Source organism: Azoarcus olearius (assembly GCF_001682385.1).
Lineage (GTDB): Bacteria > Pseudomonadota > Gammaproteobacteria > Burkholderiales > Rhodocyclaceae > Azoarcus > Azoarcus olearius.
In genome coordinates this window covers 2,999,318-3,054,052 of sequence record NZ_CP016210.1, presented here as the reverse complement: position 1 = coordinate 3,054,052, position 54,735 = coordinate 2,999,318, and the positions used below count along the sequence as shown (strand labels likewise).

General features: G+C 68.3%; 56 protein-coding genes, 1 tRNA gene, 1 other RNA gene and 1 pseudogene (2 of these 59 only partly in view). 33 read left to right on the top strand and 26 right to left on the bottom strand.

Annotation, left to right across the window (positions count from 1 at the left end):
- The 6 genes from dqs_RS13935 to dqs_RS13910 all read right to left on the bottom strand — a co-directional run.
- On the bottom strand, window positions 1-671 hold the 5' portion of the coding sequence (locus dqs_RS13935; protein ID WP_157108194.1) for an ATP-grasp domain-containing protein. It extends 544 nt beyond the left edge of the window; the window shows 671 of its 1,215 coding nt (coding positions 1-671); it begins with the start codon at window positions 669-671; its stop codon lies off the left edge, out of view.
- Between the two features lie 56 nt (window positions 672-727).
- Window positions 728-1,849: a DegT/DnrJ/EryC1/StrS family aminotransferase gene (locus dqs_RS13930; protein WP_148268759.1), complete on the bottom strand. Its 1,122-nt coding sequence runs from the start codon at window positions 1,847-1,849 to the stop codon at window positions 728-730.
- A gap of 156 nt (window positions 1,850-2,005) precedes the next feature.
- The gene (locus dqs_RS13925) at window positions 2,006-3,487 is read right to left on the bottom strand and encodes a flagellin N-terminal helical domain-containing protein (RefSeq protein WP_011766419.1); all 1,482 of its coding nucleotides are present in this window, start codon (window positions 3,485-3,487) and stop codon (window positions 2,006-2,008) included.
- A gap of 228 nt (window positions 3,488-3,715) precedes the next feature.
- Entirely contained in the window at window positions 3,716-5,530 is a 1,815-nt protein-coding gene (locus dqs_RS13920; protein ID WP_065340875.1) for a GGDEF domain-containing protein, read from the bottom strand.
- Between the two features lie 25 nt (window positions 5,531-5,555).
- Window positions 5,556-7,388 (bottom strand): GGDEF domain-containing protein, encoded by a 1,833-nt coding sequence (locus dqs_RS13915; RefSeq protein WP_084018533.1) that lies wholly within the window; start codon window positions 7,386-7,388, stop codon window positions 5,556-5,558.
- A gap of 191 nt (window positions 7,389-7,579) precedes the next feature.
- Window positions 7,580-8,542, bottom strand: coding sequence for a YcjF family protein (locus tag dqs_RS13910; RefSeq protein WP_065340874.1), 963 nt, complete (start codon window positions 8,540-8,542; stop codon window positions 7,580-7,582).
- A gap of 142 nt (window positions 8,543-8,684) precedes the next feature.
- Between dqs_RS13910 and dqs_RS13905 the strand changes: the two genes are divergently transcribed.
- Both dqs_RS13905 and dqs_RS13900 read left to right on the top strand, forming a co-directional pair.
- On the top strand, window positions 8,685-9,098 hold the full coding sequence (locus tag dqs_RS13905) for a ProQ/FINO family protein (RefSeq protein ID WP_065340873.1): 414 nt from the start codon (window positions 8,685-8,687) through the stop codon (window positions 9,096-9,098).
- Window positions 9,095-9,574 (top strand): CreA family protein, encoded by a 480-nt coding sequence (locus dqs_RS13900; RefSeq protein ID WP_011766414.1) that lies wholly within the window; start codon window positions 9,095-9,097, stop codon window positions 9,572-9,574. Before dqs_RS13905 ends, dqs_RS13900 begins: the two co-directional genes overlap by 4 nt.
- A gap of 14 nt (window positions 9,575-9,588) precedes the next feature.
- Here the strand turns inward: dqs_RS13900 and dqs_RS20815 are convergent, their stop codons facing one another.
- Window positions 9,589-9,741 carry a hypothetical protein gene (locus dqs_RS20815; protein WP_011766413.1) on the bottom strand — a complete coding sequence of 51 codons (153 nt, stop codon included), beginning with the start codon at window positions 9,739-9,741 and terminating at the stop codon, window positions 9,589-9,591.
- A gap of 181 nt (window positions 9,742-9,922) precedes the next feature.
- Between dqs_RS20815 and dqs_RS13895 the strand changes: the two genes are divergently transcribed.
- A tRNA-Thr gene (locus tag dqs_RS13895) sits at window positions 9,923-9,998 on the top strand.
- Between the two features lie 195 nt (window positions 9,999-10,193).
- On the opposite strand, the gene dqs_RS13890 is transcribed toward dqs_RS13895, so the two are convergent.
- Window positions 10,194-12,269, bottom strand: coding sequence for a putative bifunctional diguanylate cyclase/phosphodiesterase (locus tag dqs_RS13890; protein ID WP_169823518.1), 2,076 nt, complete (start codon window positions 12,267-12,269; stop codon window positions 10,194-10,196).
- A 249-nt stretch (window positions 12,270-12,518) separates the two neighbouring features.
- Here dqs_RS13890 and ssrA point away from each other — a divergent pair.
- Window positions 12,519-12,896: a transfer-messenger RNA gene (gene ssrA / locus dqs_RS13885) on the top strand.
- A gap of 183 nt (window positions 12,897-13,079) precedes the next feature.
- On the opposite strand, the gene dqs_RS13880 is transcribed toward ssrA, so the two are convergent.
- Complete coding sequence (locus dqs_RS13880) at window positions 13,080-13,559, bottom strand: VOC family protein (protein WP_011766400.1); 480 nt, start codon at window positions 13,557-13,559, stop codon at window positions 13,080-13,082.
- Window positions 13,560-13,789: 230 nt separating this feature from the next.
- Here dqs_RS13880 and dqs_RS13875 point away from each other — a divergent pair, with 230 nt between their 5' ends.
- Both dqs_RS13875 and dqs_RS13870 read left to right on the top strand, forming a co-directional pair.
- On the top strand, window positions 13,790-15,595 hold the full coding sequence (locus tag dqs_RS13875) for a sensor histidine kinase (protein ID WP_179947991.1): 1,806 nt from the start codon (window positions 13,790-13,792) through the stop codon (window positions 15,593-15,595).
- Window positions 15,579-16,226 carry a response regulator transcription factor gene (locus tag dqs_RS13870; RefSeq protein ID WP_065340871.1) on the top strand — a complete coding sequence of 216 codons (648 nt, stop codon included), beginning with the start codon at window positions 15,579-15,581 and terminating at the stop codon, window positions 16,224-16,226. The genes dqs_RS13875 and dqs_RS13870 overlap by 17 nt, the downstream gene beginning before the upstream one ends.
- Before the next feature lie 15 nt (window positions 16,227-16,241).
- On the opposite strand, the gene dqs_RS13865 is transcribed toward dqs_RS13870, so the two are convergent.
- Window positions 16,242-16,616 carry a hypothetical protein gene (locus dqs_RS13865; RefSeq protein ID WP_065341738.1) on the bottom strand — a complete coding sequence of 125 codons (375 nt, stop codon included), beginning with the start codon at window positions 16,614-16,616 and terminating at the stop codon, window positions 16,242-16,244.
- 402 nt (window positions 16,617-17,018) lie between these two features.
- On the opposite strand from dqs_RS13865, the gene dqs_RS13860 reads away from it, so the two are divergent.
- Complete coding sequence (locus dqs_RS13860; RefSeq protein ID WP_065340870.1) at window positions 17,019-18,074, top strand: c-type cytochrome; 1,056 nt, start codon at window positions 17,019-17,021, stop codon at window positions 18,072-18,074.
- 90 nt (window positions 18,075-18,164) lie between these two features.
- On the opposite strand, the gene dqs_RS13855 is transcribed toward dqs_RS13860, so the two are convergent.
- Both dqs_RS13855 and dqs_RS13850 read right to left on the bottom strand, forming a co-directional pair.
- Window positions 18,165-19,277 carry an alkene reductase gene (locus dqs_RS13855; protein ID WP_065340869.1) on the bottom strand — a complete coding sequence of 371 codons (1,113 nt, stop codon included), beginning with the start codon at window positions 19,275-19,277 and terminating at the stop codon, window positions 18,165-18,167.
- 49 nt (window positions 19,278-19,326) lie between these two features.
- Window positions 19,327-19,620, bottom strand: coding sequence for an ArsR/SmtB family transcription factor (locus dqs_RS13850; RefSeq protein WP_011766394.1), 294 nt, complete (start codon window positions 19,618-19,620; stop codon window positions 19,327-19,329).
- 1,229 nt (window positions 19,621-20,849) lie between these two features.
- Between dqs_RS13850 and dqs_RS13845 the strand changes: the two genes are divergently transcribed.
- Complete coding sequence (locus tag dqs_RS13845) at window positions 20,850-21,572, top strand: YceI family protein (protein ID WP_157108193.1); 723 nt, start codon at window positions 20,850-20,852, stop codon at window positions 21,570-21,572.
- A gap of 9 nt (window positions 21,573-21,581) precedes the next feature.
- Here dqs_RS13845 and dqs_RS13840 read toward each other — a convergent pair whose 3' ends face one another.
- Window positions 21,582-21,842, bottom strand: a complete 261-nt coding sequence (locus dqs_RS13840) for a hypothetical protein (protein ID WP_041642644.1) — start codon at window positions 21,840-21,842, stop codon at window positions 21,582-21,584.
- 157 nt (window positions 21,843-21,999) lie between these two features.
- Here dqs_RS13840 and dqs_RS13835 point away from each other — a divergent pair, with 157 nt between their 5' ends.
- The gene (locus dqs_RS13835; RefSeq protein ID WP_065340867.1) at window positions 22,000-22,659 is read left to right on the top strand and encodes a peroxiredoxin; all 660 of its coding nucleotides are present in this window, start codon (window positions 22,000-22,002) and stop codon (window positions 22,657-22,659) included.
- Window positions 22,660-22,728: 69 nt separating this feature from the next.
- Here the strand turns inward: dqs_RS13835 and dqs_RS13830 are convergent, their stop codons facing one another.
- The 8 genes from dqs_RS13830 to dqs_RS13795 form a co-directional block, all read right to left on the bottom strand.
- Window positions 22,729-24,174: an NYN domain-containing protein gene (locus dqs_RS13830; RefSeq protein WP_065340866.1), complete on the bottom strand. Its 1,446-nt coding sequence runs from the start codon at window positions 24,172-24,174 to the stop codon at window positions 22,729-22,731.
- 255 nt (window positions 24,175-24,429) lie between these two features.
- Window positions 24,430-24,972, bottom strand: a complete 543-nt coding sequence (locus dqs_RS13825; protein ID WP_011766388.1) for a J domain-containing protein — start codon at window positions 24,970-24,972, stop codon at window positions 24,430-24,432.
- 184 nt (window positions 24,973-25,156) lie between these two features.
- A complete protein-coding gene (locus dqs_RS13820; RefSeq protein ID WP_065340865.1) occupies window positions 25,157-25,633 on the bottom strand; it encodes a YbhB/YbcL family Raf kinase inhibitor-like protein in 477 nt (158 codons plus the stop codon).
- Between the two features lie 13 nt (window positions 25,634-25,646).
- Entirely contained in the window at window positions 25,647-26,117 is a 471-nt protein-coding gene (locus dqs_RS13815; protein WP_011766386.1) for a DM13 domain-containing protein, read from the bottom strand.
- Window positions 26,118-26,245: 128 nt separating this feature from the next.
- Complete coding sequence (locus tag dqs_RS13810) at window positions 26,246-26,575, bottom strand: thioredoxin family protein (protein WP_065340864.1); 330 nt, start codon at window positions 26,573-26,575, stop codon at window positions 26,246-26,248.
- A gap of 98 nt (window positions 26,576-26,673) precedes the next feature.
- Complete coding sequence (locus dqs_RS13805) at window positions 26,674-27,450, bottom strand: ferredoxin--NADP reductase (protein ID WP_065340863.1); 777 nt, start codon at window positions 27,448-27,450, stop codon at window positions 26,674-26,676.
- Between the two features lie 109 nt (window positions 27,451-27,559).
- Window positions 27,560-27,892: a YnfA family protein gene (locus dqs_RS13800; protein WP_065340862.1), complete on the bottom strand. Its 333-nt coding sequence runs from the start codon at window positions 27,890-27,892 to the stop codon at window positions 27,560-27,562.
- Entirely contained in the window at window positions 27,889-29,262 is a 1,374-nt protein-coding gene (locus dqs_RS13795) for a fused MFS/spermidine synthase (protein ID WP_065340861.1), read from the bottom strand. The genes dqs_RS13800 and dqs_RS13795 overlap by 4 nt, the downstream gene beginning before the upstream one ends.
- A 151-nt stretch (window positions 29,263-29,413) precedes the next feature.
- On the opposite strand from dqs_RS13795, the gene dqs_RS13790 reads away from it, so the two are divergent.
- Entirely contained in the window at window positions 29,414-29,884 is a 471-nt protein-coding gene (locus tag dqs_RS13790) for a VOC family protein (protein WP_065340860.1), read from the top strand.
- Between the two features lie 33 nt (window positions 29,885-29,917).
- Here the strand turns inward: dqs_RS13790 and dqs_RS21285 are convergent, their stop codons facing one another.
- The 3 genes and pseudogenes from dqs_RS21285 to dqs_RS13780 form a co-directional block, all read right to left on the bottom strand.
- The gene (locus tag dqs_RS21285) at window positions 29,918-30,256 is read right to left on the bottom strand and encodes an inorganic phosphate transporter (RefSeq protein ID WP_236778764.1); all 339 of its coding nucleotides are present in this window, start codon (window positions 30,254-30,256) and stop codon (window positions 29,918-29,920) included.
- A gap of 472 nt (window positions 30,257-30,728) precedes the next feature.
- Window positions 30,729-31,250, bottom strand: a pseudogene (locus tag dqs_RS21280) (inorganic phosphate transporter); the annotation flags it as partial.
- Between the two features lie 280 nt (window positions 31,251-31,530).
- Window positions 31,531-32,229: a VIT1/CCC1 transporter family protein gene (locus dqs_RS13780; RefSeq protein WP_065340859.1), complete on the bottom strand. Its 699-nt coding sequence runs from the start codon at window positions 32,227-32,229 to the stop codon at window positions 31,531-31,533.
- A 172-nt stretch (window positions 32,230-32,401) separates the two neighbouring features.
- Between dqs_RS13780 and dqs_RS13775 the strand changes: the two genes are divergently transcribed.
- The 8 genes from dqs_RS13775 to dqs_RS13740 all read left to right on the top strand — a co-directional run bounded on the left by dqs_RS13775 (window position 32,402) and on the right by dqs_RS13740 (window position 39,170).
- Window positions 32,402-32,689, top strand: coding sequence for a type II toxin-antitoxin system HicA family toxin (locus dqs_RS13775; RefSeq protein ID WP_041642639.1), 288 nt, complete (start codon window positions 32,402-32,404; stop codon window positions 32,687-32,689).
- A gap of 78 nt (window positions 32,690-32,767) precedes the next feature.
- Window positions 32,768-33,025: a hypothetical protein gene (locus dqs_RS13770; protein WP_065340858.1), complete on the top strand. Its 258-nt coding sequence runs from the start codon at window positions 32,768-32,770 to the stop codon at window positions 33,023-33,025.
- A gap of 153 nt (window positions 33,026-33,178) precedes the next feature.
- A complete protein-coding gene (locus tag dqs_RS13765; RefSeq protein ID WP_065340857.1) occupies window positions 33,179-34,888 on the top strand; it encodes a sensor domain-containing diguanylate cyclase in 1,710 nt (569 codons plus the stop codon).
- Window positions 34,889-35,058: 170 nt separating this feature from the next.
- Window positions 35,059-36,366, top strand: coding sequence for an MFS transporter (locus dqs_RS13760; protein WP_065340856.1), 1,308 nt, complete (start codon window positions 35,059-35,061; stop codon window positions 36,364-36,366).
- On the top strand, window positions 36,363-37,181 hold the full coding sequence (locus dqs_RS13755) for a dienelactone hydrolase family protein (protein ID WP_065340855.1): 819 nt from the start codon (window positions 36,363-36,365) through the stop codon (window positions 37,179-37,181). Before dqs_RS13760 ends, dqs_RS13755 begins: the two co-directional genes overlap by 4 nt.
- A 69-nt stretch (window positions 37,182-37,250) precedes the next feature.
- Window positions 37,251-37,925, top strand: a complete 675-nt coding sequence (locus dqs_RS13750) for an HAD family hydrolase (protein WP_065340854.1) — start codon at window positions 37,251-37,253, stop codon at window positions 37,923-37,925.
- Window positions 37,926-38,076: 151 nt separating this feature from the next.
- Window positions 38,077-38,703 carry a hypothetical protein gene (locus dqs_RS13745; protein ID WP_065340853.1) on the top strand — a complete coding sequence of 209 codons (627 nt, stop codon included), beginning with the start codon at window positions 38,077-38,079 and terminating at the stop codon, window positions 38,701-38,703.
- 92 nt (window positions 38,704-38,795) lie between these two features.
- Window positions 38,796-39,170, top strand: a complete 375-nt coding sequence (locus tag dqs_RS13740) for a hypothetical protein (RefSeq protein ID WP_157108192.1) — start codon at window positions 38,796-38,798, stop codon at window positions 39,168-39,170.
- Window positions 39,171-39,200: 30 nt separating this feature from the next.
- On the opposite strand, the gene tam is transcribed toward dqs_RS13740, so the two are convergent.
- Window positions 39,201-39,962 (bottom strand): trans-aconitate 2-methyltransferase, encoded by a 762-nt coding sequence (gene tam / locus dqs_RS13735; RefSeq protein ID WP_065340851.1) that lies wholly within the window; start codon window positions 39,960-39,962, stop codon window positions 39,201-39,203.
- Between the two features lie 302 nt (window positions 39,963-40,264).
- On the opposite strand from tam, the gene dqs_RS13730 reads away from it, so the two are divergent.
- The 8 genes from dqs_RS13730 (at window position 40,265) to dqs_RS13705 (ending at window position 49,637) form a co-directional block, all read left to right on the top strand.
- Window positions 40,265-40,726 (top strand): hypothetical protein, encoded by a 462-nt coding sequence (locus dqs_RS13730; protein WP_065340850.1) that lies wholly within the window; start codon window positions 40,265-40,267, stop codon window positions 40,724-40,726.
- 10 nt (window positions 40,727-40,736) lie between these two features.
- A complete protein-coding gene (locus dqs_RS13725; protein ID WP_065340849.1) occupies window positions 40,737-41,093 on the top strand; it encodes a DUF2149 domain-containing protein in 357 nt (118 codons plus the stop codon).
- The gene (gene cobN / locus dqs_RS13720; protein ID WP_065340848.1) at window positions 41,090-45,109 is read left to right on the top strand and encodes a cobaltochelatase subunit CobN; all 4,020 of its coding nucleotides are present in this window, start codon (window positions 41,090-41,092) and stop codon (window positions 45,107-45,109) included. The genes dqs_RS13725 and cobN overlap by 4 nt, the downstream gene beginning before the upstream one ends.
- Before the next feature lie 469 nt (window positions 45,110-45,578).
- Window positions 45,579-46,292 (top strand): hypothetical protein, encoded by a 714-nt coding sequence (locus tag dqs_RS20810; RefSeq protein ID WP_157108191.1) that lies wholly within the window; start codon window positions 45,579-45,581, stop codon window positions 46,290-46,292.
- Between the two features lie 99 nt (window positions 46,293-46,391).
- Window positions 46,392-46,922, top strand: coding sequence for an SMI1/KNR4 family protein (locus dqs_RS20535; RefSeq protein WP_084018527.1), 531 nt, complete (start codon window positions 46,392-46,394; stop codon window positions 46,920-46,922).
- Window positions 46,923-47,323: 401 nt separating this feature from the next.
- On the top strand, window positions 47,324-48,472 hold the full coding sequence (locus dqs_RS13715; protein WP_065340847.1) for a GGDEF domain-containing protein: 1,149 nt from the start codon (window positions 47,324-47,326) through the stop codon (window positions 48,470-48,472).
- Window positions 48,473-48,540: 68 nt separating this feature from the next.
- Window positions 48,541-49,077 carry a DUF924 family protein gene (locus dqs_RS13710; RefSeq protein WP_065340846.1) on the top strand — a complete coding sequence of 179 codons (537 nt, stop codon included), beginning with the start codon at window positions 48,541-48,543 and terminating at the stop codon, window positions 49,075-49,077.
- Between the two features lie 191 nt (window positions 49,078-49,268).
- The gene (locus tag dqs_RS13705; RefSeq protein WP_198407891.1) at window positions 49,269-49,637 is read left to right on the top strand and encodes a hypothetical protein; all 369 of its coding nucleotides are present in this window, start codon (window positions 49,269-49,271) and stop codon (window positions 49,635-49,637) included.
- 9 nt (window positions 49,638-49,646) lie between these two features.
- Here the strand turns inward: dqs_RS13705 and dqs_RS13700 are convergent, their stop codons facing one another.
- Window positions 49,647-50,504, bottom strand: a complete 858-nt coding sequence (locus tag dqs_RS13700) for a class I SAM-dependent methyltransferase (protein ID WP_065340845.1) — start codon at window positions 50,502-50,504, stop codon at window positions 49,647-49,649.
- Window positions 50,505-50,575: 71 nt separating this feature from the next.
- On the opposite strand from dqs_RS13700, the gene dqs_RS13695 reads away from it, so the two are divergent.
- The 7 genes from dqs_RS13695 to dqs_RS13665 form a co-directional block, all read left to right on the top strand.
- Window positions 50,576-51,013 carry a helix-turn-helix domain-containing protein gene (locus tag dqs_RS13695; RefSeq protein WP_065340844.1) on the top strand — a complete coding sequence of 146 codons (438 nt, stop codon included), beginning with the start codon at window positions 50,576-50,578 and terminating at the stop codon, window positions 51,011-51,013.
- Window positions 51,010-51,633: an HAD hydrolase-like protein gene (locus dqs_RS13690; protein ID WP_011766344.1), complete on the top strand. Its 624-nt coding sequence runs from the start codon at window positions 51,010-51,012 to the stop codon at window positions 51,631-51,633. Before dqs_RS13695 ends, dqs_RS13690 begins: the two co-directional genes overlap by 4 nt.
- 14 nt (window positions 51,634-51,647) lie before the next feature.
- Window positions 51,648-52,073, top strand: coding sequence for a VOC family protein (locus tag dqs_RS13685; protein ID WP_011766343.1), 426 nt, complete (start codon window positions 51,648-51,650; stop codon window positions 52,071-52,073).
- Between the two features lie 131 nt (window positions 52,074-52,204).
- Entirely contained in the window at window positions 52,205-52,924 is a 720-nt protein-coding gene (locus tag dqs_RS13680) for a DUF4336 domain-containing protein (protein ID WP_169823517.1), read from the top strand.
- 67 nt (window positions 52,925-52,991) lie between these two features.
- Complete coding sequence (locus tag dqs_RS13675; RefSeq protein WP_011766341.1) at window positions 52,992-53,372, top strand: hypothetical protein; 381 nt, start codon at window positions 52,992-52,994, stop codon at window positions 53,370-53,372.
- Window positions 53,373-53,500: 128 nt separating this feature from the next.
- Window positions 53,501-53,902, top strand: coding sequence for a GFA family protein (locus tag dqs_RS13670; protein ID WP_011766340.1), 402 nt, complete (start codon window positions 53,501-53,503; stop codon window positions 53,900-53,902).
- A 43-nt stretch (window positions 53,903-53,945) separates the two neighbouring features.
- A protein-coding gene (locus tag dqs_RS13665) for a sensor domain-containing diguanylate cyclase (RefSeq protein ID WP_065340843.1) crosses the window boundary here: on the top strand, window positions 53,946-54,735 show its 5' portion. It continues 146 nt past the right edge of the window; only the first 790 of its 936 coding nucleotides appear in the window; its start codon is at window positions 53,946-53,948; its stop codon lies beyond the right edge, outside the window.

Here is a 54,735-nt window from a genome sequence, read left to right as displayed (position 1 = left end):
TGGAAGAACCAGGCGCCCCGCGGTTTCAGCGCCGCGTTGATGGTTTCGGCCCAACTCTGGAATTCGGCGGCGAACTGCGTGCTGGGTGAGGTATTGACGCTGATGCCGTTGCTGATCCGGCTGCGCTGGCGTACGCCGTGAAAGCGCAGCCGGCCGTGGCGGTCGGTGAAGCAATCGACCGTCCATTCCTTGCCCGGCAGGTATTCCAGCAACAGCATGGCGCCGGTGCGCTGGCCGGCGAGAAATGCCTCAGCAGCCTCGCGCGTGTTCGCCAGCAGGCAGTTGCGGGCGCCGTAGCCGCGATCCGGTTTGATGAAAACCGGATAGTCTCCGATTGATTCCAGCGACGGGTAACGCGCCGGCGTTGGAATGAGGCCGGCAAGAAGCGCATAGGTGGCCTGCTTCGAGGCGCATAGCGCGGTTGCGCGGGCATCGCTGCCGATGACCAGGATGCCGAGCCGGCCGGCCAGATCCTGCAAGGTCTCGGCAACCGCGTCCATGGTCGGGTAGATCGCGTCGATCCGGTGTTCCCGGACGATGCTTGCAATGCGGTCGGCGAAATCCGGGCCGTCGTGAAATGGGAGCCCGCCGAGGTATTCCTCATAAACGAAGCGCCCGTGATCATCCACGCTGGAGCCGCCGACCAGCGCGAAATGCGCCGAGTAAGACATGGCGCGGTGTATCTCCAGCCCGATTTCGGATCCGCAGGGAAATACGAAAATCCGCTTCATTGCGCCGTCTGCAACACGATGTCGATCAATCGTTCCTGGTCGTCCGTGCTCAGGGAAGGGTAGATCGGGAGGCAGATCACCTGCTCGGCAATCCGGGTTGCGTTCGGCAGCAGCCTGCTCGCGGCGCTTGGCAGGCCGCGGTACATCGGGAACGAACTGATGAGCGGGTAGAAATAGCGCCGCGCATGAATGTTGTGGGCCTTCAGCCGTTCGTAGAGTCCGTCGCGGCTCACCGGGTGGTCCGCCTGTACGAACAGCGGGCAATAGGCGTGATTCCAGTCCAGGTCCGCCGGGGCCTCCAGCACCCTCAGCGTTTCGCAGCCGCTGAAAGCCTGCTGGTAGCGCCTGTAGATGGCGGCGCGGTTGTCCAGCGCCTGGTCGATATGCTTGAGCTGCAGCAGCCCCATCGCCGCGCTGACCTCGTTCATCTTGCCGTTGATGCCGGGCGCGACCACGGTGACTTCGTCGGCGAAACCGAAATTCTTCAGATAGTCGATGCGTTGCTTGATCTTCGCGTCCGGGCAGACGATCGCGCCGCCTTCAAACGTGTTGAAGACCTTGGTGGCGTGAAAACTCAGGATTGCGAGGTCGCCGTGGCGCAGGATGCTCTGGCCGCCTTTCTTGACCCCGAAGGCATGCGCCGCGTCGTAGATCACCTTCAGGCCGTAGGTATCGGCGATCTGCTGGATTCGTTCGACGTCGCAGGGAATGCCGTAGCAGTGCACCGGCAGGATCGCCGTCGTCGCTGGCGTGATGGCTTCTTCTATCCGCTCGGGGTCGAGATTGCAGGTGTCCGGATCAATATCGACGAATACCGGCTTGATGTTGTTCCAGAGCAGCGAATGCGCCGTCGCTGCAAACGTGTACGGCGTGGTGATGACTTCGCCGCCGATGCGCAGGGCCTGAAGGGCGGTAACCAGTGCCAATGTTCCATTGGCAAACAGGCTCAGATGGTCGACGCCGAGATAGGCCGCGAGTTGGGCTTCCAGCTGGTGATGGAAGGGGCCGCTGTTGGTAATGCGCTTGCTGGCCCAGATCCGCTCCAGATACGGAAGGAATTCTTCCAGCGGCGGCAAATGCGGTTCGGTGACGAAAATCGGAGGCTGCGGCTGGGTCATGGTGGGCATGGGGAACAAAGGGGCGCGTGGCCGTGTGACTACTATAAACCAGGGTTCCGGACGACTAAGCCTATTCCGCCATCAGCCCTTTGGCCCGGCAGAAAAAAGAACGGCCGCGCGAAGCGGCCGTTGCAGCGTGGAATGGAATCGCCGCCTTTAGCCTTGCAGCAGCGACAGCACCTGCTGCGGCAGCGCATTGGCCTGGGCGAGCATCGCCGTGCCGGCCTGCTGCAGGATCTGCGAGCGGGTGAGGTTGGCGGTTTCCGCCGCAAAGTCGGTATCGCGGATGCGCGAGCGCGAGGCCGACAGGTTTTCGGACGAGATCTGCAGGTTCGAGATCGTCGTTTCGAAGCGCGACTGCAGGGCGCCGAACTTGGCGCGCTGGCCGTTGATCGCCGACAGCGCGGCATCGGCAATCGCCAGGGTGCGCTGCGCCGCGTCCACCGAGCTGACGTCGAGGTCCGCGACGCGCTGGAGCTGGGCGGAGGCCGACACGTTGTTGAAGAAGTCGGTCGCGTTGGGCGCGTCGATGCTGAAGGACTTGTCGGAGTCGAGCACCAGCTGGCCGGTACCGATCGCCGTGGCGCCGGCGGCGGTGGCGGTGCCACCGATGGTGGCGGCGCTGGAGCCCGAGGCCGCGTTGGTGAGCGAGATGTTCTCGCCAAACGCGTTGAGCAGCGTGATGCCGTCGCCGGCGTCGTTCACCCGTGCGGTCACCCCGGTCTTGGACGACACGTCGTTGAACGCATTGACCGCGGCCGCGAGCCCATCCACGTCTTCGGCGCCGATGGTGAAGGAGACCGTGATCGCGGTGCTGTTGTCCGAACTCAGGTCGAACTTGTAGCTGGTGTTGGGCGCGCTGAAGTCGATGTCGAACTCGGTCTTCGCGGTCGCGGTCACGCCGGTGGTGCCGCTTTCGGCATTGATCAGCGCCGCAGCCGCCTTGGCCGAAGCGCCGGCCGGAATCACCGCGGTGGAGGTGCCGCTGGCGCCGTTGATGGTGACGGTGCCGCCAACCACGCGGTTGGTCGCCGCCGCGCTGGAGCCGAGCGCGAAGGCGGTGCTGCCGGGGGTGAGGTCGCCCTTGTCGCCCGGCGTGGTCGCCGCCAGCGAGCCGATGCGGTAGCCGCCGTACTGGCTCGTGCTGAAGTTGGCGGTGGTGGCCTGGATGGTCTGGCCGGCGTTGGCGCCGACCTGGAAGGTGGCGGTCGTGAAGGAGCCGTCGAGCAGCTTGCGGCCGTTGAACTCGGTCGTCTTGGCGATGCGGTCGAGTTCGGCGGTGAGCTGGTTCACTTCGGCGTTGAGCGCCTGGCGGTCCGACGCGGAGTTGGTGGCGTTGGACGACTGCACCGCCAGTTCGCGGATGCGCTGCAGCACATCGCCCGCGGATTGCAGCGCGCCTTCGGCGGTCTGCGCGAGCGAGATGCCGTCGTTGGCATTGCGGCGGGCCTGGTCCTGGCCGCGGATCTGCGAGGTCATCCGTTCCGAAATCGCGAGGCCGGCCGCATCGTCCTTCGCGCTGTTGATGCGCAGCCCGGACGACAGGCGCTGCAGCGAAGTCGCCAGCGAACCCTGCGACGCATTGAGCTGGCGCTGGGTGTTGAGCGAGGCGACGTTGGTGTTGATGACCTGTGCCATTTTGCATCTCCTTCGATATCTGGTTCGGCTGGTGCTCGGGTCGCCGACGCGGGAGAGTGTGTCCGCGGTTCGAGCAGGGCATCCGAGCCTTGTGGCCAGATATCAGCGAAATGCGTGCCAGGTCTTCTGGCGCGGATTTACTACTTGATTTTCAATGTGTTGGGAGTTGTTGCCGGATCGAGGCGGCAACTATTGCCAGGGCTTGCCGGCGTTTTGCCGGCCCGCGGCCTACGGGTTTGCCGGTGCGGCAACCACCTGGTTCTTGCCGTTCTGCTTCGCGCGGTACATCGCCGCATCGGCGCGCGCGAGTGCCTGCTCCAGCGGTTCGCCGAGGATCACGGGGGTGACGCCTGCGCTGAAGGTGATGACGATCTTCTGCTGGTTGGACATGAAGAAGCTGCGCGTCAGTTCGCGCTGCAGGCGGATCAGCGCCGCTTCCGCCTGCGCGAGATCCGCGTCGGGGTAGAGGATCACGAACTCCTCGCCGCCATAGCGGGCCAGGGTGTCGTGCGGACGCAGCAGGCGGCGCACGACGGTGGCAAGGTGCAGCAGCGCGCCGTCGCCGCTGCTGTGGCCGAGGGTGTCGTTGAGGCGCTTGAAGTTGTCGAGATCGAGCAGCGCCAGGCACAGGCCGGTGTGGTGGCGTTGGGCGCGGGACGACTCCTTGCCGAACATGTCTTCCAGCCCGCGCCGGTTGAGGGCGTTGGTGAGGGTGTCGTGGCGCATCAGCCGGCTGGCTTCGTCCAGCGCGCGCTGCATCGCGGCCATCTGCGCTTCGGCGCTCTCGACCCGTTCGCGCGTGGTCAGCAGTTCGTCGTGCGAGCGCCGGGTCTCGTCGCGGATGGCGATGGTTTCGGCCATGACTTCGTCGAGCAGGTGGCCGATCTCGGTGATGTCGCGGGCGTTGGCGATTTTCTGCGCGCAGTCGCCGAGCTTGCCCTGGTAGGTGTCGGTGGAGGCGCTGAAGCGGGCGAGCTGGTCGACGAAGCCCGCCAGCATGGCCTTGAGGTTGCGCTGCGCTTCGACCAGGTTGTGCTTGAGCTGGCTCTGCTTGTAGATCACTTCCTTGAGCTGGCGCTCCGCGTTGTCGAGCACGCGCACGTCGAGGGTCTGGTCGAGGACGGTGCGCAGGGTTTCGACCTGGCCGTGCAGCCATTGGTCGTCCAGCACCAGTTCGTCGATGTTGGTCAGCAGCAGACGCAGCAGGTCGAGAAGGCCGTTGCGGAGCTCGGCGTTGTCGGCCGCATGGCCTTCCAGCCGCAGCGCGAACTTGCGCAACTGGCGCGCGCCGACATCGAGCGCGGGCCGGTCGGCCGCGCCGCGCACCGTGGTGGCGATCTCGCGCGCATCCTGCAGCAGCGCCGCGTCGTCGCCGAGCATGGCGGGCACGACGGTATCGAGTGTCAACAGCAGCAGTTCGCGCAGGTTTGCGAGCAGCTCGACGGATTCGCCGCGGCCGAGCAGCCGTACTTCCGTTGCCGCCGTGCCGCCGTTGCCCTCGGCCGTGGCCGCCGCGGGGGCGGAGGGCAGGTCGGGAACGTGCGGCGTGGGCGGCAGTTCGGGGTCGGTCGGCGTCTGGCCCCAGGCTCCGAGCAAGGCCTGCAGGCGGGCGTAGAGCGTGGCGGGGTCGCTGGCGGCGAGCACGCGCTCCAGCGACTCGCGCTTGCGCGCGGTGGTCCAGCCGAGCTGGCGCCCTTCCCACTGCCGCAGCAGGCGCGCGATCAACTCGTTCCAGGCGGGTGGAGGCTCGATCGCGAGGGCGTCGAGGTACTGGCCCAGCGCGGCTTCCGCAGCGGCGCCGTCACCGCCTGCCAGGGCCTGTTCCAGCTGGCGCGCTAGGCGCTGGCGTTCCGCGTTGTCGCGCGGCAGGCGGCGGGCCAGGCGGGCGACGTAGCGCTCGGGAAAAGGCGCCTCGGCCGCCTCGCCGCCGGCGATCTCGTAGTACAGGCGCTGGTAGTTGTCCGGCGTCGGCGGGATGCGGCGCTGGGCCAGTTGCAGCAGGACTTCGCGCGCGACTTCGGATGGATTGAGTGGTGCGGACATGGGGCCGGACGACGGACGATGGCGTTCAGGCCGCGATGAGCACCCGGTTCTTGCCGGCGCGCTTGGCTGCGTACATGGCCTTGTCGGCGCGGTCGATCGCGAGCTGCGGGTCTTCGTCGGCATGCAGGCGGGCGATGCCGGCGCTGAAGGTGATCAGCAGCTTTTGCGAGTTGGCGAGGAAGAAGCGGCGCGTCAGTTCGCGCTGCAGGCGGACGACCACGGCGGCCGCCTGTTCGGTGTCGGTGTCCGGCAGCACGATCAGGAACTCCTCGCCGCCGTAGCGGCCGACCGCGTCCTGCGGGCGCACGGCTTCGCGGATCACGCTGAACAGGTGCCGGAGCGCGTCGTCGCCGGCGCGATGGCCGTAGGTATCGTTCAGCTGCTTGAAGTTGTCGACGTCGAGCAGCGCGAGGCAGAGCGGGCTGCCGTGGCGCCGCGCGCGTGCGATCTCGCGTGCCAGTGCTTCGTCCAGGCCCTTGCGGTTGAGCGCGCCGGTCAGCGGGTCGTGCCGCACGAGTTCGCTGGTCTCGTCGAGTTCGCGTTGCAGACGCAGGATGTGCTGGTTCGCCGACTCGACCTGTTCGCGCAGTTCGGCCAGTTCTTCGCCGGAACGGCGTGCCGACTCCTGCGTGTTGCGCGTTTCGCGCAGCATCTGCTCGACCACATCCGACAGCTCGCTGATGTCGTGCGCGGCGCTGATGCGGGTGGCGCACTGGTCGAGCACGTCGTGGAATTCGCCGGTGGTGTTGGAGAAGCTGGCGAGCCGGTCGATGAAGCCGGCCAGCATGGTCTTCAGCCGCTGCTGCGCGTCCGACAGCTGGCGTTTGAGGTGGCTTTGCTTGTCGATGACGTCGCGCAGGCGGCGTTCGACTTCGTCGAGCATGCGGATATCCAGCTCGCCGGTGAAGGCCTCGGCGAGCACGCTGAGCTGGCCGTGCAGCCAGTTGTCGTCCAGCACCAGCTCACGGATGTTGTCTACCAGCAGCCGCAGCAGCGTCAGCAGGGCGTCGCGCACCGCGTGCTGGTCGTCGCCGTACCAGGCGAGGCGGGCGGCGAAGTTGTCGAGGCGTTCGCGGTAGCGCAGCGCGCTGCCTTCGTCGGCCAAGCTGGTTGCCTCCGCCGCGAGTACCGCGACTTCAGCGCTCAGTTCCGCTTCATGCGCAACGACCGGCGCGACCCCACGCGTCAGCACGCGCGCAAGCAGTTCGCCGATGACCTCGATGGCTGCCCGCGGTGCGACGACGGGTGCCGCGGTGTCGGGCGCAGGCGCCGGCTGCTCCGCTTGGCCGCCCGGCAGGGCCTCTTCCTCGCCTTCCGCGGCCTGGCCCCAGCTGCGCAGCAGGCCCTGCAGACGCATGTGGAGCTGGGCGGGGTCCGCGCTGGAACTGGCGAGGACGTGCTGCAGCGATTCGAGCTTGCGCGCGCGGGTGAAGCCCTGCTGGTTGCGTTCGAGCTGGCCGACGAGGTCGCGGATCAGCAAACCCCAGGCGAGTTGCGCCTCGCCGCGCGTCTCGCAGATGGCAACGATGGCAAGCTTGAGCGCCGGCCACTGACCGGCGGCGACTGCTTCTTCGAACTGGCGCGCCAAGCGCACGGCCTCGGGCGTGGAGCGGGGCAGCGCGCCGGCGATCGCCTTCAGGGCGCGGGTGGGAAAAACCTCTTCGGGCGCGGTGCCGGCAATCTGATGGTAGAAGGCGCGGTAGTTGTCCGGCGTCGGCGGTACGCGCTGGGCAGCGAGCTGTCGCAGGGCTTCGCGGGCAATTTCGGGGGCGGTACCGGTTTCGGCGGTGGTGCCAGGTCTACGGCCGTCTCCTCCCGGTCGGGAGGGGGGAAAGGCGGAAGGGGGAGTGCGCGTCATCAAGCCATCCGGAAAGGCGCGCCGGCAAACAAAACCGGTCGGTCGCCCGGATTATGCACGCGCGCCGCGGCGAAAACCACGCGCGCGCGCGGGCTAGCCGATGGTCATAGCGGAGCGGGTGCCCGGCACGCGCAGGAGGTCCGGCCCCGTGGCGGATGCCGGGCTGGGCCGGCGCTTGGCGTGATGTGTGGTCAGCCGCGCAGTTCGGTCATCAGCCGGCCCAGATCAAGGCCGCCGGCGCGCTGCTCGATTTCAGGCAGATAGCGTTGCTGCAGCGCACGGCCCTGGCCGAGCAGACCGCTGAAGGCTTCGCGCAGCGCGTCCGTGTCCAGCCGCCGGCCTCCAGCGTAATAGCGCTTCGCGACCTGGCCGATGGCGTAGGTGCTGGCGAAGGACATGGCGGAGCCGGTGGCGGCGCTGCCGAGGCTACGGCCCGTGCCGCCGAGGACCTTGCCGAGGAGGCCGCCGATAAGCTTGCGTCCGAGCTGCTCCACGTATTGAGAAGTCAACCCAACGCCGGCGGTGGCGAGAAAGTCGTTGATGTGCCCGCGGTCGAGTTCGTAACCGTAGGCTTTGCCGATGCGGTACACGAGGCGGGTCTGCAGCGGGATGATCGCCATCGAGGCCATCGACTGTGGCAGCAGCTCGAGCGCGCCATTGAGAATGGCGGCCTGCAGGATGCTGCGGTCGAGTTCCGCCTCGTCCACCGCGGGCGCGGGGGACGAAACGGCCGCACCGATGGACGGGCCGCTGGCCGACGATGGCCCCGTCGCGAGCGGTGCGGCGGCAAGCGCATCGGCTTCCTCGATGCAGTGTGCGGCCTTATCCGGAGCGAGTTGCAGGGCGGCCGACAGCCGTTCGAGAAACGCGCGCTCCGCGGAGTCGTGTACGCCGTCTGCATCACAGACGCCCACCGCCATTTCGTAAGCGAGGTGACGCAACTCCGGCGTGTCGAGCGCCGCAGTCTGATCGTCCAGCTGCACCCGCTGCAGCAGGACATCCTGGTAAAGCGAGACCAGGTCGATTTCGGCGTCGCGCGAGAGCGAGGCCGCGACCCGGCGGATGTGTTCGCGCTCCAGCGCATCCTTGCGGTTGTCGGCGAAGGCGGCGAGCAGGCAGATGGCCAGAATGGCGCGGGTTTGTTCGTTCTCCATGGGCGGGCTCCACAACATTACCGGCGATGGACAACGGCGCCACGGTCGTGGTTTCCGTCATCGTCCCGCGGGTAGAATGTGGGCAGCCGTCTCTTCCTGCGCTATGGTGAGGCGGTTCTCCTCAACCCGTAACGCACCTCCGATGACCACCGATACTCCTTCGGCCAAGCCCGCTCTCGAGCCGCGTGCCCTGCTTCAGCAACTGCAGGCTGCCTCGCCCACTTTTCGCGATTGCAAGCCGTTGGCGCTGCGGATCGATGCCACCATCCTCGAGCGTTTTCCGCAGTTCGAGCGCAAGGTGCTGAGGTCGGCCCTGCGCATGCACACCGCGTCCACCAAGTACCTGAAGGCGGTGGAGCGCAGCGCGGAGCGTTACGACCTGGATGGACAGGTTGCCGGCGAGGTGACGGAAGAGCAGCGCCAGCATGCGTCCGCCTTGCTGAAGGAACGTTTTGCGGCCGCCGCCAAGCAGCAGAAGGCCCGCCGCGAGGCGGAAGAAGCCGAGCGTCGCCGGACCGAAAAACTGCAGCAGTTGGTGAGCAAGTTCGGGCGATGAAACGCCGGCACCCCTTCCTCCTGTCACTTGCGATGTTGCTTGCGCCACTGGCAGTGCGCGCCGAGATGGTGGGGGAGGTGTCCACGGTGTGGAAGCTCATCGGCCCCAACCACAAGGTGGTGGTGGAAGCCTATGACGATCCGCGCGTCGAGGGGGTTACCTGCTACGTGTCCCGCGCCAAGACCGGCGGTATTGCCGGTGCCGTGGGTCTGGCCGAGGACGTTGCCGAAGCGTCGATCGCCTGCCGTCAGGTGGGACCGATCCGTTTCCGGGAAGCCATTCCGATGCAGGAAGAGGTGTTTTCCGAGCGCCAGTCAATCCTGTTCAAACGCCTGCAAGTCGTGCGTATGGCCGACCCGCGACGTAACGTGCTGGTCTATCTCACCTATTCCGACAAACTGATCGAGGGAAGCCCGCAAAACAGCGTCACCGCTGTTCCGGTGGAGCGGACCACGGTGATTCCGCTAAGGAAATGAGCGTGCAGGCGTGCTCAGGCGTGTTCTTCCCCATTGCTGCGAAACAGCCATACGGTGGCAACACCGGCGGCTGCAAGGGCGACGCCGCCACCAGGAATTCCGACCCCGAACATCAAACCGGCAAGCAGACCCAGCGCCATCAGAGACTTCGTGAATTTCGCTTCCATTCCTGACTCCGCCCTGCGTGATTGTCGATAACTGTAATTATATACAGTATCCGGAGAAATAAAAGCCCGGGACGCGTGCGCGTTGTGCGCGAGCGGCCGGGAACGCGCCCCACTGGGCTATAATCCGCGCCGCTGCATCGCCCCGGGGCTCCTCCGGGCAGCGTTTCCACCGTATGGCGAAGCCCTTGTAGCTCAGTTGGTAGAGCAACGGTTTTGTAAACCGAAGGTCGCGGGTTCGAGTCCTGCCGGGGGCACCAGCGCGCTGTTCAGCGCGTTTCTCGGTCCCTGAAATCGTTTGGAAACACGGGCTTTCGCCAGCGTTCAGATGGCCTGTGGCCGGTCTGCGCCACCCCTGGATCCATCACCGTTCCCCGCTTTTCCCCGCGCGGTTCTCGGTCGGCGGCGTTTTGGGCCCGGCACCGGTGCTGCCCGGCGCCCCGTGCCTGGCGCCGTCAGCCGGCTGCGGTCATCGGCTGGCTTCCCGCTGCGAGCAGCGGACGGATGGCGTCTGCCGGGGCGGGTTTCTGGAAGTAGTAGCCCTGCACTTCGTCACAGCCGGCCGTCCGCAGGTAGATGACCTGCTCCCGGGTTTCCACGCCTTCGGCGATGACGGTGAGACCGAGGTTGTGGCCGAGGGCGATCGTCGAGGCGACGATGGCGGCGTCGTGCCGGGCGTTGCGGATGTCGCTGATGAAGGAACGGTCGATCTTGATGATGTCGATCGGCAGTTGCTTGAGGTAGCTCAGACTGCTGAAGCCGGTGCCGTAGTCGTCGAGCGCGATCTTCAGGCCGAGCGCCGACAGCGTTTCCAGCGCCGCGCGCGGGCGCTCGAAGTCTTCCACCACGCAGCGCTCGGTAATCTCGATTTCCAGCAGGTCGGGGCGGATGCCGTAGTGCGCGACCGACTCTCGGATCACCTCGACGAAGCTGTGGTCGCGCAGTTGCTTCGGCGACACGTTGATCGCCACCGGAACGATCTCGAGTCCCTCGGCAATCCACGCCGCGATCTGGCGGCAGGCCTCGCGCACCACCCAGTTGCCGAGTTCGACCACCAGCCCTTCCTGTTCCGCGTATTCGATGAATTCGCCCGGCGGCACCAGCCCGCGTTCCGGGTGCTGCCAGCGGATCAAGGCTTCGAGGCTGGTGACGCGAAAGCCGTTGAGCGTGACGCGCGGCTGGTAGTGCAGGACGAACTCGTTGCCGAGGATTGCGCGGCGGAAGCGGCCGTTGAGATCCAGTTGCAACGACGAGCGCGAGTTGAGCGAGGGATCGTAGTAGTGAAAGCGCCCGCTGCCGGACCGCTTGGCTTCGTACATTGCCGAATCCGCGTTGCGCATCATCGCTTCGACGTCCATCCCGTCGCGCGGATGGATGGCGATGCCAACGCTGGGCCGCATTTCGATTTCATGGCCGTCCAGCACCATCGGCTGACCAATCGCCTCGATCAGCTTGCGGGCGACCCGGCTGGCGTCGTCGAGCGCGTCGAGTTCGGTCAGCAGCAACACGAACTCGTCGCCACCGAGGCGGGCGACGATGTCCGTCTCACGCACTGTCTGCCGCAGGCGGAGGGCCACTTCCTGCAGCAGCAGGTCGCCCACGCGGTGGCCCAGGGTGTCGTTGATGCGCTTGAAGCGGTCGAGGTCGAGAAACATCATCACGAACGGGGCATGGCTGCGCCGTGCGCGCGACAGGTGGCTGTTGGCCAGTTCGGTAAACAAGAGCCGGTTGGGCAGACCGGTCAGGTGATCGTGCGAGGCAAGCTGATAAGCGCGCGAGCGTTCGTCCCGCAGGCGGTCGATCAGGCGTTGGTTCTCGTCGCCGGCGCGGCACAACTGCCGGTAGAGGCGGTGCTGGCGGTGGCCGATGAAGGCGAGCAGGGCGGCCGCGGCGATCAGCGCGAGCGTTACGCCCCAGCCCCAGCCGCGCAGGTTGCTGCGCCCTGCATCCGGGAGGCCCAACACCTCGTCGAGCTCGCGCGTCGCGCGGAGTCTCAGGCCGGTGTGGGGGAGGGCGAGTTCCGTGACCAGGCGGGCGTTGCCACCCACCAGCGGGACCACGGCGTGCGACAACGAACCCGGCGTGCCGGGGCGCAACTGCGCTGCCTGCGGCGAGGGCGCAGGACGAAAGGCCGGTGTCCAAAGCACCCGCCCGGCGGGGTCGAGAAGCGTGAGCGTGCTGGCAAGGGCAGGGTTGGTGGCCACCTGCGCCGCCAACTGGTTGATCAGCGCGCTTTCGTCGGTGGCATGGTCGTCCATGCCGTTGGCCGGGGTTTCGTCGGCGGCCAGCATCCGCAGCACGCTTTCCTGATGGGCGAAGGTGGTGCGGATGGCAAGCGCGCGTTCGCGTTCGGTATGGACGCTCTGTCCCGCCCAGATCGCCGCCACCAGTAGTGTCACGAGCAACAGCGGCCCCATCGTCAGGCCGGCCCAGCTGTCGATGCGCTTGCGACGCTGCTGCGCAGCGGCGGGCGGCGTGGCGCCATCCGCGGATGGGGAGAGGGAGGCCGGGGGAAGACAGGTATCGGTCACGCGGAAAGGCGGGCGCAGGGGCGCGAATCTGGAGCGGTTGCGCATGGTCGGCGGGCAAGGTTGCGCCCGTGTGACGGTGGTTTTGCCGGGGAAGGACAGGCTGCGTCCCCTGTGGAACCACCCGGGGGAGTGGCGGTCCTACCGCGCGTGGAAAGAAAAGGGCGGGCGGGTGCGGTGCGTGCTAGACTCCCGCCTCTTGAAATCTCGTGCAGCGCCACCATCTACAGGGTGCGCGTGTAACGATCACCTGGGGCCGACCTGGCTTCGACGTGGGTCGCGAAGCAGTGCAGTGCATACCGAGGACCAGTCACCTCGTAAATCCATCTGGGAAACTACAAACGCCAACGACGAGCGTTTCGCTCTCGCCGCTTAATCCCGGCGGGCGCTGCACCGGCAGGTCTCTGGGCCGGGTGGTTCCAGCGTAAGCTGGGCCGCTGCAGTGTCATTTACAGAGAATCGCGAGCAGGGCCGGGTTACTTGGCTCTGTAGCTAAAGGTAAGGTAACTCGCTGATGACCGGCCTGCCGACCGGCTAAGTCAGAGGCTAAATCCAAATAGGTCGGCTAAGTATGTAGAGCTGTCTGTAGAGGGCTTGCGGACGGGGGTTCGATTCCCCCCGGCTCCACCAGCATGACTTCCCAGGAAGTCCGAAGAAGGCCAGAACTCCGAGAGAGATCGAGGGGTCTGGCCTTTTTCACGTTCACCGCCTTCGAGGCGGCCTTTCCAACGCGACTCCGCCGGGCTGGGGCGCACCGCGGCGCTACCGCTCTTTGCGCCGGTGCGGAGGCTTGCCCGGCATGGGGTTGGCGCCTCAGCCGCGACGCGCGGCTTCGATCGCTGCGATGTCGATCTTGCCCATCTGCATCATCGCGTCGAACGCCCGTTTGGCGGCCGCGCGGTCGGGGTCGGCGATCGCTGCGATGAGGGCGCGGGGCGTGATCTGCCACGACACGCCCCACTTGTCCTTGCACCAACCGCATACGCTTGCCTGGCCGCCATTGCTGATGATGGCGTTCCACAAGCGGTCGGTTTCGGCCTGGTCGTCGGTGGCGATCTGGAACGAGAAGGCCTCGTCGTGGCTGAATTCGGGGCCACCGTTCAGGCCGATGCAGGGGATGCCGGCGACGGTGAACTCCACCGTGAGCAGGTCGCCCTGCTTGCCCGCGGGGTAATCGCCGGGGGCGTACAGGATGGTCCCGACCGCGCTGTCGGGAAAGGTGTCGGCATAGAACCGGGCGGCTTCCAGGGCGGTACCGTCGTACCAGAGGCATATCGTGTTCTTCGGCGTCATCTCGGTCTCCCGGGTCGGGCGGTGGGGGAAAGGGCGCGACGGGCGCAGGCGGGTAGCGTCGCCCGGCCGGTATCGGAGCCGGAAAGCGCGCCTGAATGAATCATAGTTGACCGCGAACGGCGGTTTTTCCCATTGCTGGAACATCGAGCCCGAGAAGGGGCCCGACCCGGGGCGACCGATGGCATCATCCGCAGCCATGTCATACCGCGACCGCGCCCGCCGTGCCCCTCGTGCCTGACCGTCTTGCGCGGTGGCTGTGGCTCACGCATTTTCTGCTGTGGCTCACGGCGGCGGCCTGGGCTGCGCCCGTCCCCGGTGAGCACGCCGAATCCGTATCGCGGGTCCGCGTCGGCGTGCTTGCCGTGCTCGGCGCCGAGGCCGCGGTGGCGGAATGGTCGCCGCTGATACGCCGGCTCGAAAATGCCTTGCCGGGTCGGCAGGTCAGTCTGGTGCAACTCGATCACGCCGGCTTGCGGGCGGCGGTGCAGCGCGGCGACCTCGAATTCGTCATCACCAATCCGGGCCATTACGTCGAACTGGAGGCCGACCTGGGCGTCAGCCGCATCCTGTCGCTCGACGCCGGAGGCGGCCGGTCGCCGCAGCGCGCCCTGGGCGCGGCGGTGATCGTGCCGGCGTCGTCGGCCATCCGCGATCTTTCCGACCTGCGCGGCAAGCGGCTTGCCATCGTCGGGCGAGATGCGTTCGGCGGCTACCAGATGGTGTGGGGTGCGCTCGACGGGCTGGGTCTCCAGCCGGAGCGGGATCTGGCGGAACTGTACGAGGTGGGTTTGCCGATGGACCGGGTCGTCGCCGCGTTGGACGCCCGCAAAGCCGATGCCGGCGTGCTGCGTAGCTGCCTGCTGGAAAGCCGGCCGGAGTGGGCCGACCGCTTTCGTGTGGTGGCGCCGCAGGCGGTTGCCGGTTTCCCGTGCGCGACGTCCACGCCGCTTTATCCGGACTGGCCGCTGGCGGCCTTGCGCCACACCTCCCCGGATCTCGCGCGTGCGGTGGCGATCGCGCTGCTTGGCATGACGCGGGAGACGGACGGCCTCGCGTGGGCGGTCCCCGCCGATTACCAGTCGGTGCATGAGCTCTTCCGCCGCCTGCAGATCGGCCCCTATGCCTACCTGCGCGAACCCACGTTGATGGCGCTGGCCGCGCGCTACTGGCCCTGGGTGGCCGCGTTGGCGCTGCTGGTGGCGGCGTGGGCGCTGTACACGCTGCGGGTGGAGCACCTGGTGCATAGGCGTACCGCCGAGCTGCGCGCGGCGCAGGAGCAGGCCGAGCATATGGCGCGGCTGTCGGTGCTCGGCGAGTTGTCGGGCACGCTTGCGCACGAACTCAATCAGCCGCTGGCCACCATCACCAATTACGCCCACAGCCTCCGCCGCAGGGCGGACAACCAGCGCCTGACCGACGCCGCGGTGCGCGAGGCCGCCGCCGAGATCGCGGAGCAGGCCGAACGCGCGGCGGGCATCCTTGGCCGCATCCGCCATTTCGCCCGCAAACGGCGCAACAGCTGCGAGCGCCTGGTGCCCGCCGAAGTGGTGGGCGAGTCGGTCGAACTGTTCCGCGGCATGCTCGCGCGCGCGCCGGCTGTCGCGGTGGAAGACGCGTTGCCGGCCGGCACCGTGATCGAGGCCGATCGCCTGCAAGTCCAGCAGGTGTTGCTCAACCTGCTGAAGAATGCCCACGACGCCAGCGAAGGCCTGCCCGACGCGCGCCGGCGGATCCATATCCGGCTGACGCCCGCGGATGCAGGACTGTCGCCCGGGGTACTCATCGCGGTGCGCGACTTCGGCCGGGGCCTGGACGCCGCGGCACATGGGCGCCTGTTCGAGTCCTTCTTCACCACCAAGCCGGACGGACTGGGCCTCGGGCTGTCGATCTGCCGATCGATCGCCGAGGCGCACGGGGGACGGCTCGATGCCGCGCCGGCCGCCGACGGCCCCGGCTGGGTATTCACCTTGAATCTGCCCGCCGTCCTTGCGCCGGCGACGCCCACCGTGTTGCTCGACCATGATCCAAACCGATGATTGCCTGATCCATGTCGTGGACGACGATGCGGCCTTCCGCCGCTCGCTGGTGTTCCTGTTCGAGTCGGTCGGCTGGCGGGTGCGGCCCCACGCTTCCGCGGAGGACTTTCTCGCCGAATGTGATGCGGCGGCGGGCGGGGGCGAGTGCGCGGACATTGCCTGCCTGGTGCTCGATATCCGGATGCCGACGATGAGCGGGCTGGAGTTGCAGCAGGCGATCCTGGCACGTGGCTGGACGCTGCCCATCGTCTTCATCACCGGCCATGGCGATGTGGGGCTGGCGGTACAGGCGATGAAGTGCGGCGCCAGCGACTTCCTCGAAAAGCCCTTCCACGACCAGGCGCTGCTCGACGCGGTGACGATGGCGATCCGCCGCGGCACCGAGGCCCGGGCCGAACTCGCACGTCGTGAGGACGCGGCCGCGGCGCTGGCCCGCCTCTCGCCGCGCGAGCGCGAGGTGGCGCGGCTGGTGGCGCAGGGCCTGCCCAACAAGCGGGTGGCGCGCGCGCTCGGAATCAGCGAGAAGACGGTGCATGTGCACCGTCAGCATGTGATGGAGAAGGCCGGCGTGGCCAGCGCAGCCGAACTCGCGCGCCTGATGCTGCGCGCGGATCCGGCCGCGCTCGACTGAACGGCCCGTCGTGCTTCAGTAGCCGGGGCGGCTGTCGGGCCGGCCGCTGCCGTTCATCATCCGGCCGTCGGGGCCCATGCCGCCGCCGGGACCGCGCCCGCCGGGCCCCATCGCACCGCCGCGCATCGGCGGTTCCTCGGGCAGGGTGACGCCGCGCTCCTTGGCGCGCTTGACCATCTGCTCATGGTGTTCGGCGCGGACCTTTTCGCGCTCCTCCAGCGTGCGCGCAGCGCGCATGCGGTCGCGATGCTCGATGCGTTCCTGCGGGGTCATGATCTGCGAGCCGTAGATAGGCGCGTCGTCGGGGATGGGCGGCATCGCATCCTGGGCCAGCGCGGCGCCGGTCAGCAGCGCGCTACAGAGCGCAAGCGTAAGCAGTTTCGCTTTCATGATCGTCTCCTTGTCTTGAGGGGTCATCTGCACCATCGCCGGCACTGTCTGCCGCCGTTGGCATATCCCTTTCGCTTTCTTTATAGACCCCCCTGAAGGGCGGCCCGGAGGCGCTTTGTAGCGGGGTTGTATCTCCATGTGGCGGGAGTGCGACTTGCCCTTTCAGCCCGAGCGCGCACGCGTGGCCAGCGCCGCCGCAAGCGGGTTGAATCAGCCAAAAGGGATAGGGCGCTAGACGGTTTTACCTATTGCCGCGGGGGCCCTTGCGCTGGGATAAATGCCCCTAACGCCCGCGCGCGCGGCGCAGCGGGCGTCACCCTCGCAGCCCCGTGGGGCTCAGCCAAAAACCATACGCAGGCGGTGGCCACGTGCCCGCCGCCCACTCAAGACGGGAGAGATGAGATGAAGCGCATCCGTACATCCGCCCTGGCCACCGCGGCCGGGCTGGCATTGGCAAGCAACGCGATAGCCCAGGCGCCGGCCGCCACCCCATCGGTGCCGGAGGCGCTGGCGCCGGCCAAGGTGAGCCTGCTGGAGCGTCCGCAGCCCAACATCGACACCCTGGCGGACGACGATTACGGCCGGCTGGCACGCCGCGGCCACGAACTGGCGACGCGCACCTTTGCCCACATCGGCCCCGAGGTGAAGGACAAGACCAAGCGCTACGCCGGCAACAACCTGTCCTGTACCTCCTGTCACCAGGAAAACGCGACCAAGCCCTTCGCGATCCCCTGGGTCGGCGTCACCTCGACCTTTCCGCAGTACCGGGGGCGCGAAGATGCCTTGAGCACGGTGGAAGAGCGGGTGAACGGCTGCATGGAGCGCAGCATGAACGGCCGCGCGCTGCCGCTGGACTCGCCCGAGATGAAGGCTTTCGTGACCTACATCCACTTCCTGTCGCGCGGCATACCGGTGGGGGCGGAGATCGAAGGCAGCGCCACCAAGGCGGTGAAAGTGCCGAACCGCCGCGCCGACCTCGCCGCGGGGCAGGCGGTATTCCAGGCCCAATGCCAGGTCTGCCATGGCGAAAATGGGGAAGGCCGGCGCGTGGGCGTGGCCGGCGATGCGCAGGGTTACATCTTTCCGCCGCTGTGGGGGCCGGACACCTTCAACAACGGTGCCGGCATGAACCGCATTCTCACCGCGGTGCGCTTCATCAAGCACAACATGCCGCAGGGCGTGAACTACCAGTCGCCCGTTCTTTCCGACGACGAAGCCTTCGATGTGGCCGGCTACATCCTGTCCAAGGCGCGCCCGGTGAAGGCGAATCTGGAGAAGGACTTCCCGGCGCGCTGGAACAAGCCGATCGACGCCGCGTTCCCGCCCTATGTGGATGGCGCGCCGGCGGACCAGCACAAGTACGGCCCCTTCCCGCCGCTGGCCGAAAAGGCGCGGGAGATGGCCGCGAAGCACGCCGAGTCATTGAAGGAAGGGAAGGCACAGCCGGCAGCGCGCTGACGCTGCCGCCCTGCGCGTGCGGCGGACGGGCGCCGCCCGCCGCCGCACGGCGCTTCAGCGTATCCCGCCCGGCTCCCGGCCGGGCGGCGCTCAGCCCAGCGTGGGATAGTCGAGATAGCCCTTTTCGCCGCCACCGTAGAAGGTGGTGGTGTCCCACGGATTCAGCGCAACCTTCTCGCGAAGGCGCACGACGAGGTCCGGGTTGGAGATGAATGCCTTGCCGAAGGCGACGATGTCGGCGCGGCCTTCTGCCACCGCCGCTTCCGCCAGTTCGCGGGTGTAGCCGTTGTTCACCATCCACGCGGCCTTGCCGCCGGCGGCCTGGTAGGCGGCGCGCAGCGCGGCGTAGTCGAAGGGCTGGTCGCCCTGCTGGAAGTCGCGCGCGCCCCCGGTGGCGCCTTCGATGACATGGACGTAGGCGAGCGGCCAGCGCGCGAGTTGCTCCACCACGTGGGTGAACAGCGGCTGCGGATCGGGGTCGGCGATGTCATTGGCCGGGGTGACCGGCGAGATGCGGATGCCGGTGCGGCTGGCGCCGATCTCGGCGGTGATCGCTTCCATCACCTCCACCAGCAGGCGGGTGCGGTTCTCGATGCTGCCGCCGTAGGCGTCGGTGCGCTTGTTGCTGCCGGCGCGCAGGAACTGGTCGATCAGGTAGCCGTTGGCGGCGTGCACTTCGACGCCGTCGAAGCCCGCTTCGATCGCGGCGCGGGCTGCACGCCGGTAGTCTTCGACGATGCCGGGCAGCTCTTCGATATCCAGCGCGCGCGGGGTGGAGGTGGGCACGAAGCTGCCCTTGCCGTCGGCTTCGATGATGTAGGTCTTGGTATGGGCGGCAATGGCCGACGGTGCCACCGGCGCGGCGCCGCCAGGCTGCAGCGAGGTGTGCGAGACGCGGCCCACGTGCCACAGCTGGACGACGATCCTGCCGCCGGCCGCGTGCACCGCGTCGGTCACCTTCTTCCAGCCCGCGATCTGGTCGGCGCCATACAGGCCCGGCACGTCGGCATAACCCTGGCCCTGCTGGCTGATCGCCGTTGCCTCGCTGATCAGCAGACCCGCGCTGGCGCGCTGGGCGTAGTAGGTGGCGGTGATCGCGGCCGGCACCGCATTCGGGGCACGGTTGCGGGTGAGCGGCGCCATGGCGATTCGGTTGGCGAGCTGGAGGTCGCCGGCGGCGATCGGGTCGAACAGGGTCGTCATGGTGTGGGGGTTCTCCGTAACGTGGGCAGGGGAAGGGGGCGGTGCGCGGTCAAAGCTCGCTGCCGATCTGGCGCAGGAATTCAGCGATGGTGTCTTCGTTGCGTTTGTAGAACACCCACTGCCCGATCCGGCGCGTGGTGACCAGTTCGGCGCGCTGCAGGACCGCGAGATGGGTGGATACGGTGGATTGGGAGAGGCCGCAGCGCTCGAACTTGCCGGCGCACACGCCGACCTCCAGCGGATGCTCCTGGTCGGCAAAGTGCTTTTCCGGCTCCTTGAGCCAGCGCAGGATGTCGCGCCGGACGGGGTGCGCCAGCGCCTTGATGATTTCGTCGAGATCCATGTATCGGCCACGCAGCGTGTATCGCGTTGAGTCGAATTATATATCGTAGTTTTTCGATTTAAATATCGGAATCGAACGAATTAAGCTGGAACCTGACCTGAGGGGCGTGGAGAGAGGAATCCGCCGCGCGGGGCTGCGCAGCGGTCGCCCGCGCCGGGAGCGACGGGAAGCGGGAGGGGGAAACGCAAACCGGCGGTTGCAGTGCAACCGCCGGTTTGGGCGGGGCGTTGAGCGGGGTGTTCCGGAGTGTGCTAGCGGCCGCCGCCCATGCCACCGCCGGTCCCGCCACCGCTCGTTCCGCTACCGCCAGTGCCGGTGCCGGGGCTGGTCGAGCCGCCGGTTCCGCCCGGAGTCGTCGTCCCGCCGGGCGTCGTCGTTCCGCGCTGGCCGCCGCGCGGGGCGGTGGTTCCGCCAGGGGTGGAGCTTCCCGGTGCGCTGGGCGTCATCGTTCCGCCGGGCGTTGTCGTGCCATTGGGCGTCATCGTCCCTCCGGGCGTGGTTGTTCCGCCGGGCGTCATCGTCCCACCAGGCGTGGTCGTTCCGCCGGGCGTCATGGTTCCGCCGGGTGTTGTCGTTCCGCCGGGTGTCGTCGTTCCACCGGGCGTGGTCGTTCCACCGGGTGTTGTCGTTCCACCGGGCGTCGTCGTTCCGCCGGGCGTCATCGTCCCACCAGGCGTGGTCGTTCCGCCGGGTGTTGTCGTTCCGCCGGGCGTGGTCGTTCCACCGGGCGTGGTGGTTCCACCGGGCGTCGTGGTTCCACCGGGCGTCGTGGTGCCAGGGCCGGTGCGATTAGTCTGCGCGAGGAGGGCGCCCGCCGGCCAGGTCTTCGTGGCGTCGGCGCTTGCAGCGCGGAACGGGTGCGGGGGCGAGCCCTCGTTCTGGAGCGCAAGCGCGGTGCCGGCATTCAGCGCAGCAGCGATGGCGGCGAGGCGGAGGGGATATGGGATTCTCATGCGTGTCTCCTGGGGTGATGTCGGGAGCCTGTGTTTTGATCGTGCGGCGTGCGCCGCGTCGCTCCTTCCTTGATTTATAGATGGCGGGGTCGGTGGGGCGCCGGCTCAGGCGCCGCGGTTTTTGTATCGTGGATTGACACTGGTCGCGGTCCTACCCTGCTGGCATCGATGTCGTGCAGGCGCTAAGTTGCGGGTGTTGCCTTTGCCGCCGCTGCCGCCATGTTCATCTCCTCGCTTCGCGCGCCACGCCCGCGCCACCCCGGTTTGTCCCGTTCGATGCGGATTGCGCTGCTGTTCGCAGTGACGCTGGCGGCATGCGCCCCGCGGCCGGTGCCGGTGACGGTGGCGCCGGATGCGTCGGCGCCAGCCGGCTTTCCGGAGCGCGACTACCTGCGCGCCCTAGAGGCCGGCCGGTCGATCCACCGGGTGGACGCCGCGGCCTCGCTTGGCGTCGTGGAGGTGAGGCGGGGAGGACGGCTCGCCTTTGCGGGTCACGACCACGTTGTCGCCAGCCACGATCTGCGCGGCTGGGTGGATGCCGCCGCCGGTCGTGCCGATCTTTACCTGCGGCTCGACCAGTTGGTGGTCGATGAGCCGGAGCTGCGCGCCGCGGCGGGCTTCGACACCCGCCCGGGCGAGGAGGCGATTGCCGGCACCCGCCGCAACATGCTGGAGCGCGTGCTGGACGCGCCGCAGTTCCCCTATCTCACGCTGCGGGTGGACGGGTTGAAACCGGCGGAGTCCGGCGAAGCCCGGACGGACAGGCGGCCGGTCATCCTCGCCACGGCGATCACGCTGCACGGCGTGACGCGCGAGCTGGCGGTGCCGGCGGTGCTGGTGGAAACAGGGGGCAACCTGCGGGTCAGCGGCGATTTCACGCTACGACAGAGCGATTTCGGCATCACGCCGCTGTCGGTGCTGGGTGGCGCGCTGCAGGTTCAGGATGCGCTGCGCCTGCGCTTCGACATCGTGGCCCGTCGCCTGGGCGGACGGGGCTAGCAAGCTGCCTCAGGGGCGGCGCCGACGCCGCGCGATGCGCTCGAGGTGATGGCGCGCCACCTTTTCCGCCCGTTGTGCGCGGTTGTCCAACGCCTTTTGCACCAGCGCGCTGAAGGCGATCAGGTCCTGCAGCGGATAGGCGTCGGTGACGCCGCTATCGGCAAAGTAGGCGGCGATCCAGCGCGCGTCGAGATCGACGCGCCCGGTGTCGCGCAGGTATTCGGCGGCGGCAAGTTCGACAAAATCGCTGAGCTTGGGCGGGTGCGGCATGTTCGGGTCCGGCAGGTTCAGGATGCCGGTTGGAGCATCGGGGCCGCGCGCGGGTTTCGTGCGCGTTCGCTTTCGCTGCCTTGGCAAGCGCGGAGGGCGGACCTATACCGAGGGGAGAACCGATCCACGGTCGCGCACAACAGAGGAGGAGACCACCATGTCGCTGCGCATCAACGATATCGCCCCCGACTTCACCGCCGAAACCACCCAGGGCACCATCCGCTTCCATGACTGGATCGGCGACGGCTGGGCCATCCTGTTCTCGCATCCCAAGGACTTCACCCCGGTGTGCACCACCGAGCTGGGCTACATGGCCAAGATCGAGCCGGAATTCCGCCGGCGCAACTGCAAGATCATCGGGCTGAGCGTGGACCCGGTGGACAACCACGCACGGTGGGCGAAGGACATCGAGGAAACCCAGGGCTATCTGCCGGCCTACCCGATGATCGGCGACCCCAATCTGGAAGTGGCCAAGCTCTACAACATGCTGCCGGCTGAAGAACCGGGCACCTCCGAAGGCCGCACCCCGGCCAACAACGCCACCGTGCGCTCGGTGTTCGTGATCGGCCCGGACAAGCGCATCAAGCTGATGCTGACCTATCCGATGACCACCGGCCGCAACTTCGACGAAATCCTGCGGGTGCTCGATTCGATGCAACTCACCGCGGCGCACAAGGTGGCGACCCCGGTGAACTGGAAGCATGGCGAGGACGTGATCATCGCCGGCTCGGTGTCCGACGACGACGCGAAGAAACTCTTCCCGCAGGGCTGGAAAGCGCCCAAGCCCTACCTGCGCATCGTCAAGCAACCCGGCTGAGGCGGCTGCGCCAACCTGCCGCGCCCGCGCCGGGCCGAGGGTGCGGCGCAGGCGCGGTTGCTGTCGGCTTTACGCGGCTTCGGGCGGCGTTTCGGTCTTGCGCGGGCGGCGCCGCGCGGCTGGTTTGCGCGCCGGCTTGTCCGCGGCGCCTTCCTCATTGGGGGCCGGGGCGGGTGCCGTTTTGGCGGCGGCCGTTTCCGCTGCCGCCGGGGCAGGCGCTTCTGCCGGGGTGCCGGCCTTGCGCTGTCCGCCACGGCGACGATTGCCCTTTGGCGCCGCAGCTTCCTGAGCCGGCGTTTCTTCGGCCGGCGCCACCACGAACACCACTTCGGCGGGCCGCTCGGACGCACGCGGCGGTTCTGCCGCAATCTCCACCACCACCGGCGCCGGGGCGCCTTCGGTCAGCGTGGTGCCGTTGCCACGGCGACCGCGGCGGCGGCCTGCGGGCTGCGCGGCGGCTTCCGGCGCCGCGGGCGGTTCGATCACCTGCTTGGCGGACTTCTTGGCGCTGCGGGCTTCGCCGGGGCGGGGCCGGCGCGGCGCCGGACGTTCGGCAGGGGCGGGCACCGCCCCCGCGGTCTCGGCGGCAGCGTCGACCGTGATGTCGGTACTCGCGGGCGCAGCGGGCTCGTGGGAATGCGCCGGGGCGGGGGCGTCGTGGGCCGATTCCGCCACCGCAGCAACCGCCGGCACCGCGTTGCTGCGATAGACATAGGCGCCGGACTTCTCGTCGCGGCCGAACTCCAGCAGACCGCGCGCCTGCGCTTCCTCCAGCAGGTTGCCGAAGGCCCGGAAGCCGTAGTAGGTCTCGTTGAAGCCCGGCTTGCGGCGCTTGATCGCCTCCTTGAGCATCGACGCCCAGATCTTGCCGCTGTCGCCGCGTTCGGCGAGCAGCGCCTCGAAGGTTTCCACCGCGAACTCGATCGCCTGGCTCTTGCGTGCCGCCAGCTCTTCCTTGCGGCGCTTTTCCTCTTCCGGCGAGCGGCGGGTGGCCGGCTGGGCCTCGCTGGCCTCGCGGCGCGCGGCGGCGGGCTGGGACTCGCGCACCAGGTCGTCGTAGAAGATGAATTCGTCGCAGTTGGCGATCAGCAGGTCGGAGGTCGATTGCTTCACGCCGACGCCGATCACCTGCTTGGCGTTTTCGCGCAGCTTGGAGACCAGCGGGGAGAAGTCGGAATCGCCCGAGATGATGACGAAGGTATTGACGTGGGCCTTGGTGTAGCAGAGGTCTAGCGCATCGACCACCAGCCGGATGTCGGCCGAGTTCTTGCCGGACTGGCGTACGTGGGGGATTTCGATCAGTTCGAAGTTGGCTTCGTGCATCGCCGCCTTGAAGCCCTTGTAGCGCTCCCAGTCGCAATAGGCCTTCTTGACCACGATGCTGCCCTTGAGCAGCAGGCGTTCGAGCACGCGCTTGATGTCGAACTTGTCGTACTTCGCATCCCGCACGCCCAGCGCGACGTTTTCGAAGTCGCAGAACAGCGCCATGCTGACGTTATCCGGGGATGAGGCCATGTTGTTCTCCGTTGTTCAGTGCCCGCGGCGGCCGCGTGGCAGGGGCACAATGATAGCCGCTGCGCCCGCTGGCCGCGCAGCCTTGCGGTCAGGCGGGGCCGGCTGGCGGTGCACCCGGAGGATGCGTTCGCGGAAATCCGTGACGATCCCGTCAGGGGCGACGTGCATTCCGCTGACGCAACAGGCGCCCGATCCGCAGAAGCCGGCCAGGCGAGACACCCGCGAGCGTGATGCAGGCCGGCCCTCGGGCTTCGGTCAGGAAAGGGTGTCGAGCAGGACTTCGCGTGCCTTGGTGATGCGCACGAACTGTTCGTGACTGCCGCCGACGTCGGGATGCGCCTTCTGGGCGAGCCGGCGGAAGGCGGCATTGACCTGGCGTCGTTCCAGCCTGCCGCTGGCGGGCAGGCCCAGCGCCTCGCGATGGGGGCGCTCGTCCGCCGGCTGGCGGGGGGCCTCCTGCCGGCCTTGGCGTCGTCCCGCGAAGCGCGCGAATTCCTCGTTCATGCGCTGCTGCGCGGCGCGGCGCAGGTGCAGGGACTCGCGCCGCAATTCCACCTGGTCGTCCTGCCAGCGCTGGCGCGACATGACGATGCAGGCGGCGAAGGCGATGCGGCCGCGGGCCTCGAGTTCGTCGAGGTCGAACGGACCGACCATGTCGAAGGGTTCTTCCAGCCAGGCGCGTCGGCCATCGGGCCCGGCTTCCACGTGGCCGAGCGTTGCGGTGGTCACCAGGCCGTGCTCGCCATTCCAGATGACCCATTCGTCCGCGCCGGCCGCGGCGTAGCTGTTGTCAGGCATGCCCCGTATCCCGACTGGGGCAGGCAGACTTGGTGGGGTGAATTGACAGGAACACGACAAGAATCGCCCATCTGAACGCTGGTTCCGATGAGGTTGCAAGGAACGCACCAGGCACGGCGCGTGCGCCCGGCGGGCGCGGTGGGCGCCGGCGAAGCGCCGGCCGGGGCGCTGCGGACAGCAGGCGTCAATGCCCCCGCTGGTAATACCCCATCAGCTCCGCCCGCTCCAGCACATGTCCCTGCATCGCCTGCTCCAGAGCGGCCTTGGTGGGTTGGTGCAGGTCGGGCAGGCGGGTGTCGAGCGCGTACAGCTTGTGGAAGTAGCGGTGGCGACCGATCGGCGGGCAGGGGCCGCCGTAGCCGGTGCGCTTCCAGTCGTTGATGCCCTGCAGCGTGCCGGTCGGCAGATCGGCTTCGGCCACGTTCTCCGCCAGTCCGTGCACATCCGCCGGCAGGTTGTACAGCAGCCAGTGCACCCAGGTCATCTTCGGCGCCGCGGGATCGGGGGCGTCGGGGTCGTCGACGATCAGTACCAGACTGCGCGCGGCTTCGGGCACGCCGCTCCAGGCGAGTTCGGGCGAGGTGTCGCGGTCGTCGCAGGTGTGGCGGGGCGGAATGTTCCCGCCGGGGCCGAAGGCAGGCGAGGTCAGGGTCAGTGGCATGGTGTCCTCCGGGTCAGCGGTAGCGGGCGGCGGTGATGAACTGGCTGAAGGCCTCGCACCAGACGATCGCGGTGGTGTAGCGGCCGACATCCACGCCGGGCGGAACGGTGACGATGAAGTTGTCGAAGGTGCGTACGTCGCCCACGCGCACCATCTGCGGTTTGAGGCGCTGGAAGTCGGCTTCTGTTTCGACGAACTCCGGCGACAGGTAGAGCTTGTAGTCCGGCCCGGGGGCCAGCCGCCCCTGCAGCGCGATCGTGTGGGTGCCCACCGAAACACGGCCCTCGCCCCAGTGCAGCGCGTCGCTGTCCTTCAGGTCGCGGCGGAACTCGCCGCTGAAGCCGGCCTGGCCGGCGACCGTGGCCAGCTCGACGTCGCTGGGGGCGGGCGGGGCGGTGAGCAGCGGCAGGGCATAGACGCCGAGCGCGAAGCCGGCGCCCAGTGCGACGAGGTGGGTGGCGGCGAGGAGGAGCGTCCTGGACATCGGCGGGCACCTTGGCGGGCGACGGCCGGGCGGCACGTCTCGTTTCTGGTGATAGTCCAGCGCGCGGGGTGGCGCCAGCGCGGCCCTGCCCGCGCCGAGCGGATGCGGCGGCGGGCAGCGGCGCGGAATCAGGCCGCGGGCGGGTCGATGCGGGCGAAGCCGTCCGCGATTTCGCTGGCATCGACCGGGCGCACCACGCGCGCAAGCTCCTTGCCGTCGCGCATGAACACCAGCGTGGGCCACAGCTTCACGCCGAAGCTGCGTCCCAGGCGGCGCCCCGGTCCGTCTTCCACCTTGACGTGGCGGACCTCGGGGTGGTCGGCATATGCCTGTGCCAGCGGGGCTTGCGCGGCACGGCAGAAGCCGCACCAGTTGGTGCCGAATTCGACCAGCACGGGGCCGCCGAGCGCGTCGAGTTCGGCGCGGTCCGGCGCGGTTTCGCTGTAGCGGGTTTGCATTGCGTAGGCCTCGTCAGGGCGCCGCCGCGCCACGCGGCGGCTTTCCGGTATGAGGCAGGCGACGGCGGAAGATTCAAAAACCGCGCCGCGGCGCGGCCTTACTTTTCGACGAAGGCGTGCTCGATCACGTAGTCGCCGGCGTCGCCGATGCGCTTGGACATGCGGAAACCGCGGCGGTCGAGCAATTCGCGCGAGCTTTTCAGCATCGCCGCGCTGCCGCAGATCATCACCCGGTCCACCGCCGGATCGAGCGGCGGCAGGCCGATGTCCTCGAACAGCTTGCCGCTTTCGATCAGGTCGGTGAAGCGGCCCTGGTTGCGGAAGGGTTCGCGGGTGACCGTGGGGTAGTAGATCAGCTTCTCCTTCACCATTTCGCCCAGGAACTCGTGCTGCGGCAGCTCGTGGGTGATGTAGTGCTCGTAGGCCACTTCGCTGACGTAGCGCACGCCGTGGATCAGCACGATCTTCTCGAAGCGGTCGTACACGTCGAGGTCGCGGATCACGCTCATGAAGGGCGCCAGCCCGGTGCCGGTGGAGAACAGGTAGAGATGCTTGCCCGGCAGCAGGTCGGACAGCACCAGCGTGCCGGTGGGCTTGCGCGACACCAGCAGCTCGTCGCCCGGCTGCAGGTGCTGCAGGCGCGAGGTGAGCGGGCCGTCCGGCACCTTGATGCTGAAGAACTCCAGATGTTCCTCGTAGTTGGGGCTGGCGATGCTGTAGGCGCGCGTCAGCGGGCGGCCGTTGACCTCCAGGCCGATCATCACGAACTGCCCGTTCTCGAAACGCAGCGCGCGGTCGCGCGTGGTGGTGAACGAGAACAAGGTGTCGTTCCAGTGATGCACGCTGAGGACTTTTTCCGTGATGTACGCTGCCATGACTGCGGGATCCTGTCGGTTCGGCTTAAAACCCGGCATTCTACTGCCGCACTGCGGCACGACAAATGAGCTCGATCAAATGTACCGGGGTGCCCGGACAGTGGCGGGCTCAGTCTCCACCGGGCGCGAACATGATCACCGCCATGCCGCACAGCGCAATCAGCGAGCCGGTGATGTCCCACACGGTGGGACGCACGCCGTCCACGCCCCACAGCCACAGCACCGCGACGAACACGTACACCCCACCGTAGGCGGCGTAGATGCGGCCCGACGCGGCCGGGTGCAGCGTCAGCAGCCAAGCGAACAGGGCCAGGCTGGCGGCCGCCGGCAGCAGCAGCCAGGCGCTGCCGTCCTCGCGCAGCCAGCGGTAGGGCAGGTAGCAGCCGACGATTTCGGCCACCGCGGTGGCGAGGAAAAGCAGCAGGGTCTTGAGTTCGGTCACGGCGTCTTGCGGCGCGCCTCGAACAGGTCGAGGTCGGCGCGGTTGAGTTCATCGGTGTAGACGGTGGCCGCGGGCGGCGGGCCGGCAAAGCACTGCACCAGCACATTGCCCTGCGGCCGGTCGCGGAACAGGATTTCGACCGCGCAGGGCCCATAGACCGATTGCAGCGTGGCGAGCAGATTGCGCGCGTAAGGCGTGGCGAGCCGGTTGTCGACGATGAGGTTGACGAACAGCAGGCCGTCGTCCGCCAGCACGCGGCGCGTGTCGCGCCAGAACTCGCGGGTGACCAGGTGGGCCGGCACGCTGGTGAGCGCGCTGTAGGCATCCACCACCACGGCGTCGAAGCGTTCCTCGCTGTCGGCAACGAAGCGGCGCGCGTCGGCGGCGACGAAGCGGCCGTTGATCGGCTCGCCGAGGAACTCGCGCTCGGCCAGCTCACGCACCGCGGGGTCGATATCGACGTAGAGGTAGTCGTTGGCGGGTTCGCGGTGCGACAGCGTGAAGCCGCCCGCGCCCAGCACCAGGATGCGTTTGCCGCGCCAGCCGAGTTCGTCGCGCAGGATGGTGCGCAAGCGCGTGATGTAGCGCGCGTAGCGCGGCGGTTCGCTGCGGTCGATCAGCGAGGCGGCGGAGTTGTTGATCCACATCACGCGGGCCTCGTCCATGCCCGCCAGCGCCGCCGGCGCCACGCGGTAGGTCGCGTAGGCGGTTTCGCGCTGCTGGGGCAGCCACAGGTTGAGCGCCAGCGTGGCGGCCGCGGCCGCCAGCACGAGGCCCCGGGCCGCCAGACCCGCCCGCGGCGTCAGCACCGCCAGCAGCAGGAGCGCGCACAGCACCACCGCTGCCGCCACCCCCAGCCATTGCATCACCCCCAGCGACAGCAGCAGCGAACCGAGGAAGGAGCCGAGCGTGGACCAGTACAGCGCGGCACCGCTGCGCGCGCCCGCGCGCTCGTGGCGCAGCAGGTTGGTCAGGATCGGCACCGTCTGGCCGAGCAGCCAGGCGATGGGGCACAGCACGAGACCGATGAACAGCAGATAGGCCAGCAGCGGCGGCGCGACGTGGGCGAACAGGGCATCCACCACCGGCCCGGCCAACCCCGCGCCGGCCAGCGCCGCCGCGATCAGGAAATTGCGCCGCACGCGCTCGAGAAATCCACCGTCGACGCGGCCGCCGGCGTGATAGCCGAGCGCCAGCGCGAGCAGGAAGAAGCCGATGGTGGGCGCGGTGACGGTGATCGCGCTGCCCAGGTGGGGCACCAGCCGACGCAGCGCGATGATTTCCGCGCCGAGCGAGGCGAAACCTTCGACGAACACCAGGCCGAACAGCAGCACGGTGGCGGGCGGAGCGGGGGAGCGGGTGGTGTCCATGCGGCCGGCCACAGGGGGAAGCAGGGGATTATCGCGGCCCCCGCGGTGCGCTGCCAAGCCGGCGCGGCCTGTCCTTCACCGCCCCGCTGGGCTAGAAAACAGGGATGGGCGGCGGCGCCGGCCGCATGCCCGCTGCAGGAGGAGCGCACCGATGGACATCAAACCGATCCCCGAGGGATACCGCAGCATCACCCCCTACCTGAGCATTGACGGCGCCGCCGCCGCGATCGACTTCTACCGCCGCGCCTTCGGCGCCACCGAGCAGTTCCGGCTGGCGCTGCCCGACGGCTCGGTGGGCCATGCGGAGCTGCGCATCGGCGACAGCACCATCATGCTGGCCGATGGCTGCGAGCAGGGGGTGGCGCGCAGCCCGCGCACGCTGGGCGGTTCCAGCGTGGGGCTGCATCTGTACGTGGAGGACGTGGACGCGGTGTATGCGCAGGCGGTGGCCGCGGGCGCGCGCGCGATCAGCGAGCCCAAGGACCAGTTCTACGGCGACCGCAGCGGCACGCTGGAAGACCCGTTCGGCCACATGTGGTTCGTCGCCAGCCACAAGGAAGACCTGCTCCCGGCCGAGATCGAGAAGCGGGTGGCGGCGCTGTTCGGCGACGGCAAGGGCTAGGGCCGCGGCGCTGCGCGGCCCCGTATTACGCGGTCAGGCGATGAAGGTGCGCCACGCCAGCCAGTACAGGCCGGCAGCAAGGCCCATCGAGATCGGCAGCGTCAGCACCCAGGCGAGCAGGATGTTGCTCACCGTCTGGCTCTGCAGGCCGCTGCGGTTGGCAACCATGGTGCCGGCCACCCCGGACGACAGCACGTGGGTGGTCGACACCGGCAGCGAGAACACGTTGGCCATGCCGATGGCCGCCGCCGCGGTGACCTGCGCGCTCATGCCCTGCGCGTAGGTCATGCCTTCCTTGCCGATCTTCTCGCCCACGGTCAGCACCACCCGCTTCCAGCCGATCATGGTGCCGATGCCCAGGGCCAGCGCCACCGCCACCACCACCCAGAAGGGCGCGTATTCGGTGGAGGAGGTCAGGTCCTTGCGCAGGCGGTTGAGGTCCGCCTTCTCGGCCGCGGGCAGGTAGGCGAGCTTGGAGACCTTGCGCGCAGTGTCGTCCAGGCACAGCAGGTAGCGGCGGGCGTCCACCCGCCTGCTCGGGCATGTCCTCGTAACGCGTCACGCCGTCGAGATTGCGTTGCAGCGCGGCGATCGTGATCTCGGTCTGGGTCGGGTCGCAGCGGAACTTGGTCGGCAGGTCGCCGCCGTTGGATTTGCCCAGCGCGAGGTAGTCGGACAGCGAGCCGGCATTGCGCTGGTAGAACTCGCTCAGGTGCATCGCGGCATCGCGCGTGCGGCTGATGTCGTAGGCGCTGCTGTTGAGGTTGAGCACGAAGTGCGCAGGCACGATGCCGATCAGCACCAGCATGATCAGGCCGATGCCTTTCTGGCCGTCGTTGGAGCCGTGCACGAAGCTCACCCCCATCGCCGACAGCACCAGCACCAGCCGGGCCCAGAACGGCGGGTGCTTCTTGCCGACCTCGCCCATGCGGAATTCGGGCGTGCGGTGCATCGACGAATGCGGCTTTTTCCACTTCAAGAGCAGCAGGATCAGCCCCGCCACCGCGAAGCCGGCCATCGGCGACGCGATCAGCGACAGGCCGATGTCGATCGCTTTCTGCCAGTTCACCCCTTCGGCGACGCCGATGTCGGTGATCATCGCGTTGGCGAGGCCCACGCCCAGGATGGAGCCGATCAGCGTATGCGAGCTGGACGCGGGGATGCCGAGGTACCAGGTGCCCAGGTTCCACGCGATCGCCGCGGTGAGCAGCGAGAACACCATCGCCAGCCCGCGGCCGGTGTCGGTGTCGATCAGCAGTTCCACCGGCAGCAGGTGCACGATGGCATAGGCCACGCCGACACCGCCGAGCAGTACGCCGAGGAAGTTGAAGATGCCGGAGGCGATCACCGCCAGGTAGGGCGGCATCGCGCGGGTGTAGATCACCGTGGCGACGGCGTTGGCGGTGTCGTGAAAGCCGTTGATGAATTCGAAGGCAAGGACGAAGCCGAGCGCGAGGACGAGGCTGAGGATCAGCCAGGGGTCGTAACTGCTGAACAGTTGAATCATAAGAGCGGGTCGCCGGTCGGCGCTGCTGCCTGCGGGGCACGCGTCGCCGGTGCGACCGGACTGCCGGAAATGAAGACGGCGGATTTTCGCAGATCGGCCGCCGGAAACCGAGGGAAATCTTTGTTCCCTCGGCCTTAAGTCATAGCGCGGTGCCGAATGCGCGGCCCACCGCGGCGGTCAGTCCCATGGCCAGCGCACCCCAGAAACCTACCCGGGCGGCGGCAATCAGCACCGGCGCCCGGCCCGCGCGCGCCGCCAGCGCGCCGAGCGCGACCAGGCAGACCAGCGAACTTGCCGTTACCGTCGGCACCACGAGGTGGGTGGGTGTCGCCACCGCGGTGAGCAGCGGCAGCGCCGCGCCGACCGAGAACGTGAGCGCCGAGGTGAGCGCGGCCTGCACCGGCCGCGCCGCGGCTTGCGGCGAGATGCCGAGTTCGTCGCGGGCGTGGGCGGCGAGCGCGTCGTGCGCCATCAGCTGGCGCGCCACCTGGGTGGCAAGATCGGGCGTCAGCCCGCGCGAGACGTAGATCGCCGCCAGCTCGCGGTGCTCGGCTTCGGACTGCGTCGCCAGTTCGGTGCGTTCGCGCGCGAGATCGGCCGCCTCGGTGTCGGCCTGGGAGCTGACCGACACGTACTCGCCGGCCGCCATCGACATCGCGCCTGCCACCAGCGCCGCAACGCCGGCCAGCATCAGCCCGGCGCGGTCCGCATTGGCCGCCGCCACGCCCACCATCAGGCTGGCGGTGGAGACGATGCCGTCGTTGGCGCCGAGCACCGCGGCGCGCAGCCAGCCGATGCGTTCGGTGCGGTGATGTTCGCGGTGGCGGGGGCGTGGCATTGGGTAATCTCCAGGCGGATATGCCGAATGCTAACGCGGTGGGGCGGCGCTTCCCATCCTCATGCCGAACCTGCCGCCGCTGCGCGGCTGGCCGCCGACGGCTGCAGCACATATAACGGAGTGTCGGGTACCGCGGCCTTCGACGCCGGTGCCCCCACCGAGGGAGGGCGACATGAGCCACAAGCATCGCAACGTCCTGCAGGCCATCTTCCACGAGCCGATCGCCAGCAACATCCAGTGGCGCGAGGTGGAATCGCTGCTGCGCCATCTTGGCGCGGAGGTAGAGCCGAGCCATGGCGCGCGCTTCCGGGTGCTGTTGAACCGGCGCGAGTTCTTCGTGCACCATCCGCACCACGGCAACGAGATTCCCAAGCCGGAACTCAAGCATTTGCGCGAAAACCTCGCCGCAGCCGGCGTTACGCTGGCGCGTTACGACGAAGCGCACGCCGGCCACGCCTGAGCAGCGCCGGAAGCGGCCGCGCGGCCGCCTCCACGGTCAATTCATCCGGGCTGCGCCGCGGCCCGTCAGGGAGACAACATGCGTCCGAATTACGTCCGCTTTTCCATCGTGGCCGGCGTTGCCGGTCTGGTTCTCGCCGTGGCCGCGGCGTCGCCCGCGCGCTCGCAGATCGACGTGGCGCCCAGCTACCAGCCGATCGGCACCGCGGCCAGTGGCAACAGCAGCACCGTGTGGCTGCACGAGCCTTCGTCGCGGCGCATCGTCGCCTGCCAGACCGTAGGCGCCGGCAGCAAGGCGCTGGCGGAAATCCAGTGCGTGAGCACGCGCCTGCCCTGATCCCCCGCAATCCCGGGCCGGCGGCCAAACGCGGCGTGAAATGCGTCACGCCACCTTTTATTTCAAGCATCTTGCGGGGGAGGGTGGCAATAGTACTGAAGTCGTAGGGGTTAAACGGGTGTATAAGGGCGCACCGCCAATCCCGCGTCGCCCATGAACGTCCTGCCCCGCTCGCTCCAGAACCAGCTTGCCGCCCTGTTCGGCGCACTGGCGCTGCTCGTGGGGCTGCCGACCTATTTCTACATCGACCACGTCCATGCCCAGCAATTGGTGCGCGACCGCGGTCAGGCGCTGCACGAACTGGCTGGCGCGGTGGCGATGGTGGTCGCCGAGAACCTCAATGAGCGCAAGCGCGAGATCGACCTGCTGGCGCAGCGCCCCAGCTTCCGCCGCGGGCCGCTGGATGGGGCCGACCTGCGCACCGGCATCGAGGCGCTGAAGAACTCCTACCCGCACTATTCATGGATCGGCCTGGCAGACACGCAGGGCGTGGTGCGTGCCGCCTCGGGCGACATGCTGGTGGGCCAGAGCGTGGCGCAGCGGCCGTGGTTTGGCGGCGGGCTGCTGGGCTCCTTCCTCGGCGACGTGCACGAGGCCGTGCTGCTGACCAAGCTGCTGCAGGTTCCGCCGGGCGAGGGGCCGGTGCGCTTCATCGACTTCGCCGCGCCGGTGTATGACGAGCAGGGCGTCTTGCGCGGCGTGGTTGCGGCGCACGCGCACTGGCGCTGGGCGGCCGACGTGGTGGCCGCGGTGATGCCGCGCAACGCCGCCGAAAAGCAGATCGAGGTGTTCCTGGTAAACCGCGACGGCAAGATCATCTTTCCCGAACGCGACCTGCCGGTCGATGCCGTTCCGGCGGCGGTGAGTACCCACACCGCGTATTCCTTCGACACCTGGGGCAGCAGCACCTCGTTTCTGAGTGCGCGGGTAAACGTGCGCGAACCGGTTGACGGGCAACCGCTGGGCTGGTCGGTGGTGGTGCGCCAGCCGCGTGAGCGCGCGATGGCGGACCTGCGCGCGCTGCAGGAGCTCGTGGTGTGCGTGGCGCTGGGCGCCGCGGTGGCATTTCTGGCGCTCGCGTGGTGGAGCGCCGGCCGCATGAGCCGGCCGCTGGTGCAACTCGCCGGGCTCGCCAAGCGCATCCAGCAGGGCGAGGAGCATCTCGCGCTCGAGGTGCGCGGCACCAGCGCCGAGGTGGTGAAGCTGGTGGAAGCGATGCGCGGCATGGCCTCCACGCTGGTCAGCCGCAAGCACTCGCTGGAGCTGAGCAACCTCGCGCTGGAGCAGAAGGTGGCCGAACGCACCGCCGAACTGCAGCGCCTCAACGCCGAGCTGGCGCAGCTTGCGCGGCGCGACGCGCTGACCGGGCTGCCCAACCGGCTGGCGGCCAACGAGCACCTGACCGAGGAATTCCTGCGCATGAAGCGGTCCTTGGTGCCCTATGCGGTGCTGATGGCCGACATCGACTTCTTCAAGCGCATCAACGATGGTCACGGCCATGCGGTGGGCGACGCGGTGCTGCGCCACGTGGCGGGGGTGATCCGGTCGAGCCTGCGCATCACCGACTTCGTCGCCCGCGTCGGCGGCGAGGAGTTCCTGGTGCTGTTGCCCAACACCGATATCGACGCCGCGGCCGTGGTTGCCGAGAAGATCCGCGCGGCTGTGGAGGGCGCTGCGGCGCCCGAGGTCGGCCAGGTGACGCTTTCCATCGGCGTCGGCCGCGCCGTGTCCGCCCACCCCAGCCAGGACGACGCGGTGCGCCTGGCCGACGACGGCCTGTACGAGGCCAAGCGGCTGGGGCGCAACCGCATCAGCGTGGTCGGCGTTGCGCTGGCCGGGGTGGCGGACGCCGGCGAAGCCTGAGCGGGCCGAAAGCCGGGGCGTTCGATCCGCGCCGTTTGCCGCCGGAGCGCTGTTTCCCGGCCGCTGGCGCGGTGGCATCATCGCCGTTTGCATGCGGACGGTGGCGGGGCAGTGAACCAGGCAAGTGGTGGGCGGCCGAGGGCGGCGGGCGGATGCGCCGAGGGCAGACGATGACGCCCGGCGGCCGGCTCGACGTCCTGCGCGAACCCGATTTCCGATTCTTCCTGTCCGCCAAGCTGCTGGCCACGCTGGCGGGCCAGATGGTGGGCGTGGCGGTGGGCTGGCAGGTGTATGCGCTCACCAGCGACGTGCTCGCGCTCGGCCTGGTCGGGCTGGCCCAGTTCGCGCCCTTCATCGTGCTGATCCTGCCTGCCGGCGAAGTCGCCGACCGCTGCGCGCGCACCCGCATCATCGGTGCCTGCTACGCGGTGCAGATGCTGGCCGCCACGCTGCTGCTCGCCATCGTGCTCACCGATGTGCGCCAGGTCGGGCTCATCTACGCGGTGCTGGTGCTGCTCGGCTGCGCCCGCGCCTTCATGATGCCCGCCAGCCAGGCGGTGCTGATCAACCTGGTGTCGCGGCCGCGCTTCGCGCAGGCGGTGGCGCTGCATTCCTCGTCCTTCCACGTCGCGGTGATCGTCGGGCCGCTGCTCGGCGGCGTGATCTATCTGGCCGGTGCGGGCGCGGTGTACGGGCTGGCGGCGATGCTGTTCGCCGCCGCGCTGGTAGCGATGCGGCAGGTGCGCGGCGGCCGGCAACCCACTCCCTCGGCAACGCCGGGCGGGCGCGGAGCGGTGTTCGACGGGCTGCGCTTCGTGTTCTCGCGCCCGGTGGTGCTGGGCGCGATCTCGCTCGACCTGTTCGCGGTGCTGTTTGGCGGCGCGGTTGCGCTGCTGCCGGCGATCGCGCGTGACGTGCTGCAGGTGGACACCGTCGGCATGGGCCTGCTGCGCGCGGCGCCCGCGGCCGGGGCGGCGCTGGCTTCGGTGGCGCTGGTGTGGCGGCCGATCCGCCACCATGTCGGCCTGTGGATGTTCGGCGGCGTCGCGCTGTTCGGCATCGCCACCATCGTCTTCGGGCTGTCGCACAGCCTGCCGCTGTCGGTGGCGGCGCTGGCGCTCACCGGCGCCGGCGACATGGTCAGCGTCTATGTGCGCCACATCCTCGTGCAGCATGAAACGCCGGACGACATCCGTGGCCGTGTCAGCGCGGTGAATTCGGTCTTCATCGGCGCCTCCAACGAACTCGGCGAATTCGAGTCCGGCGTTACCGCGCGGCTGTTCGGCCTGGTGCCGGCGGTGGTGGTGGGCGGCTGCGCCACGCTTGCGGTCACCGCGGCGTGGATGCGGCTGTTCCCGGCGCTGACCCACATGCGCAGCTTTCCGCACAGCGCGCGCGAGCCCCATCCGGCCGCCGCGCCCGACAGCAACGATAGCGGCGCCGCCCCCGCGGCCGCGCCCAAGGAGACTTCCCGATGACCCGTCCCGACCTTGCCGCCTTCGCCACCGCGATCCAGCCCGACGTGGCCGACACCGTCCAACGTACCGATGACGCCGGCCTTGCCACCGGCGACATCCGCATCCCTGTGCCCGGCGGCGAACTGCCGGCCTACCACGCCGCCCCCGCGACGCCGGGGCCGCACCCGGTGGTCCTGCTGGTGCAGGAGATCTTCGGCGTGCATGAGCACATCCGCGACGTCGCCCGCCGGCTGGCGAAGCTGGGCTACCTGGCGGTGGCGCCGGAACTGTTCTTCCGCTCCGGCGACCCCAAGCGCGCGCCGAGCATGGAGGCGCTGCGCAGCGACTTCGTCGCCCAGGCGGATGACGCCCGGGTGGCGGCCGATCTCGACGCCGCGCTGGACTGGGCGCTGGCGCACGGCGGCGACGAGAGCCGGGTGGGCATTACCGGCTTCTGCTGGGGCGGGCGCGCCACCTGGCTGTACGCCGCCCACCAGCCGCGCCTGAAGGCCGCGGTGGCCTGGTACGGCCGCCTGACCGGCGAGCGCACCGCGCGCAATCCGCAGCACCCGGCCGATGTCGCCGGGCACCTGCACGCGCCGGTGCTCGGCCTCTACGGCGGCGCGGATACGCTGATTCCGCTCGCGGCCGTCGATGAACTGCGCGCCGCGCTGGCCGCGGCACCCGACGGGCGCGGGCGGGATTCCACGGTGCATGTCTATCCGGACGCGCCGCACGCCTTCTACGCCGACTATCGCGCCAGCTACCGCGCCGCCGAGGCCGCCGACGGGTGGGCACGGATGCAGGCGTGGTTTGCGCAACACGGCGTGGCCTGAACATTGGCGCCCACGCGGCGGCGCGGTATGTTGCGGTGCATCCGGAAAACTGACGAGACGAGGCGGACGATGCTGCAGGCGGTGATCTTCGACATGGATGGGCTGCTGCTCGATTCGGAGCGGCCGATCCGGGACGCCTGGATCGAGGTCGGGCGCGAGATCGGCGTCAGCCTGGACGCGGCCACCTACCACCGCGTGATCGGCCGCAACATGACCGATGTGCACGCCATCCTGGGTGAGGTGTTCGGTACCGAGATCTACCGTGACGCCGCCGCGCGCGTGGCGGCGCTGCTGGACGCGCGCCATGCGCAGCAAGGCTACCCACCCAAGGCGGGCGCCGCCGCGCTGCTGGGCTGGCTGGAAGCGCGCGGCGTGCGCTGCGGGCTGGCGTCCTCCAGCTATCGCGACAAGGTCGAACGGCGCTTGCGGCAGGCGGGCCTGCTCGGCTACTTCGATGCCATCGCCTGCGGCGACGAAGTGACCCGCGGCAAGCCCGCGCCGGACGTCTATCTGCTTGCCGCGCAGCGGCTGGAGGCGGTGCCGACGGCCTGCCTTGCCTTCGAGGACAGCGACAACGGCGCCCGCGCGGCGCTTGCCGCCGGCATGGAGGTGGTGCTGGTGCCCGACCTGCTCGAACCGCTGCCGGACCTGGCGGCGCAATGCACGCTGCTGGCCTCGCTGGAAGCGGCGGTGGCGCACTGCGATGCGCGCCTGGCAGGCCCGCGCCCGCCGTCCTCCGTGTAAAGATTCGCGGCTGATGTGAAATGCTTATTCGAAACGCTTCGGTCGGCGTTGACCAGTCCATGCTGACCGGGTAGCGTCGCCGGCTCGCACGGATTGCCCGGCTTGGGCATCCGGCGTTCTCCCCAGAACACCCCGGAATCCAGCAGCCGTCATGACTTCCCTCAACATCGTCTTTTCGGGCGACCGGGTCGCGCTCATCGTGCGCGGCAAGACCTCCCACACCCATGATCCCGGCCTGCTCGCCCAGCACGCCGACTGCGTGCTGTCCAACGGCGCGCCGATCGGCTTCTTCGGCGAAGGCAACATCGGCAGCAGCGGCAACGCCTCCTCGGGCATCGGCGGCTCCAGCCGCTGGAGCGCCAATTCGTCCAACTCCTCCGGCGTCGGCATGACCGGCGCGGTGTACGACTTCGCCGCGCTGTCGCGCAAGCGCGCCAACTATGTGAACGCGGCGACCGCACGCGGCACGGGCACCGTCTCCACCGTGCTGCTGGTGCAGGTGTCCGCCGCCGAAGCGGCCGCGTTCGACAAGGCCTGGGCGGACATGATGGCCTCGCCCGGCATGTTCAACATCGTCGGCTGGAACTGCGCCACCCACGCCTCGCAGGCCTTCATCAAGGCCGGCATCCTGTCCGCCGGCATCCCCGGGCTGGATACGCCGGACAACCTTTACCGCCAGCTCTGCTTCGAAAAGGCCGGCAAGCTGGAAGTGGCGCACGGCTACGTCGGCTTCTCGCCGTTCGGCAGCGGCTACATGATGACGGTGGACGCGCCGTGAGCACCGCCCCGCGCCGCCGCGCGCGTGCCCTGCTGATTGCCGCGCTGGCGGCAAGCGCGCTGCCCCAGCCCGTTCTTTCCGGAGGCTTTTCGATGTCTGCACACAGTTTTGCCCCGAAGTGGGAATGGCCCGCCGGCCGCCAGGTGGAAACCCGGCTGCTGGTCAAGGTGGACAAGATCGCCAAGGCCTCCAAGGGCTTTCTCGGCATCGGCGCCTCGCCTTCGCTGGCCGATGCGCTGCCGGACGCGACCGACGTCAGCGTAACCGTGGTGGCGGGCCCCGCGCCCCTGGTGGGCAAGGCCGCGGTGCTCGGCATGCCCGGCATGGAAGCCGCCAAGCTCAAGGCCGGCGCGCTGGCAGGCGTTGGGCTGATCGAGGGCGGCGCGCTGTTCGTCTGCGTCGCGGCCGCGCCAAGCCAGGACGCAGCTGCCGCGCAAAAGTGGCTGGAGAGCTGGCGCTGCGAGTGACGCAAAAGCTGAACGGGGCAGCGGCCCTGTTCAGCGCGCCGCCACCATGAACAGGCGCGGGAAGGGAAACAGCCGGCGGCCGTCGCTGCGCGGCGGGTAGGCGGCGTCGATGCCCGCCTCGTAAGCCGCGAGATAGGCGGGGCGTTCGTCTTCCGCCAGCGCTTCCAGGTAAGGCCGCAACCCGGTGCCGCGCACCCATTCCACGATGGCTCCGGCATCGTCCATCACCTGCTCGTAGGTGGTCTGCCACAGCTCCACCCGGCGCGCGTGCGGCGCCAGCAGGTCGTAATACCAGGCTGCCGCCGGCAGCGGGGCGATCGCCCGCGCGCCCGCCAGCCGCGCCGCCCACGGCCCCGGCGTCTCGCGCATCAGGCGGTGGCTGGGCTCGTCGTAGTTACGCGGCATCTGTATCGCCAGCACTCCGCCGGGGCGCAGATGGCGCAGCAGTTCCGGCAGCAGGGTGGCGTGATCCGGCAGCCACTGCATCACCGCGTTGGCAAAGATCAGATCCACCGGCGCCGCCGGCGCCCACGCGCGCAGGTCGGCCTGCATCCACTCCACCTGCGGCAGCGCCTGCCGCGCGCTACGCAGCATCTCGGCCGAGCTATCCACCCCCACCACCCGCGCCTGCGGCCAGCGCTCCACCAGCAGCGCGGTGGAGTTGCCGGGGCCGCAGCCCAGGTCGACCACCGTGGCAGCGTCGTCCAGCGGCACGCGCGCCAGCAGGTCGCGCGCGGCGCGAGTGCGTTCGTCGGCGAATTTGAGGTACTGCTGGTCGTCCCAGGTCGGCATGCTGCGGTCCTCGTCCGTGTGGAGGGGGTGACTGTAATCAAACCGCCCGCTGAACACACGGGGGGACCGGCGCTTCGGCGCCGGTCCCGCGCGCCGCGGACAGGGTGGGGGGCTCGCAATGCCCTTCGACAGACCTGTCCTGCGCGAAGTGAAAGGGTGCAGGGCGATCCGCCCCTCCTGCCACGGGCGGCGGCTGTCGGGCGCAAGCCCACAAGCAAGCCCACAACGCCGCTCGGGTTTGTTCCGCACCGCGCCAAAGGTATCCTCTGCGCCGCTTTGAACGGTGCCTAAGGATTTCCCGGATGTGGATCGAGAGTGGTTTTGCGCAGATCGCGCAGTTGTTGCTGTGGCCGGTGCTGCTGCTGGTGGGGGCGGGTTTCGTGTATTCGCTGTGGCTGCTGGGCGGGCTGGGCATGGAGGCCTTCCAGCGCAGCCGCGGCTTCGTGCAACTGCATAACGACGCGAAGTTCAGCATGGACGAGATCGAGCTGCAGGTGATGCGCCGGTTGGAGCCGACCCGGCTGCTGTCGCGCATCAGCCCGCTGCTTGGCCTGATCGCCACCATGGTGCCGCTCGGCCCCGCGCTGCAGAGCGTGGCCGCGGGCGAGGGCCAGCAGGCGCTGGCGGTGTTCAGCGGCGCCTTTGCCGGCGTGGTGCTGGCGCTGGCCGCGGCAGCGATCGGCCTGGTGGTGTATTCGGTGCGCCGGCGCTGGCTGCTGACCGAACTCGTCGCCCTGCGCCGCGCGCGCGGGCTGCTGTCGTGAAGGTGCTCAGATGACGCACAAGCACCTCTCCATCCTCGGCGAGGACGACGACGACCCGATGCTGTCGGCGGTGAACCTGGTCGATGTCTTCCTGGTGCTGGTGGTGGCACTGCTCACCGCGGTGGCGCTGCAGAAGCAGAAGGAGGCCGACGAGGACGTCACCATCATCCGCAACGCCGGCAAGCCGGACATGGAGATCGTGGTGCGTAAGGACGGCCACGAGGTCAAGTACCGCGGCAACGGCGGCAGCAGCGAAGGGCAGGGCGTGCGCGCCGGCGTCGCCTACAAGATGAAGGACGGCAGCATCATCTACGTGCCGGAGGCCGATGCCTCCGCCGCCACCGCCCCGGCGGAAGCCGACCAATGACGCGCCTCGCCCGCCGGTGGCGCGCCGCGCTGGCGTGCGCGCTGCTGTGCCTGTGCGGCCTTGCGCAGGCGCGGCCGACTCTGCTGTGGATCAACGCCGACATCACCCCGGCGGCGCGGGTGGCACTGGTCGCGCGCGAAGCCGAGGCGGCGGACTTCAACTTCCGCAAGCTGGAATACCGCCTGCAGGGCGGGCCGCTGTCGGCCGCGCAGCAGGCCGAACTGGAACAGGCGCTGGCCGGCGCGCAGCGAGTGTGGGTCGATGCGCCGCACGCCACCGCCGAAGCGCGCTTGCGCACGGTGCTGGCCGAGCCGCTCGGCCGCCACGCCGGCCGGCTGGGCGAAGCCGGCGTGCTGTGGATCACCGCCGGCGAGCCCGCCGCGGGGGACACCAGCCTGCGCGCCTACCTGCAGGCCGGCGGCCCCGCCAATACCCGCAACGCCTTCGCGCTGGCGCGTGCGCAACTGGCCGGCACCGCCGCGCCCGCGGTGCCGCCGCCGGCGCTGGTGCCGCAGGGCGGCCTCTACCATCCGGATGCGCCGGCGCTGTTCGCCAACGCCCAGCACGTCGCCGCCTGGGCCGCCGCCTGGAAACCGGCGCGGCCGGCGGTGGCGCTGCTGCTGCACCGCTACCACTTCGTTCAGGGCAACACCGCCTGGCTGGACGACTGGCTGCGCCGCTTCGAGCGCCAGGGCATCACCGCCTACGCAGTGTTCAGCTCCCACCTCAGCGACAAGCCGCTCGCCGACCTGCTCGAAGTGCCCGGTGCCGACGGCGCGCGCACGCTGCATCCGCGCCTGATCGTCACCCACACCCTGCTGCCGCAGGGCGCCACGCTGCAGCCGGTGTTCGAACGCTGGGGCGTGCCGGTGCTCGCCACCCAGCCCTACCGCCAGGGCGACACCGCCGCCTGGGAGGCCAGCCCCACCGGCCTCAGCCAGGGCGACGTCGCCTACTACTTCGCCCAGCCGGAAGCGGCCGGCACCATCGACCCGGTGCTGGTCGTCGCCCATCCGCCGGGCGGCGCCGAGCCGCAGCTGATCGCCCGCCAGGCCGATGCGGTGGTGGCCAAGGCGGCGCGCCTGATCCGCCTGCAGACCACGCCCGCCGCCGCCAAGCGACTGGTGGCGATGGTCTACAACTACCCGCCGGGCGGCGGCAACTTCGGCGCCTCCTTCCTCAACGTGCCGCGCAGCCTGGAAAACGTCAGCGGCGAACTGCAACGCGCCGGTTACGCGGTCACGCCGCTGCCCGAGGCCGACTGGATCCGCCGCCTGCAGCCGCTGATCGGCGCCTACTATCCCAACGCCGACCTGCGCGCGCTGCTCGCCAGCGACCAGGCCGCCGCGCTGCCGCTGGCCGATTACCAGGCCTGGTTCGACCGCCTGCCGCAGGACCTGCGCCGGATGATTTCCGCGCGCTGGGGCGAACCCGCCGAGAGCCGCTACCTCGTCGAATGGCAGGGCCGGCGGGTGTTCGTGATTCCGCGGGTGCGGGCCGGCGCGCTCGACGTGCTGCCGCAGCCGCCGCGCGAAGAGACCCTGCGCCAGGGGCAGGACCCCTTCATGCACAAGAGCAGGACGCCGATCTCGCACCACTACCTCGCCACCTACCTGTGGGCGCAGCAGGCCGACGCGCTGATCCACTTCGGCACCCACGGCACCCAGGAATGGGCGCCCGGCAAGCTGCGCGGGCTGGACGTGCACGACCAGGCCTGGCTGCCGCTGGGCGACCTGCCGGTGATCTACCCCTACATCGTCGACAACCTCGGCGAAGCCACCACCGCCAAGCGCCGCGGCCGCGCGCTGATGATCAGCCACCGCACGCCGGGCTTCTCGCCGGCCGGCTTCAACAAACGCATGGGCCACATGCACGAGCTGATGCACGAATGGGAAACCGCCGACGTCGGCCCCACCCGCAGCGCGCTCGAACAGCAGCTGATCGCGGTCTTCGTCGAACAGCAACTGCACCGCGACCTGGGCTGGACGGCCGAGCGCATCGCCGCCGACTTCGCCGGCTTCCTGGAGCAACTGCACCCCTGGCTCGACCGGCTCGCGCAAAGCTCGCAGCCCAAGGGGCTGGCGGTGTTCGGCCGCGTGCCGGATGCCGCCGACCGCCACCAGACCATCCTGCAGATGCTGCGCGAACCGCTGATCGAAGCGCTCGGCGAGGACATCGACGAGGCCTTCCTGATCGACCACGAGCGCGTCGCCGGCTCGCGCCCCTCGCGCTGGCTGGAGGTGGCGCTGCAGGACGCCGAGGCCGCCAGCCGGCTAGACCTGCGCCCGCCCGAGCCCGAAGGTCCGGTGCCCAACCGCGCTGCGCGCAAGGCCATCGACAGCGAGGCCCTGCGCGAGCTCGCGCTGCGCGCGCAGGAGATGGAGCGCCGGCTCGCCATCGAAGGCGAACTCCCCGGCCTGCTCGCCGCGCTGGATGGCCGCTTCGTGCCCGCGGCCTACGGCGGCGATCCGCTGCGCAACCCGGACAGCGTGCCCACCGGCCGCAATCTCACCGGCCTGGACCCGAGCCGCCTGCCCACGCGGCAGGCCTACGACGTCGCCCGCAAGCTGTTTGCCGCCTGGTACGCCGAGCAGGCCGCCGCCGGCCGCGCGCCGCAGCGCTTTGCGCTGTCGCTGTGGGCGGGCGAAACCCTGCGCCACCAGGGCGTGATGGAAGCGCAGGCGCTGGTGGCGCTCGGCGTCGAACCGGTGTGGGACGCCAACGGCCGCCCCAACGGCGTGCGCGTGCTGCCGCAAGCCGAACTCGGCCGCCCGCGCGTCGATGTGCTGCTGAGCATCACCGGCTCCTACCGCGACCAGTTCCCGGCGCTGATGAACCTCATCGACCAGGGCGTTGCCGCCGCGGCCACGGCGGAGCCGGACAACGCCGTCGCCCGCAACACCCGCACGGTGCAGGCGGAACTGCGCAAGGCGGGTATCGGCGAGACCGATGCCGCCGCGCTGGCGCAGGCCCGCGTGTTCGGCAACGCCGCCGGCGACTACGGCACCGGCGTGGCCGACGCGGTGCAGAGCAACGGCCTCAAGGCCGGCGACGAGCGCCTCGGCGAACTCTTCCTGCAGCGCATGAGCCAGCCCTACGTGAATGGCGAACCGATGGCGCTGTCCCGCCCGGACGCCGCCGCCCAGGCACTCGGCGCCCACCTGCGGCACACCGACGCCGCGCTGATGTCGCGCACCTCCCACCTGTACGCGATGGTCAGCTCCGACGACCCCTTCCAGTACCTCGGCGGCCTCGCCGCCGCCGCCCGCAGCGCCGGCAAGCGCGAGGCGCTGGAACTGCACGTCAGCCAGCTGCAGGACGGCGCCCAGGCCTTCACCGAAACCGCCTCGCGCAGCATCGCGCTGGAAATGCAGAGCCGCTACCTCCACCCCGGCTGGCTGAAAGCCCAGCGCGAAGAAGGCTGGGCCGGCACGCTGCAGGTGCTGAAGGCGGTGCAATACAGCTTCGGCTGGCAGAACACCGCGCCCGACACCGTGCGCCCCGACCACTGGCAGAGCTTCCACGACGTACTGGTGCGCGACCGCCACCAGCTCGGCCTGCCCGAATGGCTGCGCCAGAACCCGCAAGCCTACGCCCAGGCGCTGGAACGCCTGATCCAGGCCGACCGCCTCGGCTACTGGAAGCCGGACGCGGAAACGCGCAAGGAACTGGCCGGGCTTTATCGCGAATTGAGCCGCGAAGCGCCGCTGGGCAATGAACTGACGGCGGTGCGGCAGTGGGCGGCGGATCAACTGCCGCAGCCGGTGGTGCAGCAGGCGAGGGCGGTGCAATCGCAACCGGCACCGCCGGCGCAGTCCGAGCAGAAACCGGCCGAGGTGGAGCCGGCGCCTATGCAGCGCGGGGTGAAGCTGGAGGCGGTACCGGAAGCACCGAAGCCGGAGAAGGTGTCGCCGTCGAATCCGCTTAGCATGGTGCTGGCGGTACTGGCGATGACGCTGGTGCTGGCGGCGGGCGCCGTCTGGCAGGGGCGGGCCAGGCGGCCAGCCGCGAACTGATCGAAGCATTCCCCCGAGGAGGCGTCGCCGTCCCCATCCAGCATGAGCCGGGGCTGCTGCCGGCGGCTCCCGGCCTTGCCCCTGGCTGGTGAGCCTCCCCTCTACGCCTCACTGGGCCCCGCGTGCAGTCATCCTTCCTGCATGCAGAAACATCCTGAAATACATATTGCCGTTCGGCCATCAAGCTGTAATGCTTATGCCGATGCAGTTTCTCGTGCTGTTCGCTCGGCCTGTGGATCGAAGGAGGTTGCGATGGCGGAGATGCGGGTGCGCTCGGTGCGGGGTTTGTCGGGTTGTGTATACGGGTTCATAAACCGGTGACTTGGTAAAAGATCAGATAAGTCAATTGCTTAATGCCGCGGGGTCCGGCTGGATATACCCCAGCCTTCAGAACGAGTCCGCAGAAGTGCGGGCTAAAACACGTTAGGCCCCAAGACGCTATACCTACCCCTACCGAGCCATTTACTGTATGCAGCTTCTTGCTCATCAAACTATTCGCTTTATCGATCAAGCAATCCGCGCGCTGGATAATGAACAAGCTTTGCCACGTCATCTACAAAGAATTTTCTATCGTACTTGGTGGCACAAAGGGTACCCACATAGCGTTGAAAGTGCACGCGAACTAATCCTTGAGATCGAAGATGCAGCAAAAACATTACGCGGTGACGCATCGCAACTGGAGACAAATCTTCACGAGGCCGGCGAACGATTTCCGATTTTCCATGATGTAGTGCAGGTGCTTCCAATTTTCAATCATGCCATTGTTTTGGAGTGCCACCGACCGCTCGTCCGAGCTTCTGAAGTTCCAGTGCTACTTTACCTACTTAGAATCCCAAGCTGCGGCGAAGGAATGGAGGTAGAGAATCATGGCTTCGGATATCACTTCCATTATGGAAAAGTAAAATCGGAGACCATTGCACGAACAAATCTGTTGCTCACCTTCGATCCCGCAAGTTCCGGCGTAAAGCGAACGCGATCACAGAATCGTATGGGGCCGCCGCTTCATGGCGAGTACCATGCGGAAGGCAAGAATAGATCCATCAATGCGGAGACGATTGGCAAAAACAAACGGCTACCCATTTATACAGTTTGCCTTTTAACTGCCGAGAAGCGCGGATTTGCAAATTTCAAGCGCCCGCGGAACGAGGCTTTTATTTTCCATGTGGGCGAGAATGCGGCCTAACTGTTTGGTCAAGCTGACGCCAAAAGCTACGCTTTTGGTTCCCTCCAGTCGCTACGCTCCTTGCGGTGCAGCTTACCGCGAGAGTTAGGTCTCACGAGAATGAACGAGCCATTTGCAGACTTCGCCCTGAGTGATTTTTGGGAGGAATCAGACTACGCAAGGCGGGAGTACGTTGGTCCAGCTTTCACTGATCTCGACGTCGCTCGCGTAGAAAAGGAGCTTGGATATAAGCTACCCAAGTCTTACATCACACTTATGCGCACTCAAAACGGTGGCATCCCGAAGCGCACAAATCATAGGACCAGCGAACGAACCTCTTGGTCCGAAGATCACATAGCGATCACCGGCATCTACTCAATCGGCAAAGAAAAAACCTATTCGTTATGCGGCGAGTTCGATAGCAGCTTCTGGGTTAGCGAATGGGGCTACCCCCCGATCGGCATCTATTTTGCCGATTGTCCGTCGGCCGGTCACGACATGCTTTGCCTTGATTACAGTGAATGTGGCCCAACTGGTGAGCCTCGAGTAGTCCACATTGATCAAGAGCGGGAATACAAGATCACATTCGTTGCCAAAAACTTCGAGTCGTTTGTTCGTGGTCTTGAGGGTGATGATGCGTTTGAGACCTAACATGGCGTATATGGACTCCCCCGTAAATCAAGACAGACCGTGTTTTTGACTTTCCGGGTTGAATCACCTGCAGTCGTATATCCGGCATCTGTGGTGGGTTCTGAATGACCCGTGCCGACATGGAATCTGCCCGCGAAGCGCCAATCGTTACAAGCGGCTGCCGGAGAGCCGGCAGTGTTATCGGCGTCGTGTCGCGTGGGTGTGACCCGGTTTGCCATGATGAGCGATCAGTCTCGGCGCAAGGGTGAGGGGAAAGGGTGAATCGATCACGGGCCAGGACGAATTGGCGACGGCGAGTTGAAAGACGCTCTTGGCCAGGTCGACGGCAACGGTAGTAGCATCCATGACGGACTCCTCCTCCTGAAGACCGATCCCCATCCCATGACCCTGATTAGGTTTGCATGGCACTCGACATCCGCACGATTTTCTTCATGCTCGGGCTCGCGACGCTGGCCGCTGCCGTATCGCTCTTTTTGGCGCAACGGGTCCGGTTAGCCGTGCATGGCATCGAGTGCTGGGCCTGGGGCATGGCTTGCGCAGCCTGCAGCGGCTTTCTCCTCGCCCAACGCGGTGCCCTCTCCCCCCTGCTCACTGTCGTCGCTGCCAACACCGTCCTCCTTCTCGGGCTCAGCCTCTTCTGGCTCGGCATGCGCCGCTTTGTCGGCCGCTCCTGCAGTCCCAGCTGGATATTCGCTGCACCCGCCATCGCCCTACCTTTCCTCGCCACCCGCTATCTGGACGACAGCGACCCGGCAGGGCGCATCAGCTTCCTTTCCATCATCGTTGCCCTGCTGCTCTTCCTCACCGCCAGCGAACTGCTCCGTCACGGCGAAAGGGGGCGTCTCGGCCGCCGCTGGGTCGCCCTGCTCTTGATCCTGCACGGCCTCTTCTTTTGTGTCCGCGCCATCCTCAGCGCCACCGGCACGCCTCTAAGCGACCCCTTCGGCAGCGGCCGCCTGGCCATGATGACCGGCCTCGAAGGCTTTCTGTTCATCCTCTTTTTCACTCTTGGCCTGGTCATCATGACCAGCGAAACCCTGCAGGCCGAACTCAACCGCCAGGCCACCCGTGATCCGCTTACCGACGTCTACAACCGTCGCGCCTTCCATGACCTATCGGCCCACGAGCTGGCGCGCGCGCAGCGCTCGGGCCGCGCACTGGCGCTGCTTCTCATCGACCTCGACCACTTCAAGCAACTCAACGACCGGCATGGCCACCACGTCGGCGACCTTGCCTTGAAGCACTTTGTCGCCCGCGTCGCTCCCTGCCTGCGCCATCAGGACATCTTCGCCCGATACGGCGGTGAGGAATTCGTCGTCCTGCTGCCGGACACCGAGGTCTCCACTGCCCTTGTGGTGGCCGAACGCATCCGCGCCGCCGTCGCCGGCCACCCTCTGGAAACGAGCAGGGGGCCAGTGACCATCACGGTCAGCATCGGCGTCGCCACGACCCGGCCGACTTCTCCCGACATCACCGCCACCATTAACAGTGCCGACGCCGCCCTCTACCGGGCCAAGGCGGAGGGCCGTAACCGCGCTGTCAGCGGATGACTTCGACTGGTCGACATCCAATGGACTGGCGAACTGGCGCTGGCTACACGGCAGAAAGGAAACACCGAATGCCCACCCAAATCCTCACCTTCTGGTTCTCCGAAATCACCCCCAAGGCCTGGTGGTCCGCCGATCCTGTCTTTGACGCGCTGCTCCGCCAGCGCTTCGGCCCGCTGCTCGATAGCGCCGCTCAGGGCGAACTGTTCTCGTGGCGGGCGGATGCCAAGGGCCGTCTCGCAGAGATCATCGTGCTCGACCAGTTCTCGCGGAACATCCACCGCGACACGCCGCGCGCCTTCGCGCAGGACGCAACCGCGCTGATACTGGCGCAGGAGGCCGTTGCGGCGGGTGCGCTTCCGGCTTTGGAGCCGATCGAGCGGGCCTTTCTGTTGATGCCCTACATGCACAGCGAGTCGCGCCTGATCCATGTGCAGGCAGAGGCGCTGTTTCGCGAGTTTGCGCCGGCCGACAATTACGATTTCGAGTTGCGCCACAAGGCCATCGTCGACCGCTTCGGGCGCTATCCGCACCGCAATGCGATTCTCGGCCGCGAGAGCACCGCGGAAGAGCTTGAGTTTCTGGAGCAGCCGGGATCGCGCTTCTAGGCCGGCAATCCGTGCGATCTCCGCAGTGCGGGGCGCAAAGTCCGCAGCGCTCCGCCCGTCGCGCTTTTCCGGCCGGCCGGCGTGTGGCGGGTCGGCTTGCCGACGGCATGGCCGCTAGGATCGCGGCCTGAACGCGGAGCCGGCAGCCAGCCGGCCTTCACTGTCCTGTCCGGAGTCCCATGAGTAGTCAAATGCAAGCGCGCCTCGCGGCGCTGGTCGCGGTCGTCTATGTGCTGCTGGTGCTGGGCGGTTCGCTGGTGCGGATCGCACTGACCGGCGATTTCTTCAGCCTTCGCCTCAACTTCGTGCAGCCGGTGACCTGGCTGGTGTGCATCCTCGGGCTGCTGATCGCCTGGGGCCTGTGGCGGTGCTATGCGTGGGCGTGGTGGCTGGGCCTCGGCGCGGTGTGCTTCCAGCTGTACCGCTTCGGCAGTTGGGTGGTGGCCAACTACAGTCTCTCCCATCTGCCGGGGTCGAACGTGCTGTTGGCCTTGTTCCTGCTGCTGGTCTTTCTGCTTCTGCTGCTGTTGCCGGGCACGCGCGCGGCGTGCAGCCGCTAGCGCGCCCGCTTAGTCGCCTGGCGCCGCGCTTGCGCGGACATCCCAGCACGCGGCGGTGAAGCGCACTTCTTCGCCATGGATGAAGGGTGCGAACACCGGGTGCAGCGCCTCCATGACCGCCGTGCGGGTAGCGGCGTCGGCCTCGTCCAGCGCGCGGCCCACGGCGCCCATGCGCGCCATGTAGGTGGGCAGGTGGTGGGCGGGGAAGGCGCAGGCGATGTCGGCGGGGCGGATGTCGATCCCGCGCCAGCCGGTGTGCTCCAGGATGCGGGCAACGTGTTCCCGGTCGGCAAAGCCGAACTGGCCGGGTTCGTTGGGGCGGCGTTGCGGTAGCTGCGGCAGCAGCGGCCGGGCCGCCTGTTCGGCAATCGTATGGAAGGGGTTTTCGGCCGGGCTGCGCCAGGCGATGAAGCGCAGCCGCCCATTGCTGCGGGTTGCGCGACGCAGCCCGGCGAACGCGGCCACCGGGTCATCGAAGAACATGACGCCGAAGCGGGACACGACGAGGTCGAAGCAGGCCGGGCCGAAGTCGTGACCTTGCGCGTCGGCGCACACGAAGTCGGCGCTGGCGCCGTGCTGCGCGGCGCGGGCGCGGGCGGCGGTGATCATCGGGGCCGATACGTCGATGCCGGTGCAGCGGCCATGGGGCGCCACGCGCCGCGCGATGTCCACCGTGGTGGCGCCGGCGCCGCAGCCCACGTCCAGTACCGCGGCGTCGGGCATGTCCGCCAGGGTGTCCAGAAGCAGGTCGGCGATGGGCTGGAACATGGTGTCCAGCAGGGTCTGGTTCTCCACCCAGGCCTGCCCCGCGCTGCCGTTCCACAGCGCGCCCTGCGTCTTGTTGCCGCTGTCGTATGTCTTGTTCATGATCGGGTTCCTGTCCTCGAAAACGTCGTGCTGCTATCTTGCAAGTTCAAGTCGACTTGAGGTCAAGCGCCATGTCGCTCGATATCGCGGAGGTCGCGCGGCAGTCCGGCGTGCCGGCCTCCACACTGCGCTACTACGAAGAAAAGGGGTTGATTGCCGCGCTCGGACGGCAGGGCCGGCGGCGTGTGTTTGCCGATGGCGTGCTGGAGCGGCTGGCGCTGATCGCGCTCGGACGGGCGTCCGGCTTTTCGCTGGACGAGATCGCGGCGATGTTCGCACCCGACGGCGGCCTGCAGATCGACCGCGCGCTGCTGCGGCGCCGTGCGGACGAGCTGGATCAGCGGATACGCCAGCTTTCCGCCATGCGTGACGGTCTGCGCCACGCGGCGCAGTGTTCCGCCCCCAGCCACCTCGAGTGCCCCACCTTTCGCCGCATCTTGCGCGCGGCGGCCATCGGCGCGCTTGGCCCGCGTCCTCGGCAAACGCCGCGCCGCCCTGGAGCAACATGAAGTATCGACTCGCGATTTTTGATTTCGACGGCACGCTGGCGGATTCCTTTCCGTTCTTCGTGCGGGTGTTCAACCACGTGGCCGAGCAGCACGCCTTCCGGCCGATCGCGGCGGAGGAGATTCCGTCGCTGCGCCATCTGGGCGCGCGCGAGATGATGGCCCACGTGGGCATGCCGGCGTGGAAGCTGCCGGCGGTGGCGCGCACCTTTACCCGGCTGATGCAGGCCAATGCCGGCGAGGTTGCGCTGTTCGACGGGGTGGCCCCGATGCTGCGCGCGCTGCACGAGGGCGGCGTCGGGCTGGCGGTGGTGTCGTCCAACGCGGCGGACAACGTGCGCAGCATCCTCGGTACGGACATCATCACGCGCATTGGCCAGCTGGAATGCGGCATGTCGATCTTCGGCAAGGCGGATCGCATCCGCAAGGTGCTGCGGCGCGCTGGCGTGGCGGCAGGAGACGCGATCTACATCGGCGATCAGGTGACCGACCTGGAGGCGGCGCGCAAGGCGCGGGTGGCCTTTGGCGCGGTGGCCTGGGGCTACGGCACGGCCGCGTCGCTGGCGGCGCACGCGCCGGACGAACTGTTCGAGCGGGTGGCGGACATCGCGCGCATTGCGTAAGCGGAGGGCGAGGCATGGACCTGCTGATCAACATCGACGTCGATGACCTCGCCGCCGCCACCGATTTCTACCGGCGCGCCTTCGGCCTGCGCGTGGGCCGCAGGCTGGGGGAGGGGGTTCAGGAACTGCTGGGCGCTTCCTCGCCGATCTATCTGCTGCACAAAGCCGCCGGCACCGCTGCGGCGGGCGGGGCGGGGGCGCTCACCACCCGCAACTACCGCCGCCACTGGACGCCGGTACACATCGACCTGGTCGTTGCCGACGTCGACCTTGCAGCGGCGCGGGCGCTTGCCGCGGGGGCGCAGGCGGAGGGCGCGGTGGAGGATTTCGCGTGGGGCCGCCTGGCGCGCTTTGCCGATCCCTTCGGGCACGGCTTCTGTCTCGTCCAGTTCATCGGCCGCGGCTACGACGAGATCGCCGACGGTCAGGCGGAAGGCTGAGCGGCGCAGCTGTCATCCCCGGCGGTGGTGCGACACATCACGGGCAACTTGTCATCGGGATAACCGGGCGAGCCGTTTATCATGTCGACCCCGCGCCGCACCGCATCATGCGCATTCCAACAGGATCGCCGATGGCTTCCGAACACGCCGCCTGGAACCCCGCCGCCGAATTCGAACTCACCCAACTCGCGCCGGATATCTGGATCGCCCGCCACCCGCTCAGCTTCTTCGGTTTCCGCATGACGACCTGCATGACCGTGGTTCGGCTGCCGTCCGGCGGGGTGTGGCTGCATTCGCCGATTCCGCTGCAGGGCGGGCTGAAGGCCGCGGTGGATGCACTGGGGCCGGTGCAGTTTGTGGTGGCGCCCAACCGCCTGCACCACCTGTATGCGCTGGCGGCGATGGAGCAGTATCCGCAGGCGCGCCTCTTCGTTGCCCCCGGGCTGACCGACAAGAACCCGGCCTTCGCGCCGCACCCGCCGCTGCCAGAGGCGGCGGTGGCACCGTGGGCGGACAGCATCGACGCGGTGTTCGTGGCCGGCAACAGCGAACTCAACGAAACCGTGTTCTTCCATCGCCCGTCGCGCACGCTGGTGATCACCGACCTCGCGGTCTTCCTCGGCAGCTGGGACGCCTTTGCCACGCGCCTGTATGCGCGCATCAACGGCTGCTACAACCGCTTCGGCCATTCCTTCCTGCTGCGTCGCTTTTTCCGCGACGTGCCGGCAGCGCGGCGTTCGGTGCAGGCCATGCTGGAATGGCCGATCGAACGCATCGTCATGGCGCACGGGCCGGTGCTGCGGCGCGATGCCCGCGCGCGGCTGCGCGAAGCCTTTGCGTGGTTGCTGTGACGCGTGGTGGCGTACGCCCCGCGCCACCGTCCGCATTGATCCGATTTCCCATTCCGGAGTGGCCGCGATGTCTCCATCCCCGCTTTTTGCCCGCCGCGTGTTCACGGTTGCCGGCGTCTACGGCCTGATTGCGCTGTTGCCGCAGTACTTCATGGAAGAACAGGTCGGCGTCGACTTTCCGCCGGCGATTACGCATCCGGAACATTTCTACGGCTTTCTCGGGGTCGCGCTGGCATGGCAGCTGGCCTTTCTGCTGATCGCACGCGACCCGCAGCGCTACCGGCTGTTCATGCTGCCGGCCGCGGTGGAAAAATTCAGCTTCGTGATCGCGGCGTTCGCGCTGTTCGCCCAGGCCCGGGTGCCGGCGCTGGTGGTGGCATTTGCCTGTATCGACATGCTGCTCGGTACGCTCTTCCTGCTGTCCTACCGGCGCACCGCTGCGGCCTGAGGCCTTGCCCGCGCCGCCGCCAGGCCGGCATCGCGCTCGTCGCGGAACAGCGGTTTGGATAAGCCGCCGCGCCGGGCGCACACTTTGCTGCGGGCTGAATACAGCTGCAACGGGCAGGAGAGGCTGAGATGCTGAAGACTTATCACGGAAGCTGTCATTGCGGGGCGGTCCGGTTCGAGGCCGACATCGACCTCAGCCAGCCCACCTATCGCTGCAACTGTTCGATCTGCCGCCGCACCCGCTTCTGGCCCGCGGTGGTCAAACCGGACGCGTTCCGGCTGCTGGCCGGTGCGGGCGAACTCGTGCAGTACCGCTTCAACACCGGCAAGAACCACCACTACTTCTGCCGGCACTGCGGCGTGCGCCCGTACGGCATCGGTAACGAGACGCCGATGGGCAAGGTGTACGGCGTCAATCTCGGCTGCCTGGACGACGTTACCGAGGAAGAGCTGGCGGCGGCGCCCATCACCTACGTGGATGGGCTGCACGACCGCTGGCAGGACAGCCCCGCGCTGCATCGGCACCTGTAGGCGCTGCGCCGGCGCTCGGCGGGCCGGGGCAGGGGAGACACGCATGATCGACGTCGCATTCAACGACTTCCAGAGCGCGGCCCACGCGGTGCTCGCCTACCTGCACAAGCGCTTCGGCTTCGGACTGTGGATGGTGACCCGCACCGAAGGCGAGGACTGGATCGTGCTGCAGGCCGAGGACCACGGCTACGGCGTCAAGGCCGGCTCGGTGTTCCGCTGGGCGGATTCCTTCTGCTCGGAGATGGTCAAGGGCAACGGCCCGCGCATCGCGCCGGATTGCGACGCGGTGGCTGTATATGCGGCGGCACCGATCGGCCGCCAGGTGCCGATCAAGGCCTACATCGGCGTGCCGCTGACCAAGGCGGACGGCAGCCTCTTCGGCACCCTGTGCGCGATCGACCCGGTCAGCCAGTCGCCGGAGATCGTGGCCGAGCAGCACCTCGTGGAACTGCTCGCCCGCCTGCTCAGCACCATCCTGCACGCGGACCTGCTGCTGTCGCACGAGATCCGCCGCAACGAACGCCTCGAACTGGAGGCCCAGACCGACCCGCTCACCGGCCTCTTCAACCGCCGCGCATGGGACCAGATGCTGCACCGGGAGGAGGAGCGCTGCCTGCGCTTCGGCCATCCTGCCGCGGCGGTGGTTGTCGACCTCGCCGGCCTGCAACACGTTAACGACAGCGAAGGCCACGCCGCCGGCGACGCCCTGATCGTCTGTGCCGCGCAGGCGCTGAGGGCCTCCGTGCGCGAGGTGGACATCCTTGCCCGCCTCGGCGGCGACGAGTTCGGCGTGGTGGCGGTGGAGTGCAACGAAGCCGGCGGGCACGCGCTGG

Coding starts and splice junctions, on each gene's coding strand:
- dqs_RS13930 (WP_148268759.1), bottom strand. CDS start 1,849: ATGACCCAGCCGCAGCCTCCGATTTTCGTCACCGAACCGCATTTGCCG.
- dqs_RS13925 (WP_011766419.1), bottom strand. CDS start 3,487: ATGGCACAGGTCATCAACACCAACGTCGCCTCGCTCAACACCCAGCGC.
- dqs_RS13920 (WP_065340875.1), bottom strand. CDS start 5,530: ATGTCCGCACCACTCAATCCATCCGAAGTCGCGCGCGAAGTCCTGCTG.
- dqs_RS13915 (WP_084018533.1), bottom strand. CDS start 7,388: ATGACGCGCACTCCCCCTTCCGCCTTTCCCCCCTCCCGACCGGGAGGA.
- dqs_RS13910 (WP_065340874.1), bottom strand. CDS start 8,542: ATGGAGAACGAACAAACCCGCGCCATTCTGGCCATCTGCCTGCTCGCC.
- dqs_RS13905 (WP_065340873.1), top strand. CDS start 8,685: ATGACCACCGATACTCCTTCGGCCAAGCCCGCTCTCGAGCCGCGTGCC.
- dqs_RS13900 (WP_011766414.1), top strand. CDS start 9,095: ATGAAACGCCGGCACCCCTTCCTCCTGTCACTTGCGATGTTGCTTGCG.
- dqs_RS20815 (WP_011766413.1), bottom strand. CDS start 9,741: ATGGAAGCGAAATTCACGAAGTCTCTGATGGCGCTGGGTCTGCTTGCC.
- dqs_RS13880 (WP_011766400.1), bottom strand. CDS start 13,559: ATGACGCCGAAGAACACGATATGCCTCTGGTACGACGGTACCGCCCTG.
- dqs_RS13870 (WP_065340871.1), top strand. CDS start 15,579: ATGATCCAAACCGATGATTGCCTGATCCATGTCGTGGACGACGATGCG.
- dqs_RS13865 (WP_065341738.1), bottom strand. CDS start 16,616: ATGAAAGCGAAACTGCTTACGCTTGCGCTCTGTAGCGCGCTGCTGACC.
- dqs_RS13860 (WP_065340870.1), top strand. CDS start 17,019: ATGAAGCGCATCCGTACATCCGCCCTGGCCACCGCGGCCGGGCTGGCA.
- dqs_RS13855 (WP_065340869.1), bottom strand. CDS start 19,277: ATGACGACCCTGTTCGACCCGATCGCCGCCGGCGACCTCCAGCTCGCC.
- dqs_RS13850 (WP_011766394.1), bottom strand. CDS start 19,620: ATGGATCTCGACGAAATCATCAAGGCGCTGGCGCACCCCGTCCGGCGC.
- dqs_RS13845 (WP_157108193.1), top strand. CDS start 20,850: ATGCGGATTGCGCTGCTGTTCGCAGTGACGCTGGCGGCATGCGCCCCG.
- dqs_RS13840 (WP_041642644.1), bottom strand. CDS start 21,842: ATGCCGCACCCGCCCAAGCTCAGCGATTTTGTCGAACTTGCCGCCGCC.
- dqs_RS13835 (WP_065340867.1), top strand. CDS start 22,000: ATGTCGCTGCGCATCAACGATATCGCCCCCGACTTCACCGCCGAAACC.
- dqs_RS13830 (WP_065340866.1), bottom strand. CDS start 24,174: ATGGCCTCATCCCCGGATAACGTCAGCATGGCGCTGTTCTGCGACTTC.
- dqs_RS13825 (WP_011766388.1), bottom strand. CDS start 24,972: ATGCCTGACAACAGCTACGCCGCGGCCGGCGCGGACGAATGGGTCATC.
- dqs_RS13820 (WP_065340865.1), bottom strand. CDS start 25,633: ATGCCACTGACCCTGACCTCGCCTGCCTTCGGCCCCGGCGGGAACATT.
- dqs_RS13815 (WP_011766386.1), bottom strand. CDS start 26,117: ATGTCCAGGACGCTCCTCCTCGCCGCCACCCACCTCGTCGCACTGGGC.
- dqs_RS13810 (WP_065340864.1), bottom strand. CDS start 26,575: ATGCAAACCCGCTACAGCGAAACCGCGCCGGACCGCGCCGAACTCGAC.
- dqs_RS13805 (WP_065340863.1), bottom strand. CDS start 27,450: ATGGCAGCGTACATCACGGAAAAAGTCCTCAGCGTGCATCACTGGAAC.
- dqs_RS13795 (WP_065340861.1), bottom strand. CDS start 29,262: ATGGACACCACCCGCTCCCCCGCTCCGCCCGCCACCGTGCTGCTGTTC.
- dqs_RS13790 (WP_065340860.1), top strand. CDS start 29,414: ATGGACATCAAACCGATCCCCGAGGGATACCGCAGCATCACCCCCTAC.
- dqs_RS13780 (WP_065340859.1), bottom strand. CDS start 32,229: ATGCCACGCCCCCGCCACCGCGAACATCACCGCACCGAACGCATCGGC.
- dqs_RS13775 (WP_041642639.1), top strand. CDS start 32,402: ATGAGCCACAAGCATCGCAACGTCCTGCAGGCCATCTTCCACGAGCCG.
- dqs_RS13770 (WP_065340858.1), top strand. CDS start 32,768: ATGCGTCCGAATTACGTCCGCTTTTCCATCGTGGCCGGCGTTGCCGGT.
- dqs_RS13765 (WP_065340857.1), top strand. CDS start 33,179: ATGAACGTCCTGCCCCGCTCGCTCCAGAACCAGCTTGCCGCCCTGTTC.
- dqs_RS13760 (WP_065340856.1), top strand. CDS start 35,059: ATGACGCCCGGCGGCCGGCTCGACGTCCTGCGCGAACCCGATTTCCGA.
- dqs_RS13755 (WP_065340855.1), top strand. CDS start 36,363: ATGACCCGTCCCGACCTTGCCGCCTTCGCCACCGCGATCCAGCCCGAC.
- dqs_RS13750 (WP_065340854.1), top strand. CDS start 37,251: ATGCTGCAGGCGGTGATCTTCGACATGGATGGGCTGCTGCTCGATTCG.
- dqs_RS13745 (WP_065340853.1), top strand. CDS start 38,077: ATGACTTCCCTCAACATCGTCTTTTCGGGCGACCGGGTCGCGCTCATC.
- dqs_RS13740 (WP_157108192.1), top strand. CDS start 38,796: ATGTCTGCACACAGTTTTGCCCCGAAGTGGGAATGGCCCGCCGGCCGC.
- tam (WP_065340851.1), bottom strand. CDS start 39,962: ATGCCGACCTGGGACGACCAGCAGTACCTCAAATTCGCCGACGAACGC.
- dqs_RS13730 (WP_065340850.1), top strand. CDS start 40,265: ATGTGGATCGAGAGTGGTTTTGCGCAGATCGCGCAGTTGTTGCTGTGG.
- dqs_RS13725 (WP_065340849.1), top strand. CDS start 40,737: ATGACGCACAAGCACCTCTCCATCCTCGGCGAGGACGACGACGACCCG.
- cobN (WP_065340848.1), top strand. CDS start 41,090: ATGACGCGCCTCGCCCGCCGGTGGCGCGCCGCGCTGGCGTGCGCGCTG.
- dqs_RS20810 (WP_157108191.1), top strand. CDS start 45,579: ATGCAGCTTCTTGCTCATCAAACTATTCGCTTTATCGATCAAGCAATC.
- dqs_RS20535 (WP_084018527.1), top strand. CDS start 46,392: ATGAACGAGCCATTTGCAGACTTCGCCCTGAGTGATTTTTGGGAGGAA.
- dqs_RS13715 (WP_065340847.1), top strand. CDS start 47,324: ATGGCACTCGACATCCGCACGATTTTCTTCATGCTCGGGCTCGCGACG.
- dqs_RS13710 (WP_065340846.1), top strand. CDS start 48,541: ATGCCCACCCAAATCCTCACCTTCTGGTTCTCCGAAATCACCCCCAAG.
- dqs_RS13705 (WP_198407891.1), top strand. CDS start 49,269: ATGCAAGCGCGCCTCGCGGCGCTGGTCGCGGTCGTCTATGTGCTGCTG.
- dqs_RS13700 (WP_065340845.1), bottom strand. CDS start 50,504: ATGAACAAGACATACGACAGCGGCAACAAGACGCAGGGCGCGCTGTGG.
- dqs_RS13695 (WP_065340844.1), top strand. CDS start 50,576: ATGTCGCTCGATATCGCGGAGGTCGCGCGGCAGTCCGGCGTGCCGGCC.
- dqs_RS13690 (WP_011766344.1), top strand. CDS start 51,010: ATGAAGTATCGACTCGCGATTTTTGATTTCGACGGCACGCTGGCGGAT.
- dqs_RS13685 (WP_011766343.1), top strand. CDS start 51,648: ATGGACCTGCTGATCAACATCGACGTCGATGACCTCGCCGCCGCCACC.
- dqs_RS13680 (WP_169823517.1), top strand. CDS start 52,205: ATGGCTTCCGAACACGCCGCCTGGAACCCCGCCGCCGAATTCGAACTC.
- dqs_RS13675 (WP_011766341.1), top strand. CDS start 52,992: ATGTCTCCATCCCCGCTTTTTGCCCGCCGCGTGTTCACGGTTGCCGGC.
- dqs_RS13670 (WP_011766340.1), top strand. CDS start 53,501: ATGCTGAAGACTTATCACGGAAGCTGTCATTGCGGGGCGGTCCGGTTC.